General features: G+C 60.7%; 50 protein-coding genes and 1 pseudogene (1 of these 51 running past the window's edge). 34 read left to right on the top strand and 17 right to left on the bottom strand.

Annotation, left to right across the window (positions count from 1 at the left end; all coding sequences use genetic code 11):
* From B5520_RS20540 to B5520_RS20520, 5 genes are all read right to left on the bottom strand, one after another.
* Positions 1 to 173, bottom strand: partial view of an electron transfer flavoprotein subunit beta/FixA family protein gene (locus B5520_RS20540; RefSeq protein ID WP_079598923.1) — the 5' portion only. Its footprint begins 607 nt before the window's first position; 173 of the gene's 780 nt are visible here — the first part of the coding sequence; its start codon is at positions 171 to 173; the stop codon falls past the left edge of the window.
* Between the two features lie 187 nt (positions 174 to 360).
* A complete protein-coding gene (locus tag B5520_RS20535; protein WP_079598922.1) occupies positions 361 to 2151 on the bottom strand; it encodes an acyl-CoA dehydrogenase C-terminal domain-containing protein in 1791 nt (596 codons plus the stop codon).
* 53 nt (positions 2152 to 2204) lie between these two features.
* Positions 2205 to 3776: a class I adenylate-forming enzyme family protein gene (locus tag B5520_RS20530; RefSeq protein WP_079598921.1), complete on the bottom strand. Its 1572-nt coding sequence runs from the start codon at positions 3774 to 3776 to the stop codon at positions 2205 to 2207.
* 178 nt (positions 3777 to 3954) lie between these two features.
* Positions 3955 to 5316 (bottom strand): MFS transporter, encoded by a 1362-nt coding sequence (locus B5520_RS20525; protein ID WP_079598920.1) that lies wholly within the window; start codon positions 5314 to 5316, stop codon positions 3955 to 3957.
* Positions 5317 to 5784: 468 nt separating this feature from the next.
* Positions 5785 to 6705 carry an oxygenase MpaB family protein gene (locus tag B5520_RS20520; RefSeq protein ID WP_079598919.1) on the bottom strand — a complete coding sequence of 307 codons (921 nt, stop codon included), beginning with the start codon at positions 6703 to 6705 and terminating at the stop codon, positions 5785 to 5787.
* Positions 6706 to 7046: 341 nt separating this feature from the next.
* Between B5520_RS20520 and B5520_RS20515 the strand changes: the two genes are divergently transcribed.
* Both B5520_RS20515 and B5520_RS20510 read left to right on the top strand, forming a co-directional pair.
* Positions 7047 to 8126 (top strand): cupin domain-containing protein, encoded by a 1080-nt coding sequence (locus B5520_RS20515; protein WP_079598934.1) that lies wholly within the window; start codon positions 7047 to 7049, stop codon positions 8124 to 8126.
* Between the two features lie 67 nt (positions 8127 to 8193).
* Entirely contained in the window at positions 8194 to 8919 is a 726-nt protein-coding gene (locus B5520_RS20510) for a maleylpyruvate isomerase N-terminal domain-containing protein (protein WP_079598918.1), read from the top strand.
* Between the two features lie 167 nt (positions 8920 to 9086).
* Here B5520_RS20510 and B5520_RS20505 read toward each other — a convergent pair whose 3' ends face one another.
* Positions 9087 to 10238 (bottom strand): XdhC family protein, encoded by a 1152-nt coding sequence (locus B5520_RS20505; protein WP_079598917.1) that lies wholly within the window; start codon positions 10236 to 10238, stop codon positions 9087 to 9089.
* Positions 10239 to 10702: 464 nt separating this feature from the next.
* On the opposite strand from B5520_RS20505, the gene B5520_RS20500 reads away from it, so the two are divergent.
* From B5520_RS20500 to B5520_RS20400, 20 genes are all read left to right on the top strand, one after another.
* The gene (locus tag B5520_RS20500; RefSeq protein WP_079598916.1) at positions 10703 to 13117 is read left to right on the top strand and encodes a xanthine dehydrogenase family protein molybdopterin-binding subunit; all 2415 of its coding nucleotides are present in this window, start codon (positions 10703 to 10705) and stop codon (positions 13115 to 13117) included.
* The gene (locus tag B5520_RS20495; RefSeq protein WP_079598915.1) at positions 13118 to 13948 is read left to right on the top strand and encodes an FAD binding domain-containing protein; all 831 of its coding nucleotides are present in this window, start codon (positions 13118 to 13120) and stop codon (positions 13946 to 13948) included.
* Positions 13945 to 14472: a (2Fe-2S)-binding protein gene (locus B5520_RS20490; RefSeq protein ID WP_079598914.1), complete on the top strand. Its 528-nt coding sequence runs from the start codon at positions 13945 to 13947 to the stop codon at positions 14470 to 14472. Before B5520_RS20495 ends, B5520_RS20490 begins: the two co-directional genes overlap by 4 nt.
* Positions 14473 to 14518: 46 nt before the next feature.
* The gene (locus tag B5520_RS20485) at positions 14519 to 15301 is read left to right on the top strand and encodes a PaaX family transcriptional regulator (protein ID WP_176156936.1); all 783 of its coding nucleotides are present in this window, start codon (positions 14519 to 14521) and stop codon (positions 15299 to 15301) included.
* Positions 15302 to 15589: 288 nt separating this feature from the next.
* Positions 15590 to 16357 (top strand): IclR family transcriptional regulator, encoded by a 768-nt coding sequence (locus B5520_RS20480; RefSeq protein ID WP_079598912.1) that lies wholly within the window; start codon positions 15590 to 15592, stop codon positions 16355 to 16357.
* Between the two features lie 608 nt (positions 16358 to 16965).
* Positions 16966 to 17925 carry an ABC transporter substrate-binding protein gene (locus B5520_RS20470; RefSeq protein ID WP_079598910.1) on the top strand — a complete coding sequence of 320 codons (960 nt, stop codon included), beginning with the start codon at positions 16966 to 16968 and terminating at the stop codon, positions 17923 to 17925.
* A 46-nt stretch (positions 17926 to 17971) separates the two neighbouring features.
* Complete coding sequence (locus B5520_RS20465) at positions 17972 to 19618, top strand: thiamine pyrophosphate-binding protein (RefSeq protein ID WP_079598909.1); 1647 nt, start codon at positions 17972 to 17974, stop codon at positions 19616 to 19618.
* The gene (locus B5520_RS20460; RefSeq protein WP_079598908.1) at positions 19576 to 20424 is read left to right on the top strand and encodes an ABC transporter permease; all 849 of its coding nucleotides are present in this window, start codon (positions 19576 to 19578) and stop codon (positions 20422 to 20424) included. Before B5520_RS20465 ends, B5520_RS20460 begins: the two co-directional genes overlap by 43 nt.
* The gene (locus B5520_RS20455) at positions 20421 to 21194 is read left to right on the top strand and encodes an ABC transporter permease (RefSeq protein ID WP_079598907.1); all 774 of its coding nucleotides are present in this window, start codon (positions 20421 to 20423) and stop codon (positions 21192 to 21194) included. Before B5520_RS20460 ends, B5520_RS20455 begins: the two co-directional genes overlap by 4 nt.
* Complete coding sequence (locus tag B5520_RS20450; RefSeq protein WP_079598906.1) at positions 21184 to 22047, top strand: ABC transporter ATP-binding protein; 864 nt, start codon at positions 21184 to 21186, stop codon at positions 22045 to 22047. The genes B5520_RS20455 and B5520_RS20450 overlap by 11 nt, the downstream gene beginning before the upstream one ends.
* 143 nt (positions 22048 to 22190) lie before the next feature.
* Complete coding sequence (locus B5520_RS20445; RefSeq protein WP_217700354.1) at positions 22191 to 23753, top strand: (2,3-dihydroxybenzoyl)adenylate synthase; 1563 nt, start codon at positions 22191 to 22193, stop codon at positions 23751 to 23753.
* Positions 23754 to 24004: 251 nt separating this feature from the next.
* On the top strand, positions 24005 to 25717 hold the full coding sequence (locus B5520_RS20440) for an FAD-dependent monooxygenase (RefSeq protein ID WP_079598904.1): 1713 nt from the start codon (positions 24005 to 24007) through the stop codon (positions 25715 to 25717).
* 81 nt (positions 25718 to 25798) lie between these two features.
* Positions 25799 to 27913, top strand: a complete 2115-nt coding sequence (locus B5520_RS20435) for an acetate--CoA ligase family protein (protein ID WP_079598903.1) — start codon at positions 25799 to 25801, stop codon at positions 27911 to 27913.
* A complete protein-coding gene (locus B5520_RS20430) occupies positions 27910 to 28794 on the top strand; it encodes a fumarylacetoacetate hydrolase family protein (protein ID WP_079598902.1) in 885 nt (294 codons plus the stop codon). Before B5520_RS20435 ends, B5520_RS20430 begins: the two co-directional genes overlap by 4 nt.
* A gap of 66 nt (positions 28795 to 28860) precedes the next feature.
* The gene (locus B5520_RS20425; RefSeq protein WP_079598901.1) at positions 28861 to 29394 is read left to right on the top strand and encodes a cupin domain-containing protein; all 534 of its coding nucleotides are present in this window, start codon (positions 28861 to 28863) and stop codon (positions 29392 to 29394) included.
* A gap of 48 nt (positions 29395 to 29442) precedes the next feature.
* Positions 29443 to 30363, top strand: a complete 921-nt coding sequence (locus tag B5520_RS20420; RefSeq protein ID WP_079598900.1) for a 3-keto-5-aminohexanoate cleavage protein — start codon at positions 29443 to 29445, stop codon at positions 30361 to 30363.
* Positions 30364 to 30531: 168 nt separating this feature from the next.
* Complete coding sequence (moaA, locus tag B5520_RS20415) at positions 30532 to 31596, top strand: GTP 3',8-cyclase MoaA (protein ID WP_079598899.1); 1065 nt, start codon at positions 30532 to 30534, stop codon at positions 31594 to 31596.
* Entirely contained in the window at positions 31580 to 31852 is a 273-nt protein-coding gene (locus tag B5520_RS20410; protein WP_079598898.1) for a MoaD/ThiS family protein, read from the top strand. Before moaA ends, B5520_RS20410 begins: the two co-directional genes overlap by 17 nt.
* Before the next feature lie 146 nt (positions 31853 to 31998).
* Positions 31999 to 33246: an MFS transporter gene (locus tag B5520_RS20405; RefSeq protein WP_079598897.1), complete on the top strand. Its 1248-nt coding sequence runs from the start codon at positions 31999 to 32001 to the stop codon at positions 33244 to 33246.
* 116 nt (positions 33247 to 33362) lie between these two features.
* Complete coding sequence (locus B5520_RS20400; RefSeq protein WP_368483732.1) at positions 33363 to 33800, top strand: molybdenum cofactor biosynthesis protein MoaE; 438 nt, start codon at positions 33363 to 33365, stop codon at positions 33798 to 33800.
* A gap of 138 nt (positions 33801 to 33938) precedes the next feature.
* Here the strand turns inward: B5520_RS20400 and nboR are convergent, their stop codons facing one another.
* Positions 33939 to 34547, bottom strand: coding sequence for a nicotine blue oxidoreductase (nboR, locus tag B5520_RS20395; protein WP_079598896.1), 609 nt, complete (start codon positions 34545 to 34547; stop codon positions 33939 to 33941).
* An 836-nt stretch (positions 34548 to 35383) separates the two neighbouring features.
* On the opposite strand from nboR, the gene B5520_RS20390 reads away from it, so the two are divergent.
* Positions 35384 to 35692 carry an antibiotic biosynthesis monooxygenase family protein gene (locus B5520_RS20390; protein WP_079598895.1) on the top strand — a complete coding sequence of 103 codons (309 nt, stop codon included), beginning with the start codon at positions 35384 to 35386 and terminating at the stop codon, positions 35690 to 35692.
* A gap of 1325 nt (positions 35693 to 37017) precedes the next feature.
* Here the strand turns inward: B5520_RS20390 and B5520_RS20380 are convergent.
* Genes B5520_RS20380 through B5520_RS20365 form a run of 4 tightly spaced genes read right to left on the bottom strand, consistent with a single transcriptional unit; the run spans position 37018 to position 42203 of the window.
* Positions 37018 to 38247, bottom strand: coding sequence for an acyl-CoA dehydrogenase family protein (locus B5520_RS20380; protein ID WP_079598894.1), 1230 nt, complete (start codon positions 38245 to 38247; stop codon positions 37018 to 37020).
* Positions 38248 to 38281: 34 nt separating this feature from the next.
* Positions 38282 to 39850, bottom strand: a complete 1569-nt coding sequence (locus B5520_RS20375; RefSeq protein WP_176156935.1) for a class I adenylate-forming enzyme family protein — start codon at positions 39848 to 39850, stop codon at positions 38282 to 38284.
* 15 nt (positions 39851 to 39865) lie between these two features.
* A complete protein-coding gene (locus tag B5520_RS20370) occupies positions 39866 to 41335 on the bottom strand; it encodes an aldehyde dehydrogenase (RefSeq protein ID WP_079598892.1) in 1470 nt (489 codons plus the stop codon).
* Positions 41336 to 41345: 10 nt separating this feature from the next.
* Positions 41346 to 42203, bottom strand: coding sequence for a p-hydroxycinnamoyl CoA hydratase/lyase (locus B5520_RS20365; protein WP_079598891.1), 858 nt, complete (start codon positions 42201 to 42203; stop codon positions 41346 to 41348).
* Positions 42204 to 42336: 133 nt separating this feature from the next.
* On the opposite strand from B5520_RS20365, the gene B5520_RS20360 reads away from it, so the two are divergent.
* A complete protein-coding gene (locus B5520_RS20360; RefSeq protein ID WP_079598931.1) occupies positions 42337 to 42828 on the top strand; it encodes a MarR family winged helix-turn-helix transcriptional regulator in 492 nt (163 codons plus the stop codon).
* Positions 42829 to 42861: 33 nt separating this feature from the next.
* Here the strand turns inward: B5520_RS20360 and B5520_RS20355 are convergent, their stop codons facing one another.
* On the bottom strand, positions 42862 to 43665 hold the full coding sequence (locus B5520_RS20355; protein WP_079598890.1) for an IclR family transcriptional regulator: 804 nt from the start codon (positions 43663 to 43665) through the stop codon (positions 42862 to 42864).
* Between the two features lie 151 nt (positions 43666 to 43816).
* Here B5520_RS20355 and B5520_RS20350 point away from each other — a divergent pair, with 151 nt between their 5' ends.
* From B5520_RS20350 to B5520_RS20330, 5 genes are all read left to right on the top strand, one after another.
* Positions 43817 to 44932 carry an alcohol dehydrogenase catalytic domain-containing protein gene (locus B5520_RS20350; RefSeq protein ID WP_217700353.1) on the top strand — a complete coding sequence of 372 codons (1116 nt, stop codon included), beginning with the start codon at positions 43817 to 43819 and terminating at the stop codon, positions 44930 to 44932.
* A gap of 9 nt (positions 44933 to 44941) precedes the next feature.
* On the top strand, positions 44942 to 45586 hold the full coding sequence (locus B5520_RS20345) for a cysteine hydrolase family protein (RefSeq protein ID WP_079598888.1): 645 nt from the start codon (positions 44942 to 44944) through the stop codon (positions 45584 to 45586).
* 92 nt (positions 45587 to 45678) lie between these two features.
* Complete coding sequence (locus B5520_RS20340; protein WP_079598887.1) at positions 45679 to 46812, top strand: sugar ABC transporter substrate-binding protein; 1134 nt, start codon at positions 45679 to 45681, stop codon at positions 46810 to 46812.
* A 29-nt stretch (positions 46813 to 46841) separates the two neighbouring features.
* A complete protein-coding gene (locus tag B5520_RS20335; protein ID WP_079598886.1) occupies positions 46842 to 48374 on the top strand; it encodes a sugar ABC transporter ATP-binding protein in 1533 nt (510 codons plus the stop codon).
* A 44-nt stretch (positions 48375 to 48418) separates the two neighbouring features.
* Positions 48419 to 49423, top strand: a complete 1005-nt coding sequence (locus tag B5520_RS20330; RefSeq protein ID WP_176156934.1) for an ABC transporter permease — start codon at positions 48419 to 48421, stop codon at positions 49421 to 49423.
* A 422-nt stretch (positions 49424 to 49845) separates the two neighbouring features.
* Here the strand turns inward: B5520_RS20330 and B5520_RS20325 are convergent, their stop codons facing one another.
* Genes B5520_RS20325 through B5520_RS20310 form a run of 4 tightly spaced genes read right to left on the bottom strand, consistent with a single transcriptional unit; the run spans position 49846 to position 53788 of the window.
* On the bottom strand, positions 49846 to 50586 hold the full coding sequence (locus B5520_RS20325; protein WP_079598884.1) for a substrate-binding domain-containing protein: 741 nt from the start codon (positions 50584 to 50586) through the stop codon (positions 49846 to 49848).
* A 1-nt stretch (position 50587) separates the two neighbouring features.
* Positions 50588 to 51496 (bottom strand): dioxygenase family protein, encoded by a 909-nt coding sequence (locus tag B5520_RS20320; protein WP_079598883.1) that lies wholly within the window; start codon positions 51494 to 51496, stop codon positions 50588 to 50590.
* A gap of 10 nt (positions 51497 to 51506) precedes the next feature.
* Positions 51507 to 52568, bottom strand: a complete 1062-nt coding sequence (locus B5520_RS20315; protein ID WP_079598882.1) for a maleylacetate reductase — start codon at positions 52566 to 52568, stop codon at positions 51507 to 51509.
* Positions 52568 to 53788 carry an FAD-dependent monooxygenase gene (locus B5520_RS20310; protein WP_079598930.1) on the bottom strand — a complete coding sequence of 407 codons (1221 nt, stop codon included), beginning with the start codon at positions 53786 to 53788 and terminating at the stop codon, positions 52568 to 52570. The genes B5520_RS20315 and B5520_RS20310 overlap by 1 nt, the downstream gene beginning before the upstream one ends.
* Positions 53789 to 53937: 149 nt before the next feature.
* Between B5520_RS20310 and B5520_RS20305 the strand changes: the two genes are divergently transcribed.
* From B5520_RS20305 to B5520_RS20285, 5 genes are all read left to right on the top strand, one after another.
* Entirely contained in the window at positions 53938 to 54711 is a 774-nt protein-coding gene (locus B5520_RS20305) for an IclR family transcriptional regulator (RefSeq protein ID WP_079598881.1), read from the top strand.
* 288 nt (positions 54712 to 54999) lie between these two features.
* On the top strand, positions 55000 to 55488 hold the full coding sequence (locus tag B5520_RS20300) for a hotdog fold thioesterase (protein WP_079598880.1): 489 nt from the start codon (positions 55000 to 55002) through the stop codon (positions 55486 to 55488).
* Between the two features lie 235 nt (positions 55489 to 55723).
* Complete coding sequence (locus tag B5520_RS20295) at positions 55724 to 56023, top strand: DUF4193 domain-containing protein (protein ID WP_079598879.1); 300 nt, start codon at positions 55724 to 55726, stop codon at positions 56021 to 56023.
* Positions 56013 to 56420 (top strand): hypothetical protein, encoded by a 408-nt coding sequence (locus B5520_RS20290; protein WP_079598878.1) that lies wholly within the window; start codon positions 56013 to 56015, stop codon positions 56418 to 56420. Before B5520_RS20295 ends, B5520_RS20290 begins: the two co-directional genes overlap by 11 nt.
* Positions 56421 to 56607: 187 nt before the next feature.
* Entirely contained in the window at positions 56608 to 56880 is a 273-nt protein-coding gene (locus B5520_RS20285; RefSeq protein WP_254865651.1) for a hypothetical protein, read from the top strand.
* A 473-nt stretch (positions 56881 to 57353) separates the two neighbouring features.
* Here B5520_RS20285 and B5520_RS23125 read toward each other — a convergent pair.
* Positions 57354 to 57671: pseudogene (locus tag B5520_RS23125) on the bottom strand (MFS transporter); the annotation flags it as partial.

The raw sequence follows: 57671 nt of genomic DNA, 5'->3' as shown, positions 1-57671 counted from the left end.
ACCTCGGCCGCCGGGGCCGAATCCTTGTACTGGAGAGCGGCTTCGGTGGTGCGTTCGTTAATCTCATCAGGCACATGTTCAGAGGCCGAACGGTCCAAAAGGCCCGTCACCATGTCTAAGGCACGGTGCGACCAGGTGTCAGGCACCTGTTTAGCCAACACGACGATTTTCACTGAGAAGCCCTCCTTGAATCTTTTGGCATCCCGATAGCAGGGGCAAGTTGAAGCCCTCGGGGTTAGTACCAAACATTTGTCACTCTCGAATTACAGGTGCGTTCGAAACGAGGCCTTGCTCCAGGACCAACGGCGGGCGCGGTACAGGGACCTGATGTAACGGATGTCCTATGGAATACCGGGCGGACTAGACGAACTCATCCACAGGGATGCCCATGACGTCGTGGATGCCGGACCGGACCCGCTGAGCGAGGGCCTGAATGTCTGGCATGAGGTAGGAGAAGAAGAACCGGGCGGTCCGTATCTTGTTGCTCAGGAACGTCGCATCGCCGTCGGAAACCCGCAGTTTCCGTGATGCCGTGGCCGCCATTCTGGCCCACATGTAGCCCAGCGACAGATAGCCGATCATGTTCATGAAGTCCAGCGATGCTGCGGCCATGCCCTCTCGGTTTGAGCTCCAGCGGGGAAGCTCCTCCCGGGTCAGTTGCTCGATCTGGTCGAGGGCCTGACGTAGGTGGTCGGCGATCTCAAGGAGTCCCTCATCATCCAGGGTTTTGATGCTGTCCCTGATCGTTGAGAAATATCTTCCCAGCACGTAACCCTCGTCGCCCACCACCTTACGGCCGATGAAGTCCATGGCCTGAATGCCGCTCGTTCCTTCTCCCAGGCGCAGCATCCGGATGTCCCTCAGATACTGTTCCGCACCGTTCTCCCGGATGTATCCGTGCCCGCCGAAACACTGAAGTGCCAGGTCTGCCGATTCAAAGCCCTTATCTGTAAGGAACGACTTCACTACTGGAGTGAGCAGGGAGACGAGATCATCATGCTTCTTCTGCTCCACGGGATCAGGGTGCCGCTCTGCCAGATCCAGATTGACGCTGACCCAGAACCCGAAGGCACGGCCTCCCTCCACGGTGGCCCGCTGTGTCATGAGCATCCGCCGCACGTCCGGATGCACAATGATCGGATCACCTGGCAACTCGGGCGATTTCGCGCCGGTTATCGACCGGCCCGCGAGGCGTTCATGCGTGTAGGTCAGGGCGTTGCGGTAGGCAGCATCCGCCACCCCGGTGGCGCACACGCCAGACGCAAGCCTCATCGCATTCATGATGATGAACATGCTGGCCATGCCCCGATGAGGGGTACCGAGCAGGTACCCGGTTGCGCCATCGAAGTTAGTCACGCACGTGGGGCTGCCGTGGATGCCTAGTTTCTTTTCAACCGAACTCACCGAGAACGCGTTACGTTCACCGATCGCACCGTCGGAGGTGACAAGGAACTTCGGGACGAGGAACAGGCTGATGCCCTTTGTACCCTCCGGCGCACCGGGCAATCGGGCGAGCACGAGATGGACGATGTTCGCAGTCATATCGTGGTCAGCCCAGCTGTTGAACATCTTCGTTCCCGTGATCCGGAAGCTGCCGTCGTCCTGTGGCACCGCACGGGTACGCAGTAAACCAAGGGCCGAACCGCACTGGGGTTCTGTCAGTGACATGGCAGTCAGCCATTCACCCGAGACGATCTTGGGTATAAAGCGCTCCTTTAGCTCATCGGAGGCGCTGTGCTTAATCACTTCGTAGGCTCCAGGAGCCGTCATGGGGGCCATGGCAAAGGCCAGATTCGAGCCACCGAGCATTTCTTCAAGGATGGTGCGCATGAATCCCGGCATCCCGTGGCCGCCATCCTCCTCGCGGCATCCGAGCGCCGGCCATCCGCCGTCGACGTAGCTCTGATAGGCCTTGGCGAAACCACTGGCCGTGACCACCCCGTCAGGGGTTGCCACTGATCCCTCACGGTCACCCACCTCATTCAGCGGTGCAATCTCCTGGGCCGCGAAGGCCCCGAAATGTTCGATCGTGGAGGAGACGAGATCCGCCTCGACGCCTTCGAAACCGGGAAATTCGGCGAGTGAGCTGACGTCGAGCACCTCATTGAGGAGGAACTCCATATCTTGAACTGGCGGGTGGTAGTCAGGCATTACTGCTCTCCCGTTTCAGTAATTTGCGGCTTCGTGGGATTAAAGTGAGCACGTCAGGCCCCCTCGCGGAGAAGCCGTCGGTTCAGTTTGTTCGTGGCGGTCTTCGGCAGAGACTCCACGAAATGGAATGCTCGGGGCTGCTGGTAACGGGACAGGCCCGATTCGGAGATGAAACGCTTCAGTTCGTCCGTCGACAGTGAAGGGTCGGCGCTTACCACGAACGCTTGGACCTGCTGTCCCCATTCCGGATGTGGAAGACCGACAACGGCTGCCTCGAGCACTGCCGGATGCTGGAAGAGTACTTCCTCAATCGCCGCAGGCATGATGTTGATGCCACCGGAGATGATCATGTCGTCACTGCGTCCCTCCAGGAAAAGGTATCCGTCCTCATCCAAGCGACCCATGTCGCTGGAGCGCCACCAACGCAGACCGTTCGCGTCGGTGACGAACATCCGTTCGGTCATTTCGTCGTCTTCCCAGATACCCAGGGCAACGCTCGGGGAGGTCGCCAGGACGACGCCCAGTTCTCCGGCCGGCAGGACATCCTCCGCTGATCCTCCGACCTTAACAATGCGAACCTCTGCGTTAGGGAAAGGTCGGCCGACACTGACAAGTCGGTCACCGGTCATGTCCTCCACTGTATGGATGGTCAGGAATCCACAGGTCTCGGTCGAACCGTAGGCATGGGCCACGTGAGGAGAAACTGTTTCCCTGATGCGGTTCAAGGTGGTGCTGTCCATTGGTTCGGCCGCAAACTGCGCCTGAATGACGCTTGCGTAGGTTTCAGGATTCGAATCGAAGCTCAGGAGTTTGCGCCACATCGTCGGCGCCAACGACATGTGCGTGACCTGTTCCGCTCTAATGGTGTTCTGGTATACCTCGACGTCGAACTTCTCAAGGAAAACGCAGCAGCCGCCAGCATTGAGGAACGGCAGGAAGGTCGCATAGAAACCTGTGAACGCGGTGCTGTAGGGGATGGCAATGCGCGACCCTGGACGCAGATCGCGATACATCGCGAAGGTCGACCGGGCAGCCTCGATGAGTCCCCGGTGAGAATGAACCACGCCCTTAGGCAGAGATGACGTACCCGACGAGAGCACGATCGCAGCCAAGTCGTCCTCGTTGGGTACGGGCAAGTCGTAAGCGGGTTCGAATTTAGAGAGGTCCCGGGGCACTTCCAGGCCCGTTTGCGCGGTGGTGGCGGAACGGCCAGCCCCCGTCAACAGGGCGACCCCCTTGACCGGGCGGGCGCACAGCTCCGAAGTGGCGGTGAACAGGTCGGCGAGGGAGGCGTCGTACAGGATGACGCCCGCCTCGAACTTGTCGACCAGCTTTGCCAGGAGCGGCGCTGATTCACGAGTGTGGAATGCCACAGGAAGAGCACCTAAGCGTACGACGGCAAGCCAGGACACCAGGTGGGCTGTGGACGGTAAAGTCAGCAGCCCCACCCGGTCTCCAGGTTGCACCCCTTGCTGGCGAAGCATGGTAACCAGCCGCCGTGAGGCTTCGTCCAACTCTCGGAAAGTCATCCGCGAGACGCTGTCCACCGCAGCCTCATAGCTCGGATATATGCGTGCCACCCGGTCGAAAGCCGCGGGGATCGTCAGGTTGTTTGTCGCAGCCAAAATCAGCTTCTTTCAATCAGTCGAACTACAAAATCGAACGTGGGCGCCGTTTTCATTCACTTACCTCATTTGTTCACGCCGTTTCGAATGGCGCCTGAATTCCTAAATGGAAAGCAGCACATTTGACTCGGACGGCGTGGCGGCCACTGTGCGCCAGTGACCGCCCGCAAAGTGAGGACTAAACTTCGGCGGCCATCTGAGCACCTGACCGGCCGGGTTCTTGCAACTCGCCGTTTTGGTATGCCGCTTCCTTGCGCCCCCAGCCTCCGGGAAGCAGCGCAACGGAGATGATCGAGATCGCAGAGACCACCAGGAGGTAGATGACAATGGAGTCACTGGATTGAGTGGCGGCGAACAGCGCCGTTGCAATCATTGGAGCGAACGCGGAGCCGCAGATCTGCGAGATGGTGTAACCCACTGATGCTCCGGTGTATCTGACTTCCCGGGAGAAGACCATGGAGAACAGGGAGCCAGTGACACCCGCCGCGGGGGACGTGGCGATGCCGAAGACCAACACCACGGCGAGGATGAAGTTGGCCGCCACGCCGGTGTTGATCAGCATGAAAGCCGGTCCGATGGCGACACCCATGGCCACGGCCCCGATGAGGTACATGGTCTTGCGCCCGTATTTGTCGGAGAGGGAGCCGAAGACCGGCATGAGGACGACTGCGACGAGGCCGGCGAGGAAGACCCCGAGCAGAACGCTGGTGCGGTCGATCTTTGCGACGGCGGTGCCGTAGTTCACCAGGTAGGCCATGGTGATGTATACAAAAACGCCCTGGCTAAGGTAGGTGCCGGCGACGAGGAAAATTTCCTTGGGGTGTCGGCGGAAGGCTTCCTTGATGGGGAGCTTCACCAGCTCCTTCTTCTCGCGGGCCGCGGCGAAGGCGGGACTTTCGGCGATCGTCAGGCGAATCACCAGGCCGACAATGACCAGCACCGCGCTGACCAGGAACGGCAACCGCCAGCCCCAGGCGAGGAACTGATCCCCGGGCAGCTGGCTGGCACCGAGGAAAGCGACAGTGGCGAGGCTCACACCGGCAGGGCCGCCCATCTGAGGAAACGCTCCATAGAAGCCCTTCTTGCCCTTGGGTGCGTGTTCCACGGCCATGAGGACGGCTCCGCCCCATTCACCGCCGACACAGAACCCCTGGAAGAGGCGCAGGACGGTCAGCAGGATGGGTGCGGCGATGCCGATCTGTGCATAGCCGGGCAACAGTCCCATCAGGAATGTTGCGGCGCCCATGCCTACCAGGGAGATGATGAGCATCTTCTTCCGACCGACCCGGTCACCGAAGTGGCCGAAGATGATACCTCCAAGGGGGCGGGCGAGGAATCCCACGCCGAAGGTGGCAAAGGACAGCAATGTACCCATCAGCGGGCCGGCTTCGGGGAAGAACAGCTTAGGGAAGACGATCGCTGCTGCTGTCCCATAGATGAAGAAGTCGTAGTACTCGACGGTGGTGCCGATGAAGCTCGCCAGGGCAACCTTCATGGGGCTAGTGCGGCCTTCAGCGTCTGGGGGTGTCTTCGTTGACATGTCATTTCCTTGAGGGACGAGGTGTAGCTAGCGGACGGGAGCTTTGCACTCCAGGAAGCGAGTGCCACTCCTGTTATTGGCTAGAGCCATTGAAAGCCAGCTTCTAGCAGGGGATGGGTGCACGCAGATCATGTGGCAAGCCCACCAACGTAAGGGTGGGAATGGGTAGGAACAGTAGTTATGCCTCATGCCTCTTTGGTAATTCACCCTTAGAAACAAATCACTTACGAACGTAAAAGTAGTGTTCGTGCCAGGGTGATGAACATCATACCCCGCTGAAGTGGATTTGCATACCAGGGGAACTAAGGCTTCATGGCTTCTCGAAAGGTAGGGGTGTGAGCCTTCTGGGCGCGCCTCGAGCCTGATCACCAAGAAGATGCCGGGACCGAGTGGCCGCACATTACGGTAGGGACTGAAGGGAACGGTGTGCTGGGCACTTGTTCAGCTCTTCGGCTTTTCCCTCGCCGATCAACGCCGCATGTTTAAGCCCGCTATCCGGCGGAGCCGTTTGCGTGCCGCCTTCTCGCTCGGTGACACCCGCCCTAGCGCAATACGCACGAGGACAAGGGCCGCCCGGGTTGCCGCCTTTATAGGGAGCGGCAGGGGTCCCAGGGTTGGTGTCTTGAGGCCAAGCAACTTCCGGTACTTTGGCTCCAAGCTCATCACGGCGGCTGCGAAAAGCAAGTGGTACCCCGGCCTGAGTAACGGGTGAAGAGGCGGATTGCGGATGAACGACACGGCTTCTTTAACCCTTTCATCAGCTACGAGCTCACCGTCGTCGTACCATCGCTCCAGCTGTTGGCGCATGTCCTTTTCGGTCATCGGCGGGGACTCGACTCCCATAAGAAGTCCAGCCCTGGCCCATTCGCTCACGTATGCATCCGGTCCACCGGGGATCCTGCCTCCCCAGAGTTTGTGGGCGCTGAGGAAGGCGTCAGTGAAGGTTATGTGGACCCAGAGAAGCAGTTCAGGATCGTTCGCCGCATACCGGCGGGATCTGCCACTTCTGTCCATGTACTCACCGTGGACATGCTGATGCAGGCGGGTTACCCAGTCGGATGCTGAATGTGCAGCTGCTGTCGACCCGTATGAGACGGTAAAGACCCACCGGATGGTCCCTGCCAGTCGCCCCAACGGGTCTGCCCGGAAGCGCGAGTGATCGTTTACACCCGCAAGGGCTCCGGGGTGAAGAGTCTGCATGAGTAGCGCCCGGATTCCGGCGACAATGGTTGACATGCTTCCGTGGACGGCCCAAACTGCCGAACCCGGCAGATAGTAGCCGTTGTCGTCACCATCAGCCAGACGGAGCACCCAATCGGGAGTGGCATCCGGAGTGCCAGTAAAAGCCCGTTTGAGCTCGCCCTGCCATCGCTTGTAGAAGTTGCGCATTACTCCTCCATTTGTCCCCGGACCCGCTTCGCCATCCACTCATGAGCTTGCCGCGTTCAGGCCGCTAAGAAAGACCGCCGCTTAGGACTTCGTCCGGGCGGCGATGGGGCTCTGGACTCTAGTCAGCCGGCGCTTTTCCCTCCGGCCGAAGGGATCCGCGGCTTTGGCTGCTGCCTCGGCACTTGCGTCATGGCCACTCGAAACGCACACGGCAGCCTGTTGCGGGTAGCACCAGGCGAACGCTTTAGAGCAGCGAGCTCCTTGTCTTTTATGAAACATTCTATTACAGTTCGTACTAATGATGTTTCGCATTGGTCTTTTCGATGACGAGGGAGCCTGCCATGCAGTCGACAAATGAGAACGCGCTTACACCGGAACTTACCAAGCTGTATTCGGATTTTGAGGCCAACAGCCTCGCCCCGCTTTGGACACAGCGCGACGACCTGATGCCTATGGTCCCTGAGTCAGATGCCGTTCCATTTGTTTGGAGGTGGCGCACTCTGTTCGACATCGCCGAGAGGAGCGGGGAGCTCGTGCCGGTTGGGCGGGGAGGGGAGCGCCGGGCAATCGGCCTTGCCAACCCCGGGCTGGTGGGCACCGCATATGCCACTCCCACCCTATGGTGCGCCATCCAGTACCTCGGTGGACACGAGACCGCACCCGAACACCGCCACGCCCAGAATGCCTTCCGTTTTGTCGTTGAGGGCGAGGGAGTCTGGACTGTAGTGAACGGTGACCCCGTGGCCATGAGGCGCGGGGACCTCCTCCTGACTCCTGGATGGAACTTCCACGGTCATCACAACGACACCGATAAGCCAATGGCGTGGATCGATGGCCTGGACGTTCCTTTCTCCAGGTACATGGATGTGGGCTTCTTTGAATTCGGGTCTGAGCGCGTCACCGATGAGGCGTCTCCGTCCGTCTCTCGAAGCGAGAGGCTCTGGGCCCATCCCGGCCTGCGCCCGCTCTCGGAGCTTGACGACAAGACCAGTTCGCCGCTTGCAGCATACCGATGGGAATATACCGACGCTGCCTTGCGCGAACAGCTGAGGCTTGAAGACGAAGGTCATCCAGCGACTGTCGAGCAAGGACACGCGGCCATCCGTTATGTGAACCCGACAACGGGCGGGGATGTCATGCCGACTCTGCGATGCGAGTTCCACAGGCTGCGGGCAGGCGCGGAAACACGCACCCGGCACGAAGTTGGCTCGTCAGTCTGGCAGGTTTTTGAGGGAACCGGAACGGTTGTACTCGGGGGCGTTGAGACCAAGCTTGAAAAAGGTGACCTTTTTGCCGTGCCCAGTTGGGTCTCATGGTCTTTGCATGCGGATACGGAATTTGACCTCTTCCGCTACAACGATGGCCCGATCATGGACCGTTTGAATTTTTCCAGGACCTTCATCCCCGGCGCTGACAACTAGCTCGCAACCGTCTCTGGGCGCCAGGCCATCATGTCTGCGCACCCTTCCAGGCAAAAAGGAACTTCTAATGGCTGCCCGAACAGATAAGGCAACTGATCAGGACCTCGTAGCTGACTTACTCCTCGCCCGACGTGGACAGGCCTTTTATAACCGTGCTCTAAAGCAGGCCGGGGACAAAGAGCTGGATGATCCATCGCTCGTCCCCGGCTGGAGCCGTCGCCGACTGATTGCACAGGTGGCATTGAATGCCCGCGACATGGCTCTCCTTGCCGACGATGCTGAGAATGGCAGTTCAACTCTCGTGACATCCGAAGCGCGAGTGAATTCTGAGGCTGCGTTTGCTTCGACCCTTCCACCGCAGTCGCTCAGGAATCTTTCAGAACACGCTGCCGTTCACCTGAGCGTTGCCTGGCGTGATTTGAGGGACGATCGGTGGTCACTGGCTGTACAACGAGACAATGACGCCGTCACCTTGAAGGCCATGGTGTGGTTGAGGGCGCGGGAAGTGTGGCTTCGAGCCCTGGACCTGAATACGGGGTTATCTTTTTCATCCTTGCCCCGCCAGTTCGTCTCCCGAATACTGTCGGACCTCTCTGAAGACTCGGTCTTGACGGCCCAGGTCCGCCAGGACCCCACGATCATGTCCTGCCTTGATGTTCAGTCAGTGTCAGCCGATGAAGGGGCGCACCAGAGGCAGCGGTCTGCATATGAGCTCGCCAAATGGGCATCGGGAAGAGGCGTATTCACAGGGTCGAACGGCAGGGTGTTGTCGGAGCGACGGTTGTGGGTCTAGGCCCCGAAGCCAGCACGGGCAATGCTTTTTGTGCCTCAGAGATCATGAAAACGGCCTTACGTCTATCGCTCACGGCGGCGTAACCTCCGAGCGACACGGCAACCTTTACCAGCGGCGTAAGTATGTGAAGAGCAATCAAGGCCGGTCAGGCCGGCTAGTCGGATCGACTAGCCGGCCGTCGTACTGACCACGCTCCGGCGTTCCGGGGAGTGTATGCGACCTCGGCTATTGCTCAATGGCCTGCCGCTGCCTCCCCACCGGGAAGCGACTATCTCGGCGGCTATGGAGACTGCAGTCTCTTCTGGAGTCCGTCCACCAATATCCAAGCCAATTGGGCTTGCCATGCGGGAAATCTGCTCTTCCGGAAGTCCCACACTTAATAGCCGGGCGACCCTGTCTTGATGGGTGCGCTGAGAGCCCATGGCCCCGAGATAACCGATGGCCGGGAGCCGCAAAGCTACATCAATGACCGGCACATCGAACTTTGGGTCGTGAGTCAGGACACACAAAACAGTGTTGGCGTCGATGCGGCCGGCAGAGGCCTCATCTTCCAGGTATTTGTGAGGCCATTGGACGACCACAGCGTCCGCGCTCGGGAAACGGGCGGGTGTTGCAAAGATAGGCCGTGCGTCGCATACGGTCACGTGATAGCCAAGAAACTTCCCTTGCTGAGCAAGGGCTGATGCAAAATCAACTGCACCAAATACGATCATTCGCGGCTTGGGGGCGAATGAATTAACGAAGATCTGCACTCCCGTGCCGAGCCGCTGGCCCTCAGGTCCGTACGTCAGGATTGAAGACGTTCCGGATGCAAGAAGTCCACGTGCATCGTCAGCGATGACGTTGTCTGCCTTGGGGTCTCCTGTGGTTCCCCTGACGCCGCTAGCATCGATGACCAAATGACGACCAACGGAGCTTGGCTCGGGACTGGCGATTACGGTAGCCAGGGCCACTGGCCGGTCAGCGCCGATGGCGGCAACGAGGGAATTAAGTTCGGGGAAGCTTTCTCCTGTGACGGGTTCCACGAAGATGTCCAGGATGCCTCCGCATGTAAGGCCGACGGCAAATGCATCGTCGTCACTGAACCCGTAGCTCTCCAGCTCGGGCTTCCCCGATGCCAGTACGGCGGCCCCGAGTTCATAGACGGCCCCTTCAACGCACCCGCCGGATATGGACCCGACGGCACTTCCATCATGAAGGCGAAGCATCGAAGAACCCTCCGGGCGGGGGGCGGAGTGCTGCGTCCGAACGACCGTTGCAAGCGCCGCCGGCTGTCCCAGGGCGAGCTGCCTGGAGAGCTCGGAAATGACTTCCTTCATGTTGTATTCCCGCCTTTCATGGTCCGCGCTTAATGCCAGCGCTTCAATCCGGCGCTCGGAACATCAAGCCCTTCGCAGCATGCATTAGCAGCCAGGATCAACACTGACCCCGACCGCGATCGGATTTTTTTGAAACACCGCATAGACGAACGTATTGCGTAATGATACGCTAATTAAGCCAAAGGGGGCAAGGATCGAAAGGACGATACGAGCGCCAATGTCGCCGCATCCATATCGCACTCTGAGCCGCGAGTCCCGGCACAGCCTGTCTCATGACAGGTCAGTATCGGACGTTCCGAGAAGCAGGCGACCCCGAAGCCATCAGCATGTCGTTCCCGTCGGCGAAGTGATCAAACGCGGCTCTGCTGCATTGATTACCTGCTCGGGTCGCCGTAAGCAGAATCCGGTTTGTGGCCCGAAGCGCCCCACGACCTCCCCAAACAATCACCAAGGAAGGTGCACTTGTGGTTAACGTTGGTAAGCCCATCAAGGGCATGAACAATGATCGTCTTGTAGCCGGAGGCGGTTCATTCGTAGCAGACGTTCAGCCGAGGGGCGTGGCGACAATGGTTGTCCTTCGAAGCCCCCACCCCAACGCTCGGATCAAGTCGATCGATACCTCCCAAGCGCAGGCGGTTGAAGGTGTCATTTACGTCTTGACGCCCTCCGAGATCCGCGAAAACACAAATCCCATCCCTGAGGCGATTAACACCAGGGCGTTGGGAGCCCAGTATGCACCGTGGTATGCCCTGTGCGTGGAGCGGGCCCGCTATGTTGGCGAAGCAGTAGCTGCTGTTCTGGCGGAAGACGAGGCGACAGCTCTGGCTGCTCGCGATCTGATCGAAGTAGATTACGAACTGCTCCCTGTCGTCCCCAATGCGGAAGTGGCGCTTGCGGAAGGAGCACCCCTGGTCGAGCCCGGGTGGACCGACAATGTCCTGATCCGGCAGAAACTGGTCACGGGAGATCCGGAGCAGGCATTACGGGACGCCGCCGGCACCGTAAGTGGGCGTATCAAGTCGGCTCGAATTCAGGCTTCTCCCATTGAAACCCGCGGCGTGGTTGCCTCCTGGGACCAGCACCGGAAGCGTCTAACCTGCTGGTCCTCAACTCAGGCCCCCCACGTCTTGCGGACCTACCTCGCTGAGGCCATGAGGTTGTCCGAAAACGACGTTAGGGTCATCCAGCCTGACGTGGGGGGTGCTTTCGGCATCAAGTGCCCCACGACGCAGGAAGAGGTTCTTACCTCCTACATGGCAAAGCGGACACAGCGGACGGTCAGGTGGATCGAGGACCGCCAAGAGCACCTCCTTGCAGCCGGGCACGCCCGCGATGTAGAAGCGGAGTACACCGCCGCCTTCAGTTCAGACGGAGCCATAACATCGCTGCAGATGCGGATGGTCGCTGACGTTGGTGCCCCGATTGCCCTTGCTGGCTGGGGGATGGCCTACGTGACGTGGCTCTGCGTACCGGGGCCCTACAAGATCGCCAATCTTGAAACCGAACTGATAGCAGTCGTCACCAATAAGAGCCCTTGGCAGGCGTACCGGGGCTACGGCAAGGACACGGCATCGTTCTTCCTCGACCGGGTCATCGAACATGTCGCCAAAGAGGCCGGACTTCCCAGTTCCGTCGTGCGTCACCGGAATTTCATTCCCTCCAACGAATTCCCATTCATGCAGCCGACCGGCGCCATCCTGGACAGCGGCAACTATGCCGGAACACTGGATCAGCTTTTGGAAAAGCTTGATTTCGAAGGATTTGCCGCACGCAAAGCCGAGGCCCGCAGGCAGGGAAAGTACATCGGGATCGGGCTGGGTCAAGAACTGACACCGGAAGGTTTCTGCATGCCCGGCAGTCTTTATGCCGGCTACGAGGCTTCTACCGTCAGAGTCACCCCCGGAGGTGATGTCTCGGTCCTGACCGGCGTCACATCTCCAGGGACAGGTAACGAAACCGGCATCGCCCAGATCGTTGCAGATGCGCTGGGCTGCAGCCTGAACAGGATACGTGTCACCCAGGGAGACACGGACTCGTGCCCTATGGGTTCGGGTAACTACAGTTCCAGATCGCTTATGTTAGGCGGTTCCGCTGCACACCTCGCCGCTTTGGAGATCAGGAAGCAGATGACAACGGTGGCTGCCAGCATGCTGGGTGTTTCGGCGGACACAGTGAGCATCATAGAAGATGTGTTCAGCTCTACCGAGGCTCCCGAAGCGAGGGTTACGTTCAGCGAGGTAGTGCAGCAGGTGTACCTCTTTCCCCATGGCAAACACATGGACAACACCGATCCGGGATTGGACACGACAAAAAGCTTCAAAATAGGCAATGTCTACCACCAGCCGGAGGTGGACGGAAAATTCAACGGCTACCCAACATGGTCCAATGCCAGTTCGGGAGCCATCGTCGAAGTTGACCCTGAAACCGGTGTGGTGAAAGTGGAGAAGTTTGTCCTCATTCATGACTGCGGGCCAATTGTGAACCCACTCTTGGCGGAGGCCCAGCTGCAGGGGGCCATCACGCAGGGGATAGGTTCGACACTGTATGAGTTTGTTGCCTATGACGACGAAGCGCAGCCCATCACAAGAAGCTTCATGGACTACACCATGGTCACGTCCCAGGAAGCGGTGGACATCGAAGTTGGTCACCAGAACACTCCGTCGCCCTTCACCCCTCTGGGCACAAAAGGCGTTGGTGAGTCGGGGGTCGGAAGTCCACCGGGAGCCATCACCGCGGCGATCGAGGATGCGCTTAGTGACTTGGATGTTCGCTTGACCGAACTACCAGTCACCCCCAGCCGTCTCTGGACCGCAATTCAAGCGGCTAAAACAAACGTCATGGCCGAAGTTGCGCAAGTACCGGAAAAGGAGATGGTCTAAGTGCTTCCCCAGGAATTCACTTTCCACGCCCCAAGGACAGTGGAGGAGGCTCTGGAGCTGCTGTCCGGAGAGGGGACACCACAGGCGCTTGGTGGCGGAATGAGCCTGCTTCCGCTGATCAACCTAGGTACTCGAACCGCTACAAGTCTCGTTTCCCTTAGGCGGATTGACGAGCTGAAATTCATCGAAAGCAGCGGCGACCTACTCAGGATCGGGGGAACAGTGACCCACGTGGAGATCGCCTCAAATCCTGGGATAACCAGGCTTTGTCCTCCCCTGGCTGATGCTGCCAGCAAGATTGCTGACGTGCAGGTAAGAAATCGCGGCACTATCGGCGGTTCCCTTGCCCACGGATACCCGGGTGCTGAATACCCGACCGTTCTCAGCGCCCTTGGAGCAACCGCTGTTCTGCAAAGCGCAGGCACATCCCGTGAACTGCCTGTCCAGGACCTCAACGTGGGCCGATTGGAAACCGTCGTCCGTCCCGATGAAATTATCACTGAGGTCCGCGTCCCTACCCTGGCACCTGACGTACGCACCGCTTACATCAGGTTCGCCCGCGTCATGGGCAACTATTCAACGGTCAACGTCGTTGCTCTGGTCAGGAATGATCGTTCAGTAACCCTCGGGTTCGGGGGTGCAAAGTATCGTCCCGTTGTGGTGGAATCCCACCTTGATGCTGACTTCGAAGGCGCCGCCCGTGACGCCTGCATAGAGTCGTATTCCGACCACATGGCTACAGCCGAATACAGGGTCGCGATGGCCAGCGTGCTGGCCCACAGGGCTATTGACCTCGCACTAAGTTACAGCGTTCTTCAGGAGAAAGTATGAGCACCTTCGAAATTGACACCACGATCAACGGAAGGCCCGTCCGGCACTCCGTTGACGCCCGCAAGACCCTCGCCGTGATGCTCCGCGACGACTTTCAGCTCACCGGCACCCACATCGGCTGCAAAACCGGTAACTGCGGCGCCTGCACAGTGGAGCTTGACGGCGCCACAGTGAAGTCCTGCTGCGTCATGGCCGCGGAGTCCGACGGCAGCGAGGTTACGACAATTGAACAGCTCAGCCAGGGTGGGGAACTACATCCCATGCAGGAAGCTTTCAGCCACAATCAAGCGCTGCAGTGCGGATTCTGCACTCCAGGCATGATCATGTCCGCCTGTGCCCTGCTCAAGACGAAGAGCGAGCCGACAGAAGAAGAAATTCGTCTGGGCCTCAAAGGTAACCTCTGCAGATGCACTGGCTATGACAAAATTATCAAAGCGGTTCAGCAGGCCAGCAAAGACGCTCCGTCGGGAAACCCGGACGTGACCTCAGCTGCTCCATTAGAAGCAACTGCCCTGAACGGGTAAATCGAGTTTCGGATCAGGAGAGGCGGGCATCATGCAGGCAAGGTCAGTGGTTTTTGACCTTTTCGGCGATTACATCCGTGAGGATGGCGGATCGATTTCATTGCAGAAACTCTCCGCTCTCCTCGAATGCTTTGACGTAGCCCCGGATTCGGCCCGTGTCATTATGTCCCGGGTAACCAGGGAGGGATGGTTCGACACCACCCGTGCGGGTCGCACCAGCACCTACACGCCGTCGGCAAAAGGATGGGAACTTCTTGACTCGGGCCTGCAGCGCATCATGCAATCGCCCTCTCAGGAAAAGTGGAATGGCATCTGGTACCTGGTTATTTTCAGCGTCCCTGAACGTGACCGTGCGGCAAGATCGAGATTGAAAACCACCCTGTCCTGGCTCGGTTTCGGCCAACTGGCCCCGGCAACTTGGCTCGCCCCCCATGACAAATTGGATGAGGCTGAAGAAGCGCTGCAAGCCGAGCCCAGTGCTAAGTACGATCTCTTTGAGGCCCGCAGTCGAGGTCTCAAAGACGACCGGGAGCGGGCAGCGCAAAGCTGGGACCTCCAAGAACTTGCGCACGAGTACCGGTCCTTCATCCCCAGATGCGATGAAATTATCAGCGCCTCCGAGTCTGCGTATACTGGCCGCTCGGCCCTCATAACACGAACCAGGCTTATTCACGACTATCGCAAATTTCCCTTCCGGGACCCTGGACTTCCGCCGGAGCTGCTACCCGCGGACTGGCCTGCCGTGGAGGCGCACACAAAGTTTCTTCAGGCGTTCGACAGGCTTCGCCCCGAGGCTGTCAAGTACTACGAGAGCCTAACCCAGGACTGACCTCTGTCCCCAATTAGAGTCCTGCATTGCGGAGGGCCGCTCTTCGCGCTACATAAGTGCCGCTGACCGCACCCGCACTTCAACTGCAGCCAGGGTCGCGTCGAAGTGCGCCACGGACCGGTCACCGGCAACGGTGGTGTTGGCTTGCACTCCATCGCCGACACCCTCCGACAAGCCCGTCAGATCCAGCAGCGACTCCCCATGACCGGGATGCCACGGCTGCGGTCAGCCACGATGAACGCAGAGAACACTAGGACCAACGAACATTAACGTCGTCGGGAGGCGATTATGGCGCGCGCATCCGCTGGCCGCTCTACGCTGAGTCGCCACCTGCAGGTCCTGGGTGCCTTCACCACGAACGTCACGTTCCTCACGATTTCCCAGCTTTCCTTGAGGAGCGGCCTACCACTCGCGACCACCCACCGGCTGATCGCGGAGTTGGTGGATCAGGGATTGCTGGAGCGTCAGGACGACCTCACGTACCGTCTCGGGGTGCGACTTTGGGAACTGGCCTCCCGCACTCCCGGTGCGCTCGGGCTGAGGGAGATAGCCCTCCCTCACCTACAGGAGGTGCATATGACGGTGAGGCAGCACGCCCAACTCGGCATTCTGCAAGGTCGAGACGCGCTGTTTCTAGAGCGGCTGTCGTGGCCGGACTCCGTCGTGAACATCACCACCATCGGCGGTCGCTTGCCATTGCACGCCTCTGCATGCGGACTGGTCTTGCTGGCGCACGCGTCACGCGATCTCCAGGAAGAGATCCTCTCGGCGGATCTGGTGAAGTTCACCGAGCTGACAATCACTTCACCGGTCGAACTCCGCCATCTACTGTCACGAGTGCGTCAGGAGGGTTACTCCATTTCCAACGGGTTTATCCATCCTGAAGTCATAGGGATCGCGGTTCCCGTGTACGGCATCGGCGGTGACGTGATCGCAGCAATCAGCGTCATCGTTCCCAAGGATGACAAACCTGTTCGCCCTCGAGTGGAACTACTTCGAAGTGGATCACAGCGAATCAGCGCGGGTCTGAAAGCCGCGAACGGAAACGGCCGGTGACAAGCTGACTCGATCGTCCGAAACCCGCATGAGAGCCCTTCTGCATGGAAAGCTAAATCGGAGCGGCGTACGCAGTAAGCATGAGCGCCCCCTACTTCGTGAAGCTCGTCCTCGACCGCGTACCAATGACCGGCGCCACGGCAATGTTGCGGCCGTACATCTGCCACGAGCACGAGGATCCCGAGTTCACGGGCGCGTCGCTTTGGACCCTCGAGAACGTGGCCGCGAGCCTCAAGCTCTGCAACAAAAGGCCTTCGCCCCGCTGGGTGGTGCCCGATGCGTCGCCGTGCATCTGGATCCGTCAACCTTCCAAAGAGCAACGGCAAGTAGATCCCCGACGCGACGTTCCAGAACAGCTGGATAACCAAGGACGTGCTCCATTCCGGCGCACTGCTCTCGGCCGGGTCGGACTGGTCGTCCGTGCTGCCGACACCCGACCCGTGGGTCGGGCTGGAGGCTCTGGTCGCCCGGCGGAACCCGACCGTCCATGCTAGCTCGGACCGCAGACTAGAACTTTTCCGTTGATGCGAAAGCCGCGAGACGGGTGCAGTGGTTCCTGACCTAAGCTCACCCCGTGCCTATCAGGGTACCTTCACAAGGAGCAGACGATGTTTCAACGACGAAATAAGTTCGCACGACTGGCCGTGCCAATCCTCGCCGCAGCGGCACTCGCGCTGACCGGGTGCGGAAGTGGCGCGAGCTCCTCGAAAAGCGGCGCGGAGCCGGTCAAGGTTGGTTATTTCCCCTTGGCACACACGTCTACCGTAGTCAACGCCGATAACGAAGGACTTCTCACCGCGAAGGACCTCACGATCAACCTCGTCCCGACCGAGGGTGGCGCCGCCGCGATCACTGCGCTCACCTCTGGGTCCATCGACATCGGGTACACGAACTACACCTCGATTTTGCTCGCCGTGGCCAAGGGACTGCCGATAAGGGTTATCGAAGCCAACGATGTGGGCGCAACCGACCACGGCATCTTCGTCAAAGCCGACTCCGACATCCAGTCGGTGAAAGATCTCGGCGGCAAAACCTTCGCTGTCAACAGTCTTCAGACGATTGGCGCACTCGGGCTGTACTCGCAGTTGACCGACGCGGGAGTGGACCCGGCGACGACCAAAGTCGTCGAGATCGCGTTCCCTGACATGCAGGCGGCCCTTGAGCGAGGCTCCATCGACGCCGCATGGCTAGTCGAGCCGTTCCAAGCCGGCGCTCTCGCTGCGGGAAACCGTCGAATTGGGGATATGTTCACAGGGTCAATGAAAGACATTCCTGTTGCCGGTTGGATGACAACCGATCAGTACGCGAAAGACAATCCCGACGTGATCGAAAAGTTCGCTTCAGCGATCAAGGAGTCGAAGACACTGTTAGCCGGCGACCGTGAAAAGTTCGTCTCCCTCGTCCCAACATTCACAAAGGTGCCCGCTGCGGTCGTCGAGAAAATGACCTTACCGTCCTTCGAATCCGAGCTCAGCAAAGAGAAACTTCAGCTGACCGCCGACCTTATGCACAAGTACGGACTGATAGAAAAACCGATCGACGCGAGCTCGCTGCTGATCAAGCGATGACTAAAAATTCGATATCGATGGCTGGACGGGGCGAAGGCGGACTGGAATGAAAGTTGCAGAGGCAGTGGGCAGAACCCTCGCCCTGCTCGGCGTGAAGAACGCGTACGGGGTCGTCGGCAGCGGCAATTTTCACGTCACCAACGCGCTGATCGCCGAAGGCACCACGTTCGTTGCATCGCGCCATGAGAGCGGCGCTGCGATGATGGCGGACGCCCATTCCCGCATGAGCGGGGAAGTCACCGCGGTGACCGTGCACCAGGGCTGTGGACTGACGAACGCGCTGACGGGTATCACAGAAGCGGCTAAGAGCAATACGCCGATGATTGTGATCGCCGCTGATACGCCTCCGTTCGATGTGACCTCGAACTTTTGGATCAACCAGTCGATGGCAGTCCGAGCCCTTGGAGTGGCGGTGGACCGCATCCACTCCGCAAGGACGGCCGTGGAGGACTGCGTTCGTGCTGTCTCCGCAGCACGAAACGAGAGGCGCACGGTGGTTATCAACTTACCGCTCGACGTCCAGCAGCAGGACATTACCTGGCGGCCGGAGATGGTCCCGAGCCTCGTGCAACCCAGTAAGGCGGTCGCGTCACCCGATGCTACCCAGCAGCTCGCCGACCTGCTGGAAAGAGCAGAACGACCACTGATTGTCGGTGGGCGTGGCGCGCAAGGAGCTCGCGTCGAGCTTGAGCATCTGGCGGAAATTTCAGGGGCCCTACTCGCCACCTCGGCTGTCGCACGCGGATTGTTCACCAACAACCCGTGGTACCTGGACGTAATGGGGGGGTTTTCGAGTCCTGCGGCCGCCGCGCTCATCGAGGGCGCTGACCTGATCGTAGCGTTCGGAGCAAGCCTGAATCATTGGACCACGAGAAACGGCGAACTCCTGAGCGACTCCCTCGTGGTGCAGATCGACGACGTTCGGGAGAACCTGGGACGCCATTGTCCCGTCGACCTCGCCATTGTGGGTGACACGGCGCTGGTCGCGTCCGTCGTGACTGCAGAACTTACGTTCCGTGGTGCCCACAATCAGGGGTACCGGACCGCGGACGTGCAGCAGACAATCGGTACGAAAGTTCCATGGCGCACCGTACCGTTCGAGCCAATCGATTCCGCCGCCTTCATCGATCCGCGTGCTCTGACAATAGCCTTGGACGACATACTGCCGCGCGAACGCCAAGTAGTGTTGGACAGCGGGAACTTCTGCGGGTACCCGGGTATGTTCCTCACGTTGCCGTCCGCGAATCGGTTCTGCATGCCGTTGGCCTTCCAGTCTGTCGGACTCGGGCTGTCTGCCGCGATCGGCGCGGCGCTTGCGCAGCCGGACTTGCTGACGGTCGCCGGGCTGGGTGACGGAGGCTTCATGATGAGCCTGGTTGAACTCGACACCGCAGTGCGGCTTCAGGTGCCGATGCTGATCGTCGTCTATAACGACAATGCCTATGGCGCCGAAGTGCATCACTTCGACGACGCATCGCAGAAGCAGACAGTGGAATTCCCGCCCACGGATATCGCTGCAATCGCGCGCGGGTTCGGATGCGATGCGCTTACTGTCAAAGCCGAGTCGGATGTAATTGGTGTGCTCGATTGGGTCAGAGGGCGGTCCGCACGCCCATTGGTGATCGATGCCAAGATTTCATCCTTCCCGTCATGGGTGCTCAAGCACTCGTTCACCGCAGAGGCGCTGGCGTGATGGCCGGACGGCGACCGGCGACAGCGCAGCGACAACAGTGGGCGAAGCGGTCGCTCGGGCTGGTCGGAGTACTTGGTTTTCTGCTGATGTGGCAGTGCGTCTCATTGACCGGTGTGATCAACCCGCAGTTTCTGCCTCCGGCAAGTGCTGCCATCACGGCTCTGGTGGTGAGCCTTGGCACCCTGGAGTTCTGGGAAGCGGTCCGTGAAACGATGCTGGCCTGGGGAATTGGACTGGGCATCGCTGCGGTCACGGGAATCGTGGCGGGTTTTGTCATCGGTTCGAGCAGCTTTATCCGCAAGGCTACCCACTCGACAATTGAATTCCTGCGACCGATTCCTTCGGTCGGCCTGATCCCCATAGCAGTGATCCTCTTCGGGGTGAAGATCGAGTCGTCGTTGATGTTGATCATCTACGCGGCGTTCTGGCAGATCCTGATCCAGGTTCTCTACGGCGTGGCCGATGTCGACATGGTTGCCGACAACACTGCCCGATCGTTCGGTCTAGGTCCAGTCTCGCGCCTTCGTTATGTCACCTTCCCGTCAGCGCTCCCGTTCATCTTCACGGGCGTCAGGCTGGCAGCAGCGATAGCGTTAATCCTCGCTATCACCGCCGAGTTGATCATCGGCAGTCCTGGCCTAGGACATGCGATTGCTCTCGCCCAGTCCGGTGGTGCGGTAGCTGAGATGTACGGCCTTGTCCTCGCCGCAGGTCTCATCGGAGTCATGGTCAACCTGACGATGCGTTTGCTTGAAAAGAAAACGCTCTCGTGGCATTCATCTATCCGGTCGGAGATCGTCATATGAAGATCCTCAAGTCCATTGCATACGCCGTGGGTCTACCGATCATCCTGATCATCATCTGGTGGGCAGCGACCCTAGGCACGGCCAATTTTTACGCCCCCTCGCCTGCGCTTCTTGTCGAGACCTTCGCTCAGGTGTGGTTTAGCGAGCTGTTCCTGACCGACGTCCTGCCGAGCATCGGCCGGATGCTGGCGGGTATCGCTTTGGCCATCATGATTGGAATCACGGCGGGGCTCGCGATCGGCACGACCCGGTGGCTTCGCATGCTGCTCGAACCCACCCTGGAGTTCCTGCGCGCTGTGCCTCCCCCGGTGCTGATTCCCGTCATGATGCTGATCATGGGGATCTCCGACTCGATGAAAATCGTCACAATCGTCTTCGGCTGTGTCTGGCCCGTCCTGCTCAACACCGTAGAGGGCGTGCGCGCCGTCGACTCCGTGCTGTCGGATTCCTCCCGTAGTTACGCCATCGGGGGGCTGGCACGCGTTCGGCACCTGCTAATCCCCAGTGCGAGCCCCCAAATTATGGTCGGAGTTCGCCAGTCGCTGTCGCTCGGTCTCATCCTGATGGTGATCTCGGAAATGTTCGCGTCGTCGTCGGGACTGGGCTTTTCCATCATCAAGTTTCAGCGATCCTTCGCGATACCGGAGATGTGGTCTGGCATTGCCCTGCTCGGGTTGATCGGCGTCGGGTTGTCATTCCTCTTCCAGTTCGTGGAGCGCAAAGCGCTCCGCTGGTACCACGGTCAGAAAGAAGTAGAACATGCCAGCTAATCTCTCCATCGCGACGGATCGTCATATCGCCCTGTCCGTGCGGGATCTCAGGAAGGTCTATTCGAGCGACGCCGGCGACGTCGAAGCCGTGCGCAACCTCACGTTCGACCTGCCTGCGGGTGAACTTGCGTGTCTCGTAGGGCCGTCCGGCTCAGGGAAGACGACTCTGCTGAAATGCATCTCGGGATTGATGAGGCCCACCGGGGGCACGATCCTGCTCGACGGGAACAAGATCGTCGGACCACCCAAGAAGATGGCCGTCGTGTTCCAAGAATACGGTCGGTCGCTCTTCCCCTGGATGAGGGTACACGAGAATGTCGCGCTCCCTTTGAAGAATCAGCGCGTTCCAAAGGCACGTCGAAAAGAATTGGTCGATCAGGCGCTCGAAGCCGTGGGACTTGCACACGTTCCGACTTCCTACCCGTGGCAGCTGTCGGGAGGTATGCAACAGCGGGTGGCGATCGCCCGGGCGATCGCGTACCAACCTGAAGTTCTGCTCATGGATGAACCCTTCGCCGCCGTGGATGCGCAGACCCGTGCCGACCTGGAAGATTTGATCCGAGATGTGTGGGAAAAGCTCGGATTGACCATATTGTTCGTTACGCATGACATCGACGAATCCGTGTACCTGGGCGAACGCGTAATCATCCTGTCTAGCTCACCCACGGTTATCCAGGACGACATTCGGGTGGACCTGCCCGACGTGCGCGATCAGCTGGAAACCCGCTCTCTTCCGCGCTTCACGGAATTGCGCCATCACGTCTACCAGCAGATCCAGCTTGCGAAGCTCAATCATCGTCCAGCGGATGCAGCGCGCCCTCCACAAGCGTCACGCATGGTGCGTGACGCATGACACATGAAGCACAGCCGCAAAGCCTGAAGACATCTAACGAAAGGGAGGACTCCAAGACTCACCCAGTGTCATTCGGCTTCGTGCCATGGCCGCCAGACAAGGCTCAGCAGTATCGACGAGCCGGGCTATGGACAGGAGAGTTAATGGGCGACCTTCCTGCGGTGTGGGCCCAAAAATGGGGCGACAAGGTCGCCGTGGTTGAGCGCGACCGCGTGTTCACTTTTACCGATCTGGAGACGGAAGTGAGCGCCGTTGCCGTCCAGCTGGCAGCATTCGACATGAAGGGAGCGCCGCACGGCGATCGAGTCCTGGTACAGCTCCCTAACACGGTAGAGCTAATCGTGATCTTACTCGCCTGCTTCCGACTAGGGCTTGTTCCCGTTCTCGCCCTGCCCGGCCACCGATCCGCCGAACTGGAGCATCTGGCGGCGATGACCGAGGCGCGCGCAATCGTCGTTCCCGACTCGTTCCGGGGATTCGACCACCGCGGACTCGCGCTCCAGCTCATCGACCAGCATGACGTGCTGAATCATCTGATCGTCGTCAACCTCGAGCAGCAGACAGCCGCAGTCGAGGGTCGACTTCGCTTCTCGTTTCCCGCTCCCGTCGATTCCCCGCGATCGCACAACGAGGCCCCAAGCAGTGACAGCGTCGCTGTGCTCCTGCTCTCCGGGGGGACGACAGGGACCCCCAAGCTCATCCCTCGCACGCACGACGACTACATCTACAACTTCCGGGCGTGCGCCGAGGCTGCAGGCTTCACTCGTGACACGGTCCTTCTCCTAAGCATTCCCGTCGCACACAACTTCGGGCTGGCCTGCCCAGGGGCCCTCGGGGTGTTAGACGCAGGCGGGCGGGTCGTGCTCGAACCGAGCCCCGACCCCGAGAAGGCATTCCGAGCAATGATCGCAGAGAACGTCACCGATGCCGCGTTGGTGCCGGCCGTGCTGCAGCGGTGGATGGATGAAATGGACACGACGGGCATGCGACCTCCGTCGCTGCGCCGTGTGCAGGTGGGCGGAGCGCGTCTTTCCGACGAAGTTGCCCGACGAGTCAGGCCCGGATTTGGTTTGCAGCTCCAACAGGCCCTGGGCATGGCCGAAGGATTAGTGAACTACGTCCGCCCCGACGACCCGGACATCGTGGGGGTGGAGACACAGGGGCGACCGGTAAGCGAATACGACGAGATCCGAATCGTTGACCGGAACGATGTTGACGTGGCGCACGGCAAGGTTGGGCAGCTACTGACGAGGGGGCCTTACACGATCCGAGGGTACTGGAGAGCTCCTGAACACAACCGCTCAGCTTTCGATTCACAAGGGTGGTACCGGACCGGCGACCTCGTGCGTTGGCATTCGACCGGAAACCTCACGGTCGAAGGCCGCGTCAAGGACGTCATCAACCGTGCCGGAGAAAAGATATCGGCGGAAGAGGTCGAGAATTACTTGTACGCGCTTCCCGGTGTGCTTCGGGTGGCGGTGGTCGCGATCCCCGACATAACGCTCGGCGAGAGCATAGGTGCGGTGATCGTGCCAGTCGACCCATCCGAGCCTCCCACTGTCGAGTGGGTTCGCTCCCGCCTGCTCGCAGCGGGCGTGGCGGCGTTCAAGATCCCGCAGCATGTTCGCTCCGTAGATGACCTGCCCTTGACCAAGGTCGGAAAGATCGACAAAGCGGCGGTTCGCCGCCTTTTCACCCAGGACTGACTTCTGTACTTCACCTAGAGCGGCCCTTCATTATGGAGGGCCGCTTTTCGTGCTGCATAAGAGCCGGCGATACGCCCGGAGTTCGATTTGCACCGCGGCTTCTAAAACTGCTTACAGGTCATCTGAACTGAGAGCCGCACCACAACCTTACGAAACAAGATCTTGATACTTCGTAAATTTACTGTTTCAATTGTGGGAGATGTCAAAGCCGACATCGGTGCCTGCGGGCATCAAGTAGAGAGGTTGCCCGGATGAAGGTAACAATCATCGGCGGAGGACCTGGCGGTCTGTACCTGGCGAGTTTGCTTGGAGAACGTGTGCCCTCAGCAGAAGTGACGCTCTATGAGCGCAACCCGCTGGGAGCCACCTACGGTTTCGGTGTGGTCTTCAGTGAGCCCACCATGCAAAACCTGAAAAACAATGACCCGGCAGGATTCGAAGAGCTTTTTGCTTCCGCTGCCAAATGGCCGGGAATCGACATCAAGATTCGGAACGAAGTGTGGCGCTGTGACGGAAACGGATTCTCGGCTATCGAGCGGCGCCGCCTCCTTAATGTCCTGCATGAGCGTGCGGACCGCGCCGGCACTGACATGCACTACGAAACGCTCATTACTCCGGAGTCTCCCGAACTCGCAGATGCAGACATCGTCGTCGTTGCCGACGGCGGAAACAGCATGTGGCGGACTCAGCAGGCCGCAGATCTTGGCGCGACAGTAGAAACCGCATCAGCGAAATTCATCTGGTTCGGAACGACAAAGGTTTTCGACGAGATGACATTCCTGTTCGAGAAGAACGAACACGGATGGTTCGCTGTTCACGCGTACCCCTACAACAACGAAGCAAGCACCTTCGTTGTCGAAACGGATGAAGCAACGTGGCGACGTGCCGGCCTGGACGCCTTCGACACAACTCAGCCACCCGGGGCGTCCGATGAGGCAACCGCGGCCTATGTCGAAAAGCTGTTCGCCAAGCACCTCGACGGCGGCCGGATGATTCTCAACAACTCCCGGTGGGCCAACTTCCGAACTGTGCGCACCAGGGACTGGAGGGTGGACAGCAAGACGGTACTTCTGGGAGATGCAGCCCACACGGCTCACTTTTCTGTCGGCTCCGGCACAAAGATGGCCATGGAAGATGCCCTGTGCCTTGCGGAACGGATCGCGGCAGTCGTAGCCGGAGATCAGGACGTTGACACCGCGCTGTCCAGCTACGAGGACGAGCGCCGCCAGGATGTCCGCCGCATTCAGGACCTTGCCCGCCCGAGCCTGTCCTGGTGGGAACACTTCGGTGAATACGCCGAGATGCCTCCGGCGCAGTTCACGTTCCACTTCCTTACCCGCAGCGGGCGGCTGGGACGGCGCCGGCTGGAACGGTCCGACCCGGAGTTTGTCAAAAGGTCACTCGGAGCCCTCCTGGGCAGCGCTACGGCACCGATTCTGAACACTGAATACAAGGCCAACTCAGAACTCAGCTTCTCCTCACGCATCCTTGGTCTTACCCCTCAGACGACCCCTGTCGGCCCAGGCAGCGACTCAATCGATGCACAGTTGGAATCGGCCATCCCTGATCTGCATGGCCGGGTCCGCCCCGGAACCCAGCGTGAAATTGCCATCTTCGCGGGCCGAGGGTCCGGCATCTGGTGCTGCGCGCCAGCACATCCTGACCAGACAGAAGAATTCGTCAAGGAATCGATTGGTTCCTTCGGCGCCGATCCGCTGGTCATCGTAGAAGCCGCTTCCGTTGATGACGGTGACATCAGGGCAGCCGCTGATGCCGCTGTGGCCCAGCAGCGCGTCGCGGAAATCCTCCGGATCCGGCACGGCTTCGTGGTGGCCCTCGTGCTTCGCGACTGCACTGCCGACGTCGCAGCATCCCTCATCATCTCCGGCAGGACCGACCTTGTTGCTGTGCCCGTCACCCAGGTCAAAGAAATCCTCGATGAGGAGTTGGCCATTCATGCATAACTTGCCCACTGACCTCCAGCCCCGCGCATAGCCCACACAACCGATGAACACGGTCAACCCAGCCAGCCTGAAAGGCCATCCATGACCATCTCAGCCGAACCCAGCACTACCCGGGTGACAAAAACTCAAAGCCTTGACCGGCTCTTCAAGCCGCAAGTGATCGCCGTGGTTGGCGCATCAAATTCAGCGGAAAAGGCGGGGGGTGCGCTGATGGATGTCCTCCGAACCTTTCCCGGGAAACTCCATCCGATCAACTCCACAGCAGACGTCATTTCCGGACGAAAGGCCTACAAGGCCGTATCCGACGTGCCAGACGCGGTCGACCTCGCCGTCATCGCTGTGCCTCCGGCAGCTGTTGCGGATGTGCTCCGTGACTGCGGGCGTGCAGGCGTCGGCGCAGCAATCATTTGCACAGGTGGATTCGCAGAATCCGGACCGGAAGGGGCGCAACTCCAGGCCGAAGTCATTGCGGCGGCCAAAGAGACCGGAATACGCCTGCTTGGCCCCAACACCTCGGGATTTATTGTCCCGGCCTTGAACCTGCATGCCACGTTCATGCCCGGCGTGCACGCACTGCCCGCCGGGAATTTAGCCATCGTCGCTCAAAGCGGGGGAGTGAACCTGGCATCGGCCTTCATGGCAGCCGACCTGGGTGTCGGCATCAGCACAGCGGTTGGGCTGGGCAACGCCGTTGACGTGGGCTTTGCCGATGTCCTGGACCACCTGGCCCAGGACGAGGACACCACCGCCATAGCTTTGCATATCGAAGGTGTAGCCGATGGCCGGGCCCTCATGGCCGCTATCGAACGAGCAAGCGCCCGGAAGCCGGTAATCGCACTGAAAGTCGGAAAGTCAGACGTCGGTGACTTCGCGCAGTCCCACACAGGAGCCCTCGCCGGAAACTGGGCCGTGGCACGGGCCGGTCTGGCGCAAGCCGGCGCAGTGGTTGTCGACTCCCTCACCGACCTTGTGGAAGCTGCTGCCGCCCTTTCCGTCACTCGGCTCCAGCCGTCCAAAGACCCCGGCGTTGGTATCGTCACAGGTCAGGCCGGCCCGGGGCTGATCATCGTCGACACCCTGACCTCAGCGAGAGTCAAGGTTCCCGAAGTTTCCGGAGCTACTACGGAGAAGCTGTCCGCACTGCTTCCTCCGCTGACGTATCAGCGTAATCCCGTCGACACCGGTCGCCCCGGACCCACATTCGTAGATGTGTTGGCAGCCGTCGGTGACGATGACTCCATCGACGCTGTCCTGGTTTATGCGCTCCAGGAAGGGGGAACGCAAACTGTCGTCGATGCCCTCACCAACAGCTCTCAACGTCTCTCCGCAGTCCCCACGCTGATGGTAACCGGAGGCCCTGAGGACGATGTTGTCGCCCAGCGTGATGCGCTCAAGGGATCGGGCATCTGGACGGTTGCAACGCCGGACAGGGGGGCGTTCGCCATGTCCGCCATGATCGCCGACGCGAAAACCCGGCATGTTAAGGCAGCCGCTCCCGCGCCATCTGTACGCGTCGCTGACCGGATCCCCGGTCATGGTGCCCTGGATGAAAACCTGGGCAAAGACCTGCTTCGAAGCATCGGGCTCAGGACCCCCCGGCGCGTCGCCTGCGAGTCCCGCGGTGATGCCGAAGCTGCCTTCAAGGAACTGAACAAGCCAATTGTCGTCAAGGTGCTTGACTCGAACGTCCTGCATAAGAGCGCTGCCGGCGGTGTGAAGCTCGGGGTGGCTTCCCTGGCCGACCTGGCAATTGCATTGGAAGAAACGGGTCGTGCCTCCAGCAGCGCAGAGGCGCGCTGGCTGCTTGAAGAACAGGTGGGGCAAGGCATCGAGCTGATCATCGGTGGCGTCAACGATCCATCTTTTGGCGCAGCCGTCATTATCGGTGCAGGAGGCGTGGACGTCGAGTGGGGTCAGCCCCCCGTTATCAGGACGGCCCCGCTCAGCACTGTCGAGGCCGATGAAGCGATCCGGCAGCTACCCCAGGCGCTGATCACGGCGCTTGGTCCAGACGTCTGTGCCGAGCTAGGTCAGGTCGTATTCGATGTCGCAGCGTTTCTTGCCGCCCATCCAGAAGTCAAGGAGCTGGACATCAATCCACTCAGGTCAACACCTGACGGCCTGATCGCCCTAGACGCTGTGTTCATGCTGGACCCTGCCCATACTGCTCCCAACTTCCAGGAGGACTTGAAGTGAAACTTGTACGGTTCGACGACGACAAGCTCGGGGTGATCGACGGCGACGAGGTCATCGATATCTCGGACAGCGTCAGCGGCGGTTCCGCTGGCCGGCTGCAGGCGTACATTGAGGCCCTGGCCGTCGGGAAGATCAGCGGTGCAGACATTGAAGCTGGCCACCGCAATCGTCATGCCTTGGCGGATGTCACGATCCGAAACCCACTCCCGCTCCCACCCAAGATCATCGCGGCTCCCGTGAACTACCTCGATCACCAGGTGGAAATGAAATATGCTCACACTGTGGCGGACTTGGGCATTTTCCTCAAGGCCCGAACGAGCACGATCGGACCCTTGGAGAAGGTAGTTCTGCCCTACTCCGATCAACGGTTCGACCAGGAAGCCGAACTGGCGGTCATCATCGGCAAAACGGCGAACAACGTCACCCCGGACGAAGCCAAGGACATTATCTTCGGCTACAGCTGCCTCTTCGACATGAGCATGCGCTCAACGGAAGACCGGTCGACAAGGAAATCATTCGACACGTTTACACCAGTCGGGCCGTGGATCGTGTCAGCCGATGAAATCGCTGATCCCGCAGCATTGCACATGCAATGCTGGGTTAACGAAGAACTGCGTCAGGATACGTCTCTCGCGGACCTGATATTTGATGTGCCGCTGCTGGTCTCATATGCAAGTTCGATCATGACCCTCGAGCCTGGTGACATCATTGCCACAGGTACCCCGGCAGGCGTTGGTTCGCTCTCTGACGGGGACACCGTCTCCATGGAAATCACCAATATTGGACGACTCGAAGTTGGCGTTACTTCTGCCGGAGCGATTCCTTACAACCGCCGCCCGGGCGCCCAGTTCTACCCGGCGCTTGCACAGAGCAAGGCGTAGTCGAACGCCACTGCTGAGTGCAAAAGTCCGGAATCCGGATAAAACAGATCAACCTAGGAGGGCCACATGGCCGAGAATATCCCGGTTTCCTCAACTGAAGTGAAACCGGCAGCCTCAGTACAGAGGTACAGGCGCCTGGTGACCGGAGTCGACGCGGACGGGCGGTCAATTTTCCTGGAGGACGAAACCGCCACGGATGTGCATGTCATAGCGGACCTGGACACCTTTGCCTACACCAACCTCTGGTGCGCCCCCACAACTCCGGTGGATAACTCCGGCCCCTCAGACGACGGCCTCGGATCTCCGGGCGGAATTGCTCCACCGGAGCGGGGAAGCATCTTCCGGATGGTCGAATTTCCCCCGGATTCCGACTGGGACCACCAACCGGGGATGCGTGATCGGATGGTCCACGCCACCCCTTCATTGGATTACGCAATCGTGCTCAGCGGAGAAATCTGGGCAGTTTTGGAACGCGGTGAACGCCGCATGGGCCCCGGTGACGTTCTCATCCAGCGTGGCACCGCCCACGCTTGGTCCAATCGGTCTACCCGGCCCGCCGTCGTGGCCTTTGTCCTGGTCGGCGGCACAGCACAGCCCTAAACAGTGGTCTGACAACGAAGTTAGCAAGCATCAGCGAAAGGCAAAGAAATGTCCTCAAACAAAGTAGTCATCACCATCGCCCCTACGGGCGGGGTTGCGACTAAAGCACAGAACCCTCATCTGCCAACGCAGCCCGAGGAAATCGCCAAGGACGTCTACGAGTGCTACAACGCAGGCGCATCCATGGTGGCCATCCACGCACGCACTCCCGACGACCTGGCCACCTGTAACTCCTCTATCTACCGCCAGATCAACGGTCTCATCCGAGAAAAATGCGACATCATCATCAACAACTCAACCGGCGGCGGCATGAACGGCGACATGCTGATCGAGACGCCCGAAAACGGCTGGGAAGTCAGCTTCGAAGAACGCCTCAAAGGGATCGATGCCGGGGCGGAGATGTGCACCCTTGACCCCATCACAATGGTCGCTTCCTTCCTCGGTAAAGAAATGGTTATGAACACCTCACCGGAGCGGACCAAGAAGCTGGCCGAAGAGATGTACAAGCGCGGCATCAAGCCCGAATGGGAGGTCTTCAGCCCGCCGCACCTCATCCAGGACGTCCCCGCGGTTCTCGATTTGGGACTCGATGAGGAACCGCCCTTTGTGAACATCGTCCTGGGAATGAACAAAGGCTTCCAAGGGACCATGCCATACTCCCCGCGGTACCTGCAGCAGATGGTTGATCTGCTGCCCAAAAACTCGCAGTTCTGCGTCAGCGGTATGGGCCCCGCCCAACTCCCGGCCGCCATGAACTCCCTTCTCCTGGGCGGCCACGTCCGGGTCGGTCTGGAGGACAACTTGTTCTATCGCAAGGGCGAAGTCGCTTCGAACGTCCAGCTCATCGAGCGACTCGTTCGGCTCGTACGCGAAATGGGCTTCGAACCGGCAACCCCCGCTGAAGCGCGGGAAATCATCGGTCTGCCGCTCAAGGGTGCTCCAGCGCGACCGGAATTCGCTGTCGGCTAGAACGACTGCGTGTGGCCGTGCCTCGAACGCGGCCACACGCAGACTTTGCACCGAGCTGTAAACATCGTTCGCCTTAGGGATGACCCTGGACCGGGTACATTCTGCTGATTGGCGAGACCTCACATGACGCCAGTCCCACTTGTCGCGTCCCCGGAAAAGGAGCGGAGCATGAGCACTGTAAGCCTAGGCTTTCCGCGGCTTCGCCCGAGCCCCTTGGCCATCCAGCAAACGGATCGGCCCAAGTCCTCGCAGCTTGTCGATAGGATGGGGCGCACTGCCCGCGACCTTAGAATCTCAGTCACTGAAAAATGTTCCCTGAAGTGCACCTATTGCATGCCAGAGGAAGGTCTTCCAGCCTTCCCCCGGCAGTGTCTTCTGTCACCTGCCGAAATCGGCCGGCTTGTCCGGATCGCCACAACAAGGCTCGGCATTCGGGAAGTTCGTTTTACCGGGGGAGAACCCCTTATGCGCGCCGATCTGGAAGACATTGTGGCCGAAAGCAGGTCGGTTGCCCCCGACACAGACCTTTCCATCACTACAAATGCCATTGGTTTAGATCGACGGATCAATGGACTGGTCGAGGCCGGCCTCAATCGTCTCAACATCTCTTTGGACACCATCGACAGATCCGCTTTCGCCCGTCTGACCAGAAGGGACCGATTGAAGGATGTCCTGTCCGGCATACGTGCTGCATCCACAACGACCCGTCACCCGCTGAAGATCAACGCAGTGCTGATGCAGGAAACTCTTGATCAGGCACCAGATCTCCTGGCCTGGGCCCTCGAACACGGACACAAGCTGCGGTTCGTAGAACAGATGCCTCTAGATGCCGATCATGCCTGGGCCAAAAACACGATGGTTCCGGCTGAAGAGTTGATCAGAGTCCTGAGGGAGCGATTCACACTAACGAACCCCTTCAGGACGGACCCGTCAGCGCCCGCCGAGGAATGGCTCATCAATGGAGGGCCATACAGCGTCGGAATCATCGCGGCGGTAACCCGTCCCTTTTGCGCAGACTGCGACCGCACCAGGATCACTGCCGAGGGAACCATCCGAACCTGCTTGTTCAGTGACGACGAGACAGACCTTCGGAGCCTCCTCAGATCAGGCACGGACGATGCTTTGATTGCAGACACCTGGCGAGCCGCTATGTGGAACAAGCCGGCAGGTCACGGAATGGAGGAGCAGACGTTTGTTCCTCCGCATCGCAGCATGGGTGCAATCGGTGGCTGAAACCATCGAAAATCGTGTTCTAGTACGTTACTTTGCTGCCGCTGCAGAGGCTGCAGGGTGCCAGGAAGAGTGGCTCAGCGTCCGCCCCGGAGCCAGTCTTGAACAGATCCTCGCACGGGCCGTCCACCTCCATGGAAGCTCCCTAAATACGGTCCTGACCCGATGCTCGTTTCTGGTGAACGGCATCACCCGTCGGGATCTTGCCCTCCCGGCCAGCGGTGAGATCGACGTTCTTCCGCCCTTCGCAGGCGGCTAAGCCCGCAGGTGTAAGCCAATACCAAAACATGGCGCCGCAGTTGTTGACCTGGCACCACGAATTACTTCATTCACGCACTTTTCACTCCCCGGACGGCACAACTGGTCGATATACCCGGGATCTCCACCTCATTGATAGGACACGCAATGGCGAGTGTTACCCGCTACTCAGAATTCCGGAAAGGCTGGCCTACAGTCCTTTCCGCTACGGTCGGCTCAGCTGTCAGCGTCACAGCACTCCTCTTCTACAGTCTCGGATCCCTGACAGCAGGACTACAGGCAGAATTCGGCTGGAACCGGGCCGAGGTCTCATCGTCGCTCCTCTACATGACCGTGGCGCTGACGCTTTCCGCAGTACCACTAGGATGGCTGCTTGACCGCTACGGCCCCTGGCGCATCGCCTTGATTTCCGTTCCAGGATTCACGCTGTCGCTCGTGCTGCTGAGCCAGTTCAACGGCGAACTTATCCACTTCAACCTGCTTTTCGGACTGGCCGGCCTCTTGGGAGCAGGCACGACGTCCATCGTCTATACCAAGGCAGTCAACGCAGCGTTCTTCAAGTCCAGGGGCCTTGCCCTCGGCATCACACTCACCGGTCTGGGCGCGGCTGCACTGATCCTGCCGCCATTGATCGTAGGAGTTGTGCAGGCCTATGGCTGGAGAGCAGGGTTTACAGCCTTGGCGGTCCTGTCATTGATCGTGCTTCCCTTCATCTTTTTCCGACTCAGAACGACCACGGTCACCGCCGCCGCAGGCCCCGCCCTAACCGGTAAAAGCCGTTCAGAAGCCTTGAGCAGCAAGTCGTTCTGGATCATCCTCGTAGCCTTCGTCCTTGTGGGCGGGTCTGTACCGGCGGTCATTCCTCACATGGTGCCCATGCTCACTGATGCAGGACTTACCCCTGCTGCGGCAGCGGCGATTGCGGCCCTCATAGGGCTGGGCGTGATTGTGGGCCGGTTAAGCATCGGATTCCTGGTGGACAGGTTCTTTGCCCCCTTCGTAGCCGCACCCCTCTTTTTGGTCACAGCGGCCGGCTGCGTACTTCTGATGTGGGGAGGCCCGTCCGTCGCCCCCATCGCGGCTCTAATGATCGGCGTTTCTTTCGGCGCCGAAGCGGACCTGATTGCCTTCCTTTGCGGAAACTACTTCGGATTGAAAAGCTACGGTTTCATTTACGGCCTGATTTACGGTGTCTTCACCATCGCAGTGGCCGTCGGGCCTGTTTGGGCCGGCGCGTTTTTTGACCGCACCGGAACCTACGAGGGGGCGCTGATCACAGTAGCAGTTCTTCTCGTCGCAGGATCGGCTTTGTTGCTGACCCTCCCGAGGTACAGCCAGACCGAAACTTCTGACTTGGCCGTCCACAACGAATCAGCAGCTGAATCACGCGTGTGAACTAATTGCAGGAGTGGCGGCCATGCCCTTCCTTCCCCAGGGAGAGGGCCATGGTCGTCATCACGCACTTAACAAACCTTCCCCCTTGAACAAATCAATCCCCAGGACCAGAACTCATGTCAGACCCTATGGGAACCGAAATGGCCACTCTTCTAAGCGCAGTTACTCACGACCCTATTGAAGACCTGTCTCTCGAGCTCTTGGTCTGCCGGAAGGACGACGGCGCGGTGGTCTCCTTCCAGGGACGGGTCCGCGATCATGATCTAGGACAACCCGTAGACGGTCTGGAGTACCAAGCTCACCCGCGTGCTGAGGAGTACCTCGCTGAATGTTGCGACCGCATCTCCCGGGACATGAAGGTCCGGGTAGCGGCGGCCCATAGAGTGGGCGCTCTTACCATCGGTGACCTCGCTTTGTCTGTTGCGGTGGCGGCCGCTCACCGCCGGGCAGCGTTCCTGGCGTGCGAGGCTCTGGTGCAATCCATTAAGGACACGGTGCCTGTCTGGAAGCGGCAGCACCTCTCTTCCGGTTTGTCAGAGTGGGTGGGGCTGTAGCACTTCGAAAGCTTCTCCACCTGTGAAAGTTAGTTGTCGGTGGCGTTGGACGGACAAGGCGGAATGGCTCGATCCGGCCGGGAAGTAACCTTGCGCGAGCCCTTAAATGGGATGCAGGCTGTGGGAAAGCCGCTAGGACTAATCCAACAGGTGCATCTTCTCGCGCGTATCCACATCGTCGCCGGTGGATTGGTCAGTGCAATCGACTAGATCGATAAGCCCAGGATTCGAAGACAGGAAGGACCGGGCCCCGGCGTCGCCTCTCACGGACTCGCAGGCCGCTGCTCGTAGAGTCACGTCAATTAACAAAGGGTGGCCCCGGCGAAACGCTCCCCTTGCATCCCGGTAAGCGGCAGCGGTGACTCGCCCGGGACGGTGCCCTTCCCGCAAGCTGCGTACCATCTCCGGCGTGACGCCAGGCTGATCAACCAGCGCCACGAGCAAGTGGTTGTACGGGTTAGTAGCAACAACACCGCAAAGAAGTGAACCCCCCATCCCGGACTGCCACCTTGGATTCACCACTGTTGTGAAGTGGTCCAGATTTGTCGAGGCCTGGACTCTCTCCGCCCCCGCCCCGAGCACGACGACTACCTCATTGCAGCCACCATCCAGCAGGACCGAACCAATTACCTCGACCAATGACAATCCGCGGAACGGCAATATGGCCTTAGGTCCGAGCCCGAGGCGTGTACCCGCTCCTGCCGCCAGCAGCACCGCACTGGTTCCGGGCATGTTGCTGGTTCTCATACTCCGAGATTATCCATATTCAATCGATTCGTACCGACCAGTTTCATGGCGGCCGATGGAGACCTCACCCACTTGTTTGGCACCTTTGGCCACCCTGCCTGCAAAGGCTATGTTCGTTATCGCGATCCAAAGTTGCCGCTCGCCTCTCGATTGGGCACTACGTCCCGCGCCCTTGATGCCCCCAGCACAAGGACGGCACCACTCCAATCATGGCCACCAGCCAGGCGAGAGAATCATCGCTGGAAGCCGGCAAGCCACAGGTCGAGCAGACCTCCAGACTCACTGCAGAAGAAGCAGGGGCATGCGCCCCAAAAAGCCACTGCCTGCATGCTCTGAGAGTTTTCACTCCCCTCCTTTTGAAACAAAAAGTTTGCGAACGTAAGTTCTGTGTCTATTGGGGGATACCACTGTAAGGCGGTTCGGCCATCTCCGCAATACCCCATCCCGGCCCCCAGGCACTTCCCGACTCCAGATTCAGTCCAGGCATTGCCGCAGAAGCAACATAGCGATATAGTTCGTACAAATTTTGTTTCATATCCTTAGGCGGCGCTTGCTGAAGCTGCCAACGCACGATTCCAGTTACAAGGACGTAAACATGGAGGCCTCGCTCGAATCCGGAACCGCCCTCGACGCGGGACGGCTTGTGTCTGCAGCTTGGGAAGGCTGGTGGTATGCCGTTGATACAACCCCTTCCATGCCACCTTTGAAATGGATGGGGGCCGCGGGGTGGCCGTGCCGTCCGACCCTCGGAGGAACGGCAATTGCCCGGAAGGGCCGCTGCCTCTTAACCTGTGAACCCAAGTCTTGGTTGCCCTACGGCCCCTAAGGAGGCCCCTATGATGACCGTTGTCAGTACCATGAGGCTCAATTCACACTCAAGAGATGAGTGGGACCAACTAATTCGAGAGCGCTTTAGATCAGCTCACAAAAGAGAGGGCTGGATTTCCGGGCAGCTCCTCGCCCCTACCGACGCACCCGACACTCGCGTCATCATCGGCAGCTGGAGGAGCCAGCAAGACTGGGAAGCCTGGCATAAAGATCCCGCTTTTCTCTCCACGCGAGCAAGACTGGACGAACTACAGCAGGCAAACCATCAGGCTGTTTGGTACGACGTCATAGAGGACGCGCGGGCGGGCAGCCACTAGCCCGTCTTTTCACCTGTTTCGCTTTCCGGGGAGTCCGCGCTGTAACAAGGGCCGAAGTGGAAGACGCGGCATCATTCAGCACAATCGTGGTCCCCGCACCCCCGAGCCACCTGACACCACCGAGACGTCAGGTTGTGTGGTCGCTGATGTCGAGGCCGCCGAACCGTTCGCGCGAGTTGCAGTCGCGATGCAGTCGTGCCCTCGTCCACGTAGGTTTAGATTCGGTCATGAATACGGCTTAATCGGAGGCGAGAAAGATCGCCGCGGTGCCGGTCTCCAGCCCGCCGCACCTAGGGCAATTCTGGATTAGGATTGACGCTGCTCGAGTAGCTTCCCGTTTACGCCGCGGGCATGCTGGGCGGTAGGCCTGGTTTCTCATACGGGTGTGCAGTTAGACAGGGGTCCCGGTAACTAACCCGCCTCGATGCAGAGCGTGCGCAAAACCCTTTGCGTGCGATAGCGGGCTGTTTGCCTTGGATACTGCGGCCTTGCCGCCCGTTTGCGGGAGCCAACACACCGGCGTACCCACTGGCCCAGCACAAAATTGGGGATGGCTGGTTGGCCGGTTTCACAGCGTTTATGTGTGCGTCACGTACTTAAGTTCTCTTCGTATTTATAGTGGAGTCCAATCCAAGGCGAAGCAGATAACTCGAACTCCCGCGAGAGTATCGATAATTCTTCGTCGTCCCTGGTGCCACTCATCGTCTCAGCAGACACTTCGTTGCCTTCCGTGGGGGGAGTGAAGCCTGTGGCTGGGACTCCCTCAGTTGGTTTGATTCCATGATCCGAGGTCGACGCGCTTCCCGAATGGTCATGTTCGTTGAACGAGCATCGGGCCGCTTTTATCAGGCCACTGTTCGGCATCTGGTTGGTAGCCGCGAAGCCACTGGGCGGTGGGCTCGCGCGCCACAAGCACTTTTTTGCAGAGAGGCCCACGCGCGGACGACGCTATTGATACGACATAAGGGCTGACGCCTCAGCCCTTTACCAGTTGCAGCTGGTGCGGCTGGATCCAAACTTCGTAGCCGTCCTGTTTGTCGAGCAATACGCGGCTGTGGACACCCTCGGATGATAACCAAAGCATTCTTGAATCAGGGGTAGCCGACTCGACAATTCCGTTTCGGACGAAGACCCCATATCGGCGGATCTCCACGGTGGCGGAGGGCAAGCGGTACCAATCGTCAACTCTGAATTTCGTCACCGTGATTTCCTTTGTGTGTGAGTTGCCGGCAAGGTGCTCATCGAGGCGGACCACGCCACGGTGTTCGTCTGGCTTCGGCCTCCAGTCGCCGCGCGAATGTAAAAGACTGGTCTAAACGGGCCAGCTATCTGATGAATGCGCTGCGGCCGGTGATAGCTCTGCCCACGACCAGGGTGTTGATTTCCTTTGTTCCCTCGTAGGTGTAGATCGCTTCGGCATCGGCGAAGAACCGACCGACATCGTTCGATAAGAGGATGCCGTTTCCCCCGGCAATTTCTCTGGCAGCGGCTACGGTTTCTCGCATACGTGAGCACGTCCAGGCCTTGGCCATCGCGGAGTCCTGGTCCCGGTAGACGCCCTCGTCCTGCTGCTGGGAGAGTCTGACGACCATGCCTAGTGAGGCGATGGTGTTGCCGAGCATGCCGACGAGTTTGTCCTGGACCATCTGGAACCCGGAGATGGGTCTGCCGAACTGTTCGCGGTCCGCGGCGTACTTCAGTGCTGCTTCGTACGCTCCTGCCTGCACGCCGGCGGCGAACCATGCCACGCCGGAACGCATGGAGCGGAGCAGATCGGCAACGTCGGCAAAGGAATTGATGCGCGCCAGCCTGAACTCTTCGGATACTTCCACATTGTCCAACGAGATATCCGAGTTCTGGACCATGCGCAGCGACATCTTGCCGCCGATGGTTTTCATGGTGACACCCGGCGCATCTGTTTTCACGAGGAAGGCTTTGATCTGGCCGTCGGCGACGTCCCGGGCAAGGACTGCGAGGTAGTCGGCGAAGACAGCGTTTCCGATCCAGCGTTTTTGCCCGCTGATGACCCAGTTGTTCCCGCTTCTGCGGGCGGACGTTGTGAGTCCACCCGCGATATCAGAGCCGTGTTCTGGCTCGGTCAGTGCGAAAACGCCGGTCATGTCGAAGGCATCGATGAGCGGCAGCCATTTCTTGGCCTGGTCCTGGCTGCCGCCTCTTAGCACGGTTGTGCGGAAGAGCCCGGACTGGCCGTTGTAGTACGTTGCCAGCGAGGCGTCCGTGCGGGCCAGTTCAAAGTTGCGGAAGCCTTCGTACAGCGACCGTGGTTTTGCGCCGCCGACGGTGAGGGACGCCGGGGTGATGAGGTCCAGTGCCGCCATGGGCTTGATGAGTTGGGCGGGGAACTCGCCCCGCTCCCAGTAGTCGGCAAGCAGGGGCTGGGCTTCCGTTTCGAGGAATCCACGAAGTTTGAGGAGTTCTCCTTGCTCGACATCTGTGAGCAGCGCTTCATAGTTCATGGGATCGCACTCGCCGTAAAGGCGGGTCCGCAGAGTTGTTTTCTCGGACTGCGCGGTTTCGTGGGTGGCTGCGGTCATCGTGTTTCCTTCTGCATTCCGGGTTGGCTTGAGGTTAGTGGGTGTCCGGCGGGAGGATGCGCAGTTCACGCCGGAGTAGCTTTCCGACAGGGCTGCGGGGCAGTTCTTCCCTTCGTTCAATCTGGCGCGGAAGTTTGAACCTGGCCAGATGAGGGCGGAGGTATTCCTGGAGCTCCTTGAGTTCAACGTTGGACTCGGAGACGATCACGGCGGTAATGACTTCACCCCACAACGGGTCGGGTCGGCCAATCACCGCGGCGTCCAGAATGCCCGGGTAGCCGGCAATCAGGTGTTCAATTTCTGCCGGGTCAACGTTCTCCCCGCCGGTAATGATGATTTCCTTCGAGCGGCCGGTGATGCAGAGATCACCGTCGGCATCAATCAGGCCCCTGTCACCGGTAATAAGCCAGCCATCGACGAAGGCTGCCTCGGTTGCTTTGGCGTCCCGCCAGTAAGTCGATGCGGTATGTGGTCCGCGGACCAGGATTTCACCGATTTCCCCTGGCGGGAGGGCGGTTCCGTCCGCGGAGACAATGCGGACGTCCGTCAGCAGGGCCGGCGTCCCGGATGATTCTGCTTTGCCCGAGGCGTCGGTTCGCCGCCTGAAGCTGATGGAGGGCCCGGCCTCGGTCATTCCATAGGAAGCCAGGACCGGGACGTTCCGCGCAGACCAGAGGGCGACGAGTTCCGGTGGCATGGGCGCACCGCCGCCGAGGATCCAGCGAAGGCTCGAGGTATCCACGTCGGCGAAGCCGGGAGTTTGAGCCATCAGGGTCAGCATTGAGGGAACCGCGAACATGGTGGTGATTCCGTATTCACTGATCTGTTCGAGGCAGCGGGATGCGTCGAACTTGCTGTCAATGATTACGCTGCCGCCCTTGTGCAGGGTCGCGACGGCAATCGTGTTCAGTGCGGCAATGTGGGAGAGCGGGGTGTTCACCAGTGTCACGTCGTCGCTGGCGATGTCCAACCCCAGAAGGGTGTTGACACCGTTGAAGAACAGCGCGCTGTGTGTGAGGACGACGCCCTTGGGGTGCCCTGCGGTGCCTGATGTGTAGATGATGATGGCGGGGCTGTCAGCCTCCGGCCGGACTTCTCCGACTTCCGCAGCGGTCTTGACCGGGATGGATGGAAGCCCGTGGCGGGATAGGGCTTCGAGTTGGATGATGCTGACCTCGGTGTCCGTTCCGACGGCTTCAAGAGCCGTCGGAACGGAGCGTTCCGACACCAGGATGGTTGTTGCGGAGAGATCGCGGAGGATGAACTTCACATCCGCGGCGGGAGCCGCAATTCCTATCGGGGTGAAGACTGCTCCGATGCGTGAACATGCATAGAGCGTCGTGAGTATTTCCGGGCGGTTCTCGCTGACGCAGACCACTCTGTCGCCTGGCCGGACGCCTTGGGACGTCAGGAACGCGGCTGCCGCATGGATCCGATCGAGCAGTTCCCCGTAGGTGATGCGCGCCCCGTCGTGGATGATGGCGGTGCGCAGGGGCTGTCGGAGCGCCCGGCGCTCCACCAGCTCCCCGTATCTCAGCCCGGGGAACTGGCCCGTTTCCTGCCCGTGCAGGGCAGGGCCGTCGGAAGCTCCGGCAATACTCACAAGTGTCTCCATTGACTAGATAGGGTAGTGGCGTTCTTCGGTTGAAACGGTAATCCACCGCAGTTCCGTGAACTCTTCCAGGGAAGCTGCGGAACCGAACCGCCCGAAGCCGCTGGACTTTACTCCGCCGAAGGGCATCTGGGCCTCATCGTGGACGGTGGCTCCGTTGATGTGGCAAATGCCGGACTGGATGCGACGCGCCAGCCCCAGTCCGCGGCTGACGTCGCTGGTGAACAGGGCCGCGGCCAAGCCGTACTCCGAGTCGTTTGCAACTTCAATGGCTTCGTCGGCGCCGTCAACCTCAATGATCGGCGCCAGCGGGCCGAAGGATTCCTCGGTGTAGATCCTGGCAGCCTTGGTAACACCCGTGAGGACTGTTGCGGGGAAATACAGTCCATCGGCTTCGCCGCCTGTGAGGACTGTTGCACCCTTTTCGACAGCGTCGCGAACCAGAGCGGTGACGTGTTCAACGGATGCCTCGTGAACCAACGGGCCGAGCTGTGTTGCCGGGTCTGAGGGATCGCCTACGACCAGCTTGGCGGCCCGCTCGGCCAGCAACTGGCTGAACTCCGCTGCGACGGCCTTGTCCACGATGATCCGTTCGGTGGACATGCAAATCTGGCCCTGGTTCATGAACGCCCCGAAAGACGCGGCTGCGGCGGCGGCCTGAAGGTCAGCGTCTTTGAGCACGATGAACGGGGCCTTGCCGCCCAGCTCCATGACGGAGCGCTTCAGGTTCCTCCCGGCTTTTTCGGCGATGATCCGGCCAACCTTCGTGGACCCGGTGAAGTTGATAACCCGCACCGCTTTATGGGTGACCAGAGCGTCGACGACCTCGGCGGCGTCTTCGGGTGCGTTGGTGATCAGGTTGGCCACGCCGGCAGGCAAACCTGCGTCGATCAGGCATTCGATAATCGCGGAGTGCGTCGCCGGAGTCTCTTCGGAGGCCTTCAGTACCACGGTGTTCCCGAAAGCCAACGGCATGGCCACAGCGCGCACTCCAAGGATCAGAGGCGCGTTCCACGGGGCGATACCGACAACGACGCCGACGGGTTCACGTACAGTCGTCGCGGAGAGTCCTGGCACGTCTGAGGGGATAACCTGGCCGACCGTTGAGTAGACCTGGGCCGCGGCCTCGCGGAGCATGTTGGCGGCAAGCATGGCGTTAAAGTGGCACCAGGCAGCGGCAGCTCCCATTTCCTTACCCATCACGGCAGCAATGTCGTGGCTGCGTTCGGTCAGCAGCGTTGCTGCTGCCTCCAGAATCCTTCGGCGCTGCGCCGGCGGGGTGGCCGTCCATACCGGAGCCGCGGCAGCTGCAGCGTCGACGGCACGCTCTGCATCGGCTCGGCCAGCCGCCGCGACGGTAGCCACAGTCTCCCCCGTGAGGCGCCGCGTCTTCTCGAAATAGCGTCCGCTGGCAGGATCAGCGGCCTGACCGGCGATCCTGAGGGGGACCCTGACAATGTCTGTCGTTGTGGTCATCACGGACTCCTTACTCTGCAGTCGCAGTGGTGTAGGTACCCAGGCCGGGCCGGTAGGTCTTCTCGTCCAGGAACTGCGTCATGCCCTGCTCCCTGGCGTCGGTGTCGAACAGGATGGCCTGATCGTGCTTGGCGTACAGGAAGTCTTCAGCAGTTTCCCAAGACATGAGGCGGGAGTGCCGGAAGCCCATCTTGGTGCCGCGCACGACCCACTGGCTGAGGCTGGTCAGCTGCTTGGCCAGCGCTATAGTGCGTTCGCGCAGCTGATCGGCCGGGACGGCCTCGTTAACCAGCCGCATCTGGGAGGCCCGGCGGCCATCGAACTGTTCGCCGGTCATGATGTAGTACATCGCATCCCTGGTCGGGATGGTCTCGGCCAGGGCCCGGGTCACCAGGTTTCCGGGAGTGACGCCCCAGTTCACTTCGGAAAGGCCGAAGGTTGCATCTTCGGCGGCGATGGCCAGGTCGCAGGAGACCAGGGGCACGAATGCGCCACCGAAGCACCAGCCGCTGACCATGGCGATGGTCGGCTTGGGGTAGCTGAGCAGTTTCCGGTACTGCCAGTTCGTCCCCTCGGTGCGGACCTTGTTCTGTATTGAACGGGGCTTGCCGTCCGTTTCGCGGAAATACTCCTTAAGATCCATCCCGGCGGACCAGGACTCCTCGGTTCCGGTCAGAACCAGGACTGCGCACCGGTCATCAGTTTCGAGGTATTCGAGCGTGGCGTACATTTCACGGTTCAGCGTCGGATTCATTGCATTGCGCTTTTCCGGGCGGTTGAAGCGGACCCAGGCGATGCGGTTCTCGTCGAACTCGACGAGAACCGTGTTTCCCCAGGGCTCCTCGGGGGTGGTGTTTTCAACTGTCATGACAATCCTTCTGCGGATGGGTGGGGTGGATGGGGTCCCGGCTTCGGCCCGTCTCAGGAAGCGGCGGAGTTCCGGAATGAGTATCAGTGTTTCTGATACAAGAGATATCAGCCATTCTGATAAGCTGTCAACCATGTCTGCAGAAGTTTTCGGCGCCGGCCGTCCCGGGGAGCACGTTACTGACGAACCTCATGCCAGTGTGACCTATCTGGTTAAGCGCCTGGAGTCGGCGGTCCGGCGGGACCTGGATGCGATCATGCAGGAACAGGGGCTTACCACCCCGCAATACGCCGCCCTGAGTATCTTGCGGAGGAGCCCTGGGCTTTCATCGGCCCAGCTGGCCCGCCGGTCTTTCGTCACCGCCCAGTCGATGCAGGTAATGGTCGCCGCTTTCGAGCGCAGTGGCTTCATCGAGCGGCGTGCCGATGCGGGTCATCAGCGGATTCTGCGCAACTTCCTCACGGCCGCGGGCGAAGCTGTCCTGGCACGCAGCGAGGAAGCCGCCGACCGAATCGAGAAGCAGATGCTCGCCGGGCTCAGCGACGCCCAGATCAGGCGCCTGCGCGAAACCATGGAGGCCTGCGTCCAGAACCTTCTGGCCGACGGGCCTAAACCGTTGCGGTAGGCGGGCTGCGGCGGCTACCCTGCCCTATACCGTCTAGCTCCCTGCCTGCCGGTGCAAGCGGGGGCTGATGGTGGATGCGGCGTGACTGCCGGCGAGGGCGTGGGAGAGTCCGCGCGCGGCCATCTGCACGAGAAGTTTCATCTCTTTCAGGTCCCTCGCCCCTGGCGAACTCAGGAGTGACACCGCAGCGATCCCCACTTCCGGCGGACCGAATACGGGGGCCGCGCAGGAAACTGAACCCGGGGTCAGCTCATCCTCTGACGTGGCCACGCCATCGCGCCTGATGCGGTCCAGTTCCAGACGAAGGACCTCCGCGTCGGTATGGGTATTCGTTGTGTAACGGGCCAAGGGTGAAGCCAGCACCGCATCCCGGATCTCAGGTTCGGCGTATGCCAGCAAGACCTTTCCGGAAGAGCTTGCGTGAAGCGGCAGCCTGCCCCCGGCCCGGCCGGCCGCGGGCACACCGCGGGTTCCGGCGATCCTCTCGATCAAAAGAGCATCATTGCCGTCCATGACGGCGATGAGCACATGCGCCTTCGTCGTCTCCCAGAGGCTTTGGAGGAATGGCATGGCCGCCTCCCTCAGGCCGTAGCTGCGGTTGGACCTGGCCGCGATCTCCCAGAGCCTGACTCCAATGGCATAGCCGCCGGACGTACGCTCGAGGCCGCCCCAGGTGACCATGTCCTGGATGAGGCGATGGACCGTGCTGGTGGGCAGGGCCGTGAAACGGGCGATATCGGACATCGACAGCACCGTGCGTTCCCCGGCAAAGGCGTCCAGAACGAGAAAAATTTTCGCGGACACCGACTGCCCAGGAGATGAGCTGTTGCCCGCCATTGGACGCTCCTTAGATGTCAGAGGCTCTTATTCACCTCTTGCAGGATAGTTTCCCACTGAGTGGGCACGCGTGTCACCCGTCACATCAGAGGCTCTTATATTGAAGTCAACGGCGTGATGCCGGCCCTCAAACATCCCACAGGAGTGAATAGTGACCAGGACAATGATGTCAGCCCGTATGCACGAGGTCGGAGCGCCGATGGTGCTGGAAGAAGTTCCCCTTCCCGAGCCCGGCCCGGCGGACGTGCGGGTTTCTGTGCAGGCCTGCAACATCGTGCCGAACCTTGCGAACATCCTCGCGAACTGGACGACATGGTTTCCGCAAAACCCCCTTCCCGCCCTGCCGGCGATTTTCGGTCTTGACCCGGCAGGTGTCGTCGAAGCGGTGGGCTCCGACGTCCACGGGTTCGCGCCGGGGGACCGGGTGTACGTCAACCCGGGCCGCTATTGCGGAGGATGCCTGGCCTGCCGGAGGGGAGACCATATCAACTGCACCAGCTACGCATTCTCCGGCTACTTCGGCTTTACGCCGACGGCTACCAAAATGTTGGACCGCTACCCCTATGGCGGGCTGGCCGAGTACATGATCGCCCCGCAGTATGCACTGGTCAAACTGCCGGATTCGGTCAGCTTCGAACACGCCGCCCGCTTCGGTTACCTGGGCACCGCGTACTCCGCGCTGCGCAAAGCCAACGTCGGGACTGACACCACCGTGCTCATCAACGGCATCAGCGGAACGCTCGGCCTCGGGGCCGCCCTGTACGCACTCGCCCTCGGAGCCACGCAAATCCTGGGCACCGGTCGTGACCGCGCCCTGCTGGAAAGGGTCCGTGCCCTGGCGCCCGAGCGGATCCAGACGTTCTCCAGTCTTGACGGACCGATCGATGAATGGGTGCACAGCGTCACGGACGGCGGAGTCGACGTCCACATCAGTGCCCTGGGTCCCGGTACACCGCACGATCCCTTCATCCAGGGTATGAAATCCCTGCGCCGCGGCGGAAAGGCCGTCAACATCGGCGCGACCGCCGGGGACGTCCCCATCGACGTCCACCACATGATGGACCAGCAGCAGCAGCTGATCGGCTCCGTCTGGTTCACCGCAGGGGAAGGCCAAGACATGGCAGCCATGGCTGCCAACGGCATGGTCGACCTGTCCATCTTCGAAAACGTGGTCTACCCGCTGGCGAAGGTCAACGACGCAATCAACGGCATCGAGAACCGCCACGGCGGCTTCAGTAACTACATCATCAGCCCGAACGAAAAATAGGACAACGCCATGACCGCCAACGAGCTGCAGTTCGATCCCGCCCGCACGGCACTGGTAAACGTGCACTGGCAGCGGGACATCGTGACCGCTGAAGGGGCGTTCGCTCCCTTCTTCGCCGAGGCCGTCCAGCGCCACGGCGTCATTGACAGCACCCGGAGTCTAGTCCAGGCCGCCAGGGAAGCCGGTGTCCCGGTCATCTGGGCGCGTGCCGCCTTCCGGCCCGGCTACCCCGAACTCATCATGAACACCGGACTCAGCCATGCCATCAAGGACCTGAACGCCCTCGTGGAAGGAAGCCCCGGAGCCCAGATCATTGAGGAGCTGACTCCGCTGGATACCGAACCGGTGGTCAGCCACCCCGGCACTTCCGCGTTCCCGGACACGCCCCTGGACGCGATCCTTCGCCGCCTCGGCGTGGAGACGGTCCTCTTCACCGGTGTCGCCACCAACATCACGGTGGAAGGCACGGCACGGGATGCCGTCAATCTCGGGTACCACGCCGTGATCGTCTCGGACGGCTGCGCCGCAGCCACCGACGCCGCGCACGACGCCACCCTTGAGACCTTTTCGCTGCTGGGGCAAACAGCCACCGTCGACGAAATCCAGGCCGCGCTGCAGGGCGTCGCGGCACAGCCGGCCGTTTCGGCCCGCTAGCCAGGGGCCTCACGTCCCTGTCGTGTTCTACCGTGCGGTCCCCGGCTGGGGACCGCACCCACCCGCTGTTTCACCCCGTCGAAGGAAAGAACATGCCCAAAAATCGAATCAGGTCCTCCGCGATGACGCTTGGGGCCGCCGCCGCGCTGATCCTCTCCCTGGCCGGCTGCGCAGGTTCCTCCGCAGGCCAGTCAGGCGAAGGCCTTGACAGTGCCGGCCAGCAGGCGTTGTCGCAGGCGAAAGACTTTGTCGAAAAGTCCCAGTCGAAGGTCACCGACGTGGCCCTGGCCTCGAGCTCGCCCGCTATCGCCAAGGACATCTCCATCGTCGTTATCCCCTGCACGTACGCGGCAGAAGGGTGCAAACGTGTGGCTGATTCCGTGCAGGAGGCAGGCAAAACGCTGGGCTGGGAGACCCGCATGATTGACCCGGCCGGAGACCCGGAAAAGATGCGCCAGGCCATCCGCACGGCCCTGCAGCTCAAAGTGGACGGCATCGTGCTCGGCGCGATTCCGGAAATCCTGGTCAAGGACGACGTCGCCCTCGCCCGCGCCGCCGGAATCAAGGTCGTCAACGCCATGGAGCCCAACTCCAAGGAATTCTCTGACGCGCAAACCGGCACCGACAACGTTCAGGCCGGCCGCATGAACGCAGCCCTGCTCGCTGTCCAAACCGGAGGCCTTGGCCGCGTCATCACCATCAATGATCCGCAGTTCCCCGCCGTCATTGGCTGGCATAAAGGCTTCACCGAAGGGCTCAAGGAATTCTGCCCCTCGTGCACCATCGTCAAGGAGATGGAATTCCAGTTGTCCGGACTGCAGACCACCCTGCCCCAGGAATTCCAGGCCACATTGACGGCCAACCCCGACGTCAACGCGGTCTGGGCAGCCTACGATCCCGTCGTCACTGCCATCACCCCCGTCATCGAACGCTCCTCCAATCCCGATATCAGGGTCGTGTCCCAGAACGCTGACCCCTCTGCTCTGAAAGACCTGAAATCAGGGGACAAGCCGGTCCTGGGCTCGGTCGGGTATTCCATCGAGTGGATCGGCTACAGCGCAGTTGACCAGATGAACCGGTTGTTCAGCGGTTCCCTCCCGGACGCTGAACGCCTACGGACGGTGCCGAACAAGCTGATCACCTCCTCAAATGTCACCACCGTGCCGTGGGATGGCGACGCTGACTGGAAAAACGCGTTCCTCACCGCCTGGAAATCGGCCAAGTAGCAGCCCGGGCCCGGATTCAGGACACCAAGATGACCAACTACGCTGTCGCCTGCGAAGACCTGAGTATTTCCTTTGGCGCCACCAAAGCACTCAAGTCGGTGACCACCGGCTTTGAACGGGGCAAGATCACGGCGCTGCTGGGGATGAACGGCTCCGGCAAGTCCACGCTGATCAAGATCCTCGCAGGAATTTACCGGCCCGGTCCCGGGTCCAGGATCACGATCGCAGGGTCCACGATCGCAGGGCACCTGACACCGCAGCGATCCCATGCCCTGGGGATGAGGTTCCTCCACCAGGAAGTCGGATTGGTGGAGGCCCTGACCGTATCGGACAATTTCGCCTTGACCGGGCGCTTCAAGGCCCCTTTCGCGCTGGGCCCCATCGCCCAGCGGGAGCAGGACGATTTCGTGTCCCAGGTGCTGCAGCGTTTCGACCTCCCCGTTCATCCTCAATCCAAGGTCGCCGACCTGAGCCCGACCCTGCGGACCATGGTCGGGATGGCCCGGGCGTTCCAGCACGACGGCGATGACGAGGACGTGTTCGCCAGGAACGTCCTGGTTCTGGATGAACCCACGGCATCTCTGCCCGCCGATGAGGTCCACGCGGTCATGGCCACCGTCGAACGGCTCCGCGATCATGGCGGCACGGTCATCTACGTCAGCCACCGCACCGAGGAAGTCAAACGGCTGGCTGACAATCTCGTCGTCCTTCGGGACGGCGAGGTCGTTGTCGAAGAGGCAGTTGCACACCTGCAGATCCCCGACATCGTCACCAGGGTCGTAGGAAAATCCATCGCAGCCAAGGAACCCCGTCAGAACGATCTCACCGCCGCACCTGTCGTCTTCGAGGTCAACAATCTTCACGGGACCAGGCTCCGCGACGTCAACCTGGAAATTCGTGCAGGGGAGATCCTCGGCGTGGCAGGGCTCGTCGGGTGCGGCCGGAGCGAGCTGATCCGTCTCCTTTCCGGCGCGCAACGCCCCGCCCAAGGAACCATGGAACTCAAGGGCCAGCTGTACCACCCCACGCACCCGGCAACGGCAGTGAAACGGGGCGTTGTCTCCGTGCCACAGGACCGCCGGGCTGAAGGATGCATCCTGGGCATGGCCACCACCGACAACCTGACCATGGGCAGCCTGAACACCTTCTTCAAGGGCGGACTCCTGCGCCTGAAATCCGAAACCCTCTCAGCCAAGGGGCTTGCCGAAACCTACCGGGTCAAGGCCGGGGACATCCGGTCCCCCATCAGCACCCTCTCGGGCGGTAACCAGCAAAAGGTCATTATCGCCAGAGCAGCCAGCAAGGCGACCGAAGTGCTCTTGCTCGACGAGCCAACGCAGGGCGTCGACGCCCTGGCCAAGCAGGAAATCTGGAACATCATCCGCGGATTCGCAGCAACTGGAAAAGCCGTCATCGTGGCATCGACCGACTTTGATGAGTTTGTCGGCCTCTGCGACCGCGTCATCGTCCTGGACCGCGGAGTCATTGCCGCTTCCGCCGAAGGGCCCGACGAAATCACCGAAAAGCAGCTTGCACTCCTGTGTGCCGGAGCGGACCAATGACGTCCCGCAGCCCGTCACCATCTACGAAAAGGATGACCAGCGCCATGGTTTCCACCATCACGAAAGTCCGGCCAGAGCAGGGTACGGCACGTACCCGGCCGGGACCGGCCGCATTTCTCACCCGCTACGGCGTTATCGTTTTTCTGGTTCTCCTCTTCACCATTTTCGCGTTGCTGATGCCCCGGACCTTTCCGACGTCAGGGAACCTTCTGGCGATCGTCGCCGACCAGTCCATACCCATCATCCTGGCGCTTGCGGCCATCCTTCCCCTGGCCGCAGGCGAATTTGACCTCTCCATCGCAGCGGTCCTGGGCTTTTCGTCCATTCTTTCCATCGCCCTATCGAACGCCGGGCTGCCCCTGCCGCTGGTACTGGCGGGAACTCTCATTCTCGGTCTGCTGGTCGGAGCTGTGAATGCCTTCTTCGTCGTCAAAATCGGCATTAATGCCTTTATCGGAACGCTGGCAATGGCGACCATCCTTGCGGGCCTGAACCTGTTGCTCACCCGCGGATCACTGATGACCCTTGAATCCGAACAGTTCGCCAGGCTCACCAGCGTGCCCGGCTCCCGGATCCAGATCGTCATTGGGTACGCGCTCGTTCTCGTGCTGGCCGTCTGGTATCTGCTGGAGCGCACACCTTTCGGCCGGTACCTGCGGGCCACGGGCATGGGCCGCCCGGCAGCCCGCCTCAGTGGCGTGCGAACAGAGCGCTACCTCACGTCCTCGTTCGTGCTCGCAGCGCTGCTTGCCTCCTTTGCCGGATTCCTGCTGGCATCCCGGTCCGGAAGTGCACCGCCCACCCTGGGGCCGGAGTTCCTCTTGCCGGCCTACGCCGCCGCATTCCTGGGGGCGGCCACCATACGCCCGGGCTTCTTCAACGTATGGGGCACAGTCGTCGGGGCATTTCTCCTGGCTGTGGGCAGCAACGGCCTGACTCTGATGGGCGCCCAGACCTGGGTGGCGAATGTCTTCAACGGGGTGGCCCTGCTCGCAGCAGTGTCGGCCTCCGTGATCGTTGCCCGCAGAGGAGTCAACGGCAGGGCATAACCGGCCAAGGCGTTCCGGATGTGCGAGGCCCCTGCACATCACGAAAAATGATGGGTCAGCTGCATGGGTAAGCGGTCCCCGGGCTAATGCCTTGGGACCGCTTACTTGCGGGCTTTGGGCAGTCCGGGCAGTCCCCGGGGACGTCCGGGCGGCCCCCGGGAATGTGCTCCGGCAGCGGAGTCGGAGAATCCCGCTCGCACCAACACGCTGCAGATAGTCTGCTTCACCGGAGGATTGGCCAGGAGAAACACCGCCCGGTTCGTATGTAACGGGCGTGGCCGGGAGCGTGTCGCGTAGCCTCTCCAAGGGTTCACGTCCCCGTCGGCAAACCCGTCAATTAAGGCACCCAGCAGGGCCGGACGACCGGCCCCTGCTGGGCAACTGAAGCCGGCCCTGCTGGGTCCGCTGGAAGGTGTCCCTTGTCAGGGGGACTGCAGGCCGCTGGCACGGTAGGCGCGTGCAGCCAGCGGGCCGGATAAGAAGCCAAAGAGGGCTGAGGCCAAGGCATCGTTAAGAGCCGTGCGCGATATCGTCGCGGAGAATTCAGTGTAATGCTGGACGGGGTGGGGGAGTGGGCCGATGACCGCTGCCTCGGGGACGAGCATCAGTTCACTTAGCTGATGGATGGCGATATCAGCCCGTCCGTCGATGAGAGCGTAGGCGGTGGGGCCCTGGTCAACCATCGTGGACCGGGAATTTACCTGGTCCGCTATACCCAGGTCCCGAATCAGGCGTGCAAAGTAGATGCCGCTCGGTCCGTTCCGCGAATAGGCGACAGAGCGTGCGGTGGACAGGGCTCCGATGAGCCCGTCAACTGAGCCAATATCGGGGCGGGGGGCTTCCGGGGGAACCGCGACTCCTATTCCCGACTTCGCGACCGGCTTACACGATGGCAGGTCGAAGATGTCAGTGACAGCAGAGGCTTCCAGTGACCCTGCTGTGCCTACGAAGATCCCTGGCCGCGCGCCTGCTTCGATCCGCTCCAGGAGCAGACCCGTCGGCTCAAAGAGAACATCCACAGTTGTTCCGGTCGCCCGCATGAAGGCCGGCAGGACGTGCTCTTCCAGGGCCTTTTTTAGGGCCACCGCACAGAACAGCGATAGGGCGGAGTCGGACACATGGTCCGGCACCGCCCTATCGGCCGATGAACTGGGGACGGTCATCTCAGACGTGAACCGGGGCGAGGACAATGTCAAAGCGTGTGCGGGCCCAGGACTGGCTGTCCAGATCGCGGCCGTCAGGGGTGGGGGTGCCGGCGGGCTGTGTTTGGAATGTCTTGATCAACGAGTCTTTGACGCCGAACACAGAGTCACCAATCTCGATCTGAGGATCTCCCTCGACGAAGATGTGCGTCACCAGGGGGCGCAGGCCGTCAGCGGTGACCATGAAATGCAGATGGGACGCGCGAACAGGGGAGCGGCCCACGGCTGCCAGCATTTTACCGACAGGCCCGTCATGAGGGATGGGGTAGGGCGTCGGCGTGAGGCCCCAGAACGCGTACTTCCCGTCCTGATCAGCATTCAGGTGTGCGCGCCCAGCCACACGCTGATCGGCGTACTGGACGTCGTAGAATCCGTCCTCGTCGGCCTCCCAGACTTCAATGCGGGCGCCGGGGACCGGGCGCCCCTCGGTGTCCGTAACGGTGCCTTCTACCCAGCATGGCTGGCCGTTGGCACCTCCGGCGATATCACCGCCGATAGGGATTTCCGGGGCGTCGGCGACAAAGAATGGGCCGAAGACCGTAGCTTCGGTGGCTTCCTTGTATGCCTGGTTGTTCATGGCGATGGTCTGCATGGACGCTCCGAATACGTCGGAGAGGAGTACGAATTCCTGGCGTTTGTCATCGGTGATGTGCCCGGCAGCGGTGAGGAACCCGATGGCGGCGTTCCATTCCTCCTCCGTGAGGCGCACCTCGCGGAGAAAGTTATGCATGTGCCTGGTCAGGGACTGCATGAGCTGCTTCAGGCGCGGATCCTCGGTTTTATCGAAGGATGCCACGACGGTGTTAACGAGTTGTTGCTCGACGGCAACCTGCTCGGCGGAGATCTGCTGTGTTGACGATTGGATGCTCATGAGGGGTTCCTTAGAGTCCGGGGGTGGTGCCCGAGTAGGCGGAGCGGAGGAGTTCCTCGAGGTTCTCCTCGGTGACCGGGCGCGGGTTGGAGGCCGGAATAGCCGGCAGGATCAGATCGACCGCTTCAGGAATGTTCTCTTCGACCATGCCGTGGTCTTTCAAGGCCTTGGGCGCATTGAGGGTTTCACGCAGGGCGTTGAGTCCGTCGAGGGCGTCGGCGGTCCCGAAGGCGGCGGCGATCCTGGCCTCGGCATCCGGTGCATGAGCTGCGTTGAATGCCAAGACGTAGAGCAGGACGGTGGCGTGTGTTTGGGCATGGGGCAAGTTGTAGGCCCCGCCCAGGACGTGGCAGATCTTGTGGTGCATCCCTGAGCCCGCGGAAGCAAAGGCCACCGCCGAAAGGTAAGCCCCATACAGGGCCTGTTCACGGCCCAGGAGGCTTGACGGGTCATCCTTAATCAACGGAAGGCCCTGGTTCAGCGCACGGATTCCTTCCGCGGCCAGCGCCTGATTAATCGGGTCAGCACGTGGAGCCCACATCGAATCAACACAGTGTGCCAACGCGTTCAAGCCTGAGGCGACCGACAAGTCAACGGGAAGAGACAGCGTCAGGGCTGCGTCATAAATCACCGTGACGGGCAGTACCCTGTCGTCCACACCGGTGGTTTTCCGGGACGCTTCCGTAAGTCCCCACACGTTGGTGGCTTCGGATCCGGCATAGGTGGTGGGGACAGCGATGATGGGCAGCCCAGTGGTCATGGCAATGGCTTTGGCCAAGCCCGTGGTTGAGCCGCCGCCGACGCAGACCAGCAAGTCAATGCCCAGCTCTGCAGCCGTAGAGCGTGCCTTTTCTGCCTTCTCGATGGGTACATGGGGTGCAACGTCGTCGTAGAAGGACGCGACATCGATTCCCGTTGTGACGTCGGCAGCGATCTGCGCTTCGAATTCGGCGGCAATGACCATGACGCGTCTGGACCCCAGCCGGGATACCTCTGCGGTGAGGTTTTCAGCCGCCTTGCCGGAACCGAACAGCACACGCTGTCCCAGGGTCACATGTTCAAAAGCAGGCATCAGACCAACGCCTCCTTCGCTGCGAGCTCCGCGTCATGACCATAGAGCCAACCGTTGCTGACCAGGGGGTCGCCCTGGGCCAGGGCGTCGTCGCGCTCTCGCTGGGCGGGGCCGTCGGGAAGGTGGTTGATGTGTTTGCGGGCGCGGCTGAGCTGCTGGACTTCCGTTGTCCGGCTGATGCGGACCTTTTCATAGGTCCGCAGGGCGCGGGCAGGGTCCTCCGGATCATCGACCAGGCATTGTGCCAGTGCGGCTCCGTCTTCGATGGCCTGGGCAGCGCCCTGGGCGAAGAAGGGGAACATGGGGTGGGCTGCGTCACCGAGCAGGGTGAGCCGTCCGTAGGACCATTGCGTCAACGGTTCACGGTCAAGGAGTGCCCAGCGTCCCGGGGTGCCGGCCGCCTGGATCAGTTCCGTGAGCCGGGGATCCCAGCCGTCAAATTCGGCGAGCAGTTCATCGACCGTCGATTTCGTGCTCCAGGATTCCGCAGTGAAATCTCCCGCGGGACCGAAAGCCACGATGTTTACGGCGCTGCCACCGGAAATCGGGTAATGCACCAAGTGGTGGTCCGGTCCAATCCACAACGTCTGGGCTGCCCGACGTGCAAACTCGGGCGCATCCTCCATGGGCACGATCGCCCGGTAGGCGCACAGGCCAGAATATTCTGCCGGTCCAGAGCCGGAAATCGCGTTTCTCACCACCGAGTGGACTCCGTCGGCGCCGATGAGGATGTCTGCATCGGCGGTACTGCCGTCATCAAATGTAAGTGTGGCGCCGCTGTCATGTGGCTGAACTTCCACGCAGCGTTTGCCCAGGCGCAGCCACTCCGGCGGGACTGCGGCTTTGACAGCATCCAGCAGATCTGCGCGGTGGGCCACGTAGGTTCGTTCGCCGTACAGTTCCTCGCACCTGCCTGTCAGCTGCTCGGCCGACAGGACAGCACCATCCTGCCAGCGACGGAATTCCCATCCGATATCCAGAGGCACTGCTGTTTCCAGGAACGCATCGATATGGCCGAGGCGGCGTATCAGGCGTACAGCGTTGGGGGAGACAACCAGGCCAGCTCCAACAACACCCAACTCGGGAGCCTGTTCGTAAACGGTTGCGGTCAAACCCGCGCGGTGCAGGAAGCCTGCTGCTGCCAGCCCGCCGATCCCGCCGCCCAGAATGATGATGCGGGGACCTTGCGGCTCCGCTGTCCTGTTCGCTTCAGTAGTCATGACCATTGCCTTCCGGGAGGGAACGTCGCCGGGCGACATTCCGAGCTGTGGGGTTAGATCCATAGTCCGTGCCCCTCTCACGCATGGGAGGATAATGTCCACTGAACGAACAACTGGTTCGTGGATTGCCAAACCCGACAGGAGGTCGGATGCCGCTCAATACCGAACCCGGGCGCAGCGTTGCCTCCCGTCTCAGTGCCCTACTCTTTGCCTTCAGATCCGGCAATTCCAGCCTGACTCTGGCCGACCTAACCCGGCGCACGGGAATGCCCCACGCCACGGTGCGGCGACTCGCGCTGGAATTGCTCTCCGAAGGCCTACTCGAGAAGACCGACGACGGTAAGTACGTCATCGGTATCCGGGTCTGGGAACTGGGCACGCTGGCCCCCCGGAGTCTTCCCCTCCGCACCGTCGCCTTGCCGTTCATGGAGGATCTTCACGCTGCCCTGCAGCAACACGTCCAACTGGCGGTCCTTGACGGCCTGGAAGCGGTAGTTGTCGAGCGGATGTCCGCATCCAAGGCACTCGGGCTGGTATCCCAAGTTGGCGGCCGGCTGCCGCTGCACAGTTCCGGCGTCGGTAAGGTCCTTTTAGCCCACGGCGGTGACAGCCTCTTCCAACAAGTCACCGCCGAGGGCCTGAAGGCATACACGCCAACCACCATCACCGACGCCGAGCAGCTTCGAACCGACTTGGGCGAATACAGGCGGAAAGGATTTGCGCTGGTAAATCAGGAGACGAGCCGGGACGCCCAATCCGTGGCGACGGCCATTTTCGGTACCTCCGGGGAGTGCGTGGCCGCGCTCTCCGTTGTAGTTGCAGCCGGAACCGTGAACCTAAACTCAGTTGTGCCCGCAGTTGTGGCCGCTGGCAGGGGGATCTCCCGCGGACTTGGAGCGACAATACCCCGGCGCACCCCGTAGTCTGTCACGCACATCAAGGCCTCTGACCGCCGGTGCGACAACTGAAGTGCAAGCCGAGTCGACCAACGTCAGCGAGGCCCGGGCTACGAGTGATCTTGCCCGAGGCCGGTGTAGTTGCGCTGATGTAAATGCCTTTGGCCATGGTCCACCCTTTGCGGTGCTGGCGCAGGTCCGTCCACCCGCCGCCCAGCGAAAACGGGTCCGCGAAAATGGTCTCCTCTTGACACTTTCCAGCGGGATGGGATTACCTAATGAACATTCGGTAAATGAAGCTGGAGGCAATGTCGCATGGCTGAAGCAGCAATCTCCGGGGCCACCCACCCCATTCTGGAAAACGACTACGCCTCCATTTGGATGGGTATCGAGGTCCTCTCGCTCAGCGACGGCCACGCCACCATTCGCATGAGACTCAGGCAGGAAATGCTGAACGGGTTCGGCATGGCCCACGGTGGAATGATCTTCGCGTTTGGTGATACCGCCTTCGCACTGGCCTGTAATCCGGTCCACCCGACGGCGGCGGAGGCGGACACGATCACGGTTGCATCCGGCGTGGACATCAACTTCCTCAAGTCGGCCTACGGCGGGCAGGTGATCACCGCCGTCGCGGACCGCCGCTCCAGCGCAGGCCGTAGCGGGCTGTACGACATCCAGATATTTGCGGCCGACCCCGGCCGGCAGCCCGACTCCCAACAGCGCGGTGAACTGATTGCCGAGTTCCGCGGCCGCAGCCGAACCATCCCCAAGAAGCAGGAAACCAGGAAGGCCAAAAACGCCTAATTCTGCTCATCGCGGCCACCCCCCAAGCGGTTTTTGAAGAGCCGATAATGGTGATTCCGTTAACTTGCCTCTCCCGTCCAAGTCGGCCGCCACGACGTCGCGCGGGCGCTGGCTGAAGCCTTTCCTCTTCCCGATTGATAGGGGAGGAACGGCACCGCTTTTTTGGGGAATTCTTCCCATCTCCTGTACGTTGCAGGACCGGTAACCCACCCCAACAGAGGAGAGATGCACCGCCGTGGCAACCGATTACGACGAACTGCGCACCGACGTTAAGGAGTCCCAGGAAAATTCGCTGGAGGCCCTGAAGTCCGCCAAAGCGCCGGATGCGAAGTCTGTGGTTCAGGAGCTCGACGAGGCTGACACCCTCGACGGCCTCACCCCGGGCGGCGAGTTCATTGCCGAAGAGCTCGTTGTGCAGGTCATTCCGCAAGCCGAGGATGAGTTCACCTGTCACTCGTGCTTCCTGGTCCGCCACCGTTCGCAGAAGGCGCGCGAGAAGGACGGCCATTCCTACTGTGTCGAATGTGAGGGCTGAGCCCCACTACTGGCCGGCTGTCCCGGACCGGCTCTGGGACAACATCCGCGACGAAGCTACCCTGCCCACCGCGGCAGAGATGGAGACCCACTTCCGGTCTCTCGGCGAGCCCGAAGTGATGCGCCGCACCGTCCGGGTGTTTATCGGCGAGGAAACCTTCTGCCCGGGCTTCCAGCTCCAAGACGGGGTTCTCCACGAACCCGTACTGCGGCTCTTTGACCACGCCATGGCGCTGAAGGTCACGCACAACGTGTTCGCCGCATGGATCGTCAGCCCCCTGTCAGCCGGGGCGTGCTCCAGACCCGTGGACATGCTGGACAGCATGACGCTGCTCCAACGCTCCCTCGCTGCTTTCGCCGACAGGTACCCCGCTCGAAAAACGACACTGACGCCTTAATGGCTACTCTCTCGGCCACGCGTGCATGATTCGAGGTCTTCAGCTTCGGCTGGTTTTGGGTTCTGATCTTCAGCAGTGCCACGTGAGGCTCGACTCTCTTGGAGCGACAAAGGAATAGGGAAGCCTTCCAGCGCCTTGTTGCTGATGGGGCCGCTGACCGTTGGCTGCCTCATTCGAAAGGACCCTCTTGCCCACAGCTTTCATTCCCTTCACCATGCGCGCCTCAGCCCGTATTGACCACCGCGGCACCTTCCGCACTGACATTGAACGGCTGAGCGCCGGGCACCGGCACTGGGCGCCCCTTGACGTGCTCAGGTCCACGAATACCCAGGCTGTTTTCCGCGGTGCCGTCCCGAAGGGCGCACACACCGCGACTGATGCCAGCCTTGCACGCTTCCTCCAGGACCGTCTCGCCACTGTTGACATCCATCTGGACCTCAGCGTCACGATCGAGCGATAGCCAGCCCCAAAGCAACTCCCCGTACGACGTCCGGGGCTTTCTTGTGCCCGTTACAGTCGCGTGTCCGGTCAGGCCAAAAGAAGGCCAAAGGAGCAACGATCGGCGTGGAGTCAGAATAGGGCGGAATTTTCGTTTAGGGACGGTAGCTCATGATGTTCTCAAATCCCACCCTGACAGTCGAATGGCAAGAACCGAGGTGCGGCAGCCCGAGAATCATCAAAACAGGCCAAAAAATCGGGACTCGCTGAGACTCTGCGGCGGCAGGAGCTCACGAAGTTCCCTCCTGCGGCTCGACAGGTGTTGAGAACAAGACCGAAGCCCCACCGGCAGGTGAATCCCCCTTAGGAGACCGCCTTTACGTCAGGTGGTTGTAACTCATCTTGGAGCCGGCCCTAGCCGGGAAGGGGAAAGCCCTCGACCGGAGCGGGTCGAGGGCTTTCCTCATGTTCAGTGTTGCGGAGGAGATGGAAGGTCTACGGCTTGGAACCGTTCGTCTGGGTCCCGCCGTGTGGAGTCTCGAAGAGCAGGTGCTCGCCTTCCAGCACTTCGGGGTCTGCCGGTGCGACGGTGGCACGCCGGCCCTTGAAGCCAGTCTCCGGGAGCGTGAAGTAGACGATGAGGGAGAGGGCGACAATGGCGATCATGTAGTACGCAACGAACATGGGCTGTCCGGCGCCGACGAATGCAGCGGCAATCAGTGGTGCGGTGCCACCGAAGACGGCGATCACGATCTGGTGCGCGAAACCGATGCCTGCTACCCGGACTGAGGCCGGGAACAGCTCGGCCTGGAT

The sequence above is a fragment of the Arthrobacter sp. P2b genome, from assembly GCF_900168295.1.
Taxonomy (GTDB): domain Bacteria; phylum Actinomycetota; class Actinomycetes; order Actinomycetales; family Micrococcaceae; genus Arthrobacter.
This window is presented reverse-complemented; position numbering and strand designations above follow the sequence as displayed.

Bases quoted from the DNA above. Each gene is read 5' to 3' on its own strand.
- B5520_RS20405 (WP_079598897.1), top strand. From the start codon at position 31,999: ATGGCGAGTGTTACCCGCTACTCAGAATTCCGGAAAGGCTGGCCTACA.
- B5520_RS20490 (WP_079598914.1), top strand. From the start codon at position 13,945: ATGAGCACCTTCGAAATTGACACCACGATCAACGGAAGGCCCGTCCGG.
- B5520_RS20440 (WP_079598904.1), top strand. From the start codon at position 24,005: ATGAAGGTAACAATCATCGGCGGAGGACCTGGCGGTCTGTACCTGGCG.
- B5520_RS20380 (WP_079598894.1), bottom strand. From the start codon at position 38,247: ATGACCGCAGCCACCCACGAAACCGCGCAGTCCGAGAAAACAACTCTG.
- B5520_RS20470 (WP_079598910.1), top strand. From the start codon at position 16,966: ATGTTTCAACGACGAAATAAGTTCGCACGACTGGCCGTGCCAATCCTC.
- B5520_RS20425 (WP_079598901.1), top strand. From the start codon at position 28,861: ATGGCCGAGAATATCCCGGTTTCCTCAACTGAAGTGAAACCGGCAGCC.
- B5520_RS20315 (WP_079598882.1), bottom strand. From the start codon at position 52,568: ATGCCTGCTTTTGAACATGTGACCCTGGGACAGCGTGTGCTGTTCGGT.
- B5520_RS20435 (WP_079598903.1), top strand. From the start codon at position 25,799: ATGACCATCTCAGCCGAACCCAGCACTACCCGGGTGACAAAAACTCAA.
- B5520_RS20345 (WP_079598888.1), top strand. From the start codon at position 44,942: ATGACCGCCAACGAGCTGCAGTTCGATCCCGCCCGCACGGCACTGGTA.
- B5520_RS20335 (WP_079598886.1), top strand. From the start codon at position 46,842: ATGACCAACTACGCTGTCGCCTGCGAAGACCTGAGTATTTCCTTTGGC.
- B5520_RS20520 (WP_079598919.1), bottom strand. From the start codon at position 6,705: ATGCGCAACTTCTACAAGCGATGGCAGGGCGAGCTCAAACGGGCTTTT.
- B5520_RS20525 (WP_079598920.1), bottom strand. From the start codon at position 5,316: ATGTCAACGAAGACACCCCCAGACGCTGAAGGCCGCACTAGCCCCATG.
- B5520_RS20365 (WP_079598891.1), bottom strand. From the start codon at position 42,203: ATGACAGTTGAAAACACCACCCCCGAGGAGCCCTGGGGAAACACGGTT.
- B5520_RS20480 (WP_079598912.1), top strand. From the start codon at position 15,590: ATGGCGCGCGCATCCGCTGGCCGCTCTACGCTGAGTCGCCACCTGCAG.
- B5520_RS20510 (WP_079598918.1), top strand. From the start codon at position 8,194: ATGGCTGCCCGAACAGATAAGGCAACTGATCAGGACCTCGTAGCTGAC.
- B5520_RS20390 (WP_079598895.1), top strand. From the start codon at position 35,384: ATGATGACCGTTGTCAGTACCATGAGGCTCAATTCACACTCAAGAGAT.
- B5520_RS20325 (WP_079598884.1), bottom strand. From the start codon at position 50,586: ATGACCGTCCCCAGTTCATCGGCCGATAGGGCGGTGCCGGACCATGTG.
- B5520_RS20420 (WP_079598900.1), top strand. From the start codon at position 29,443: ATGTCCTCAAACAAAGTAGTCATCACCATCGCCCCTACGGGCGGGGTT.
- moaA (WP_079598899.1), top strand. From the start codon at position 30,532: ATGAGCACTGTAAGCCTAGGCTTTCCGCGGCTTCGCCCGAGCCCCTTG.
- B5520_RS20370 (WP_079598892.1), bottom strand. From the start codon at position 41,335: ATGACCACAACGACAGACATTGTCAGGGTCCCCCTCAGGATCGCCGGT.
- B5520_RS20445 (WP_217700354.1), top strand. From the start codon at position 22,191: ATGGGCGACCTTCCTGCGGTGTGGGCCCAAAAATGGGGCGACAAGGTC.
- B5520_RS20300 (WP_079598880.1), top strand. From the start codon at position 55,000: ATGGCTGAAGCAGCAATCTCCGGGGCCACCCACCCCATTCTGGAAAAC.
- B5520_RS20310 (WP_079598930.1), bottom strand. From the start codon at position 53,788: ATGACTACTGAAGCGAACAGGACAGCGGAGCCGCAAGGTCCCCGCATC.
- B5520_RS20505 (WP_079598917.1), bottom strand. From the start codon at position 10,238: ATGAAGGAAGTCATTTCCGAGCTCTCCAGGCAGCTCGCCCTGGGACAG.
- B5520_RS20360 (WP_079598931.1), top strand. From the start codon at position 42,337: ATGTCTGCAGAAGTTTTCGGCGCCGGCCGTCCCGGGGAGCACGTTACT.
- nboR (WP_079598896.1), bottom strand. From the start codon at position 34,547: ATGAGAACCAGCAACATGCCCGGAACCAGTGCGGTGCTGCTGGCGGCA.
- B5520_RS20535 (WP_079598922.1), bottom strand. From the start codon at position 2,151: ATGCCTGACTACCACCCGCCAGTTCAAGATATGGAGTTCCTCCTCAAT.
- B5520_RS20400 (WP_368483732.1), top strand. From the start codon at position 33,363: ATGTCAGACCCTATGGGAACCGAAATGGCCACTCTTCTAAGCGCAGTT.
- B5520_RS20515 (WP_079598934.1), top strand. From the start codon at position 7,047: ATGCAGTCGACAAATGAGAACGCGCTTACACCGGAACTTACCAAGCTG.
- B5520_RS20450 (WP_079598906.1), top strand. From the start codon at position 21,184: ATGCCAGCTAATCTCTCCATCGCGACGGATCGTCATATCGCCCTGTCC.
- B5520_RS20460 (WP_079598908.1), top strand. From the start codon at position 19,576: ATGGGTGCTCAAGCACTCGTTCACCGCAGAGGCGCTGGCGTGATGGCC.
- B5520_RS20465 (WP_079598909.1), top strand. From the start codon at position 17,972: ATGAAAGTTGCAGAGGCAGTGGGCAGAACCCTCGCCCTGCTCGGCGTG.
- B5520_RS20305 (WP_079598881.1), top strand. From the start codon at position 53,938: ATGCCGCTCAATACCGAACCCGGGCGCAGCGTTGCCTCCCGTCTCAGT.
- B5520_RS20355 (WP_079598890.1), bottom strand. From the start codon at position 43,665: ATGGCGGGCAACAGCTCATCTCCTGGGCAGTCGGTGTCCGCGAAAATT.
- B5520_RS20340 (WP_079598887.1), top strand. From the start codon at position 45,679: ATGCCCAAAAATCGAATCAGGTCCTCCGCGATGACGCTTGGGGCCGCC.
- B5520_RS20330 (WP_176156934.1), top strand. From the start codon at position 48,419: ATGGTTTCCACCATCACGAAAGTCCGGCCAGAGCAGGGTACGGCACGT.
- B5520_RS20455 (WP_079598907.1), top strand. From the start codon at position 20,421: ATGAAGATCCTCAAGTCCATTGCATACGCCGTGGGTCTACCGATCATC.
- B5520_RS20320 (WP_079598883.1), bottom strand. From the start codon at position 51,496: ATGAGCATCCAATCGTCAACACAGCAGATCTCCGCCGAGCAGGTTGCC.